This window comes from Pseudundibacterium arcticum (assembly GCF_042646465.1).
Taxonomy (GTDB): Bacteria; Pseudomonadota; Gammaproteobacteria; order Burkholderiales; family Burkholderiaceae_D; genus Undibacterium_A; species Undibacterium_A arcticum.
Map to the genome: position 1 here is coordinate 1 of NZ_JBHRTP010000025.1, position 42,111 is coordinate 42,111.

Annotated in this window: 37 protein-coding genes, 2 tRNA genes and 1 other RNA gene; 18 read left to right on the forward strand and 22 right to left on the reverse strand. The window is 59.1% G+C overall.

What is annotated here, in order from left to right; all coding sequences use genetic code 11:
* Nucleotides 1-373 precede the first annotated feature (373 nt).
* Complete coding sequence (gene hutC, locus ACFOFO_RS09875; RefSeq protein ID WP_390322823.1) at nt 374-1,093, reverse strand: histidine utilization repressor; 720 nt, start codon at nt 1,091-1,093, stop codon at nt 374-376.
* A gap of 158 nt (nt 1,094-1,251) precedes the next feature.
* Here hutC and hutU point away from each other — a divergent pair, with 158 nt between their 5' ends.
* From hutU to ACFOFO_RS09930, 11 genes are all read left to right on the forward strand, one after another.
* The gene (gene hutU, locus ACFOFO_RS09880) at nt 1,252-2,979 is read left to right on the forward strand and encodes a urocanate hydratase (RefSeq protein WP_390322824.1); all 1,728 of its coding nucleotides are present in this window, start codon (nt 1,252-1,254) and stop codon (nt 2,977-2,979) included.
* A gap of 293 nt (nt 2,980-3,272) precedes the next feature.
* Nucleotides 3,273-4,829, forward strand: coding sequence for a histidine ammonia-lyase (gene hutH, locus ACFOFO_RS09885; protein WP_390322825.1), 1,557 nt, complete (start codon nt 3,273-3,275; stop codon nt 4,827-4,829).
* 46 nt (nt 4,830-4,875) lie between these two features.
* Nucleotides 4,876-5,856, forward strand: coding sequence for a formimidoylglutamase (hutG, locus tag ACFOFO_RS09890; RefSeq protein WP_390322826.1), 981 nt, complete (start codon nt 4,876-4,878; stop codon nt 5,854-5,856).
* 26 nt (nt 5,857-5,882) lie between these two features.
* Nucleotides 5,883-6,488 carry a HutD/Ves family protein gene (locus tag ACFOFO_RS09895; RefSeq protein WP_390322827.1) on the forward strand — a complete coding sequence of 202 codons (606 nt, stop codon included), beginning with the start codon at nt 5,883-5,885 and terminating at the stop codon, nt 6,486-6,488.
* Nucleotides 6,485-7,729, forward strand: a complete 1,245-nt coding sequence (gene hutI / locus ACFOFO_RS09900; protein WP_390322828.1) for an imidazolonepropionase — start codon at nt 6,485-6,487, stop codon at nt 7,727-7,729. The genes ACFOFO_RS09895 and hutI overlap by 4 nt, the downstream gene beginning before the upstream one ends.
* Before the next feature lie 389 nt (nt 7,730-8,118).
* Nucleotides 8,119-8,922, forward strand: a complete 804-nt coding sequence (locus ACFOFO_RS09905; RefSeq protein WP_390322829.1) for a substrate-binding periplasmic protein — start codon at nt 8,119-8,121, stop codon at nt 8,920-8,922.
* Nucleotides 8,923-8,993: 71 nt separating this feature from the next.
* Nucleotides 8,994-10,592: a CHASE domain-containing protein gene (locus tag ACFOFO_RS09910; RefSeq protein ID WP_390322830.1), complete on the forward strand. Its 1,599-nt coding sequence runs from the start codon at nt 8,994-8,996 to the stop codon at nt 10,590-10,592.
* A gap of 109 nt (nt 10,593-10,701) precedes the next feature.
* Complete coding sequence (locus ACFOFO_RS09915) at nt 10,702-10,917, forward strand: DUF904 domain-containing protein (RefSeq protein ID WP_390322831.1); 216 nt, start codon at nt 10,702-10,704, stop codon at nt 10,915-10,917.
* Nucleotides 10,914-11,225 (forward strand): cell division protein ZapA, encoded by a 312-nt coding sequence (locus ACFOFO_RS09920; protein ID WP_390322832.1) that lies wholly within the window; start codon nt 10,914-10,916, stop codon nt 11,223-11,225. The genes ACFOFO_RS09915 and ACFOFO_RS09920 overlap by 4 nt, the downstream gene beginning before the upstream one ends.
* A 79-nt stretch (nt 11,226-11,304) precedes the next feature.
* Nucleotides 11,305-11,485, forward strand: a non-coding RNA gene (gene ssrS, locus ACFOFO_RS09925) — 6S RNA.
* A 361-nt stretch (nt 11,486-11,846) separates the two neighbouring features.
* Nucleotides 11,847-12,305: an EVE domain-containing protein gene (locus ACFOFO_RS09930; RefSeq protein ID WP_390322833.1), complete on the forward strand. Its 459-nt coding sequence runs from the start codon at nt 11,847-11,849 to the stop codon at nt 12,303-12,305.
* A 66-nt stretch (nt 12,306-12,371) separates the two neighbouring features.
* On the opposite strand, the gene ACFOFO_RS09935 is transcribed toward ACFOFO_RS09930, so the two are convergent.
* The 4 genes from ACFOFO_RS09935 to ACFOFO_RS09950 form a co-directional block, all read right to left on the reverse strand.
* Nucleotides 12,372-12,788, reverse strand: a complete 417-nt coding sequence (locus tag ACFOFO_RS09935; protein ID WP_390331461.1) for a hypothetical protein — start codon at nt 12,786-12,788, stop codon at nt 12,372-12,374.
* A gap of 188 nt (nt 12,789-12,976) precedes the next feature.
* Nucleotides 12,977-13,594: an FMN-binding negative transcriptional regulator gene (locus tag ACFOFO_RS09940; RefSeq protein WP_390322835.1), complete on the reverse strand. Its 618-nt coding sequence runs from the start codon at nt 13,592-13,594 to the stop codon at nt 12,977-12,979.
* Between the two features lie 2 nt (nt 13,595-13,596).
* On the reverse strand, nt 13,597-14,022 hold the full coding sequence (locus ACFOFO_RS09945; RefSeq protein ID WP_390322836.1) for a GNAT family N-acetyltransferase: 426 nt from the start codon (nt 14,020-14,022) through the stop codon (nt 13,597-13,599).
* Nucleotides 14,023-14,052: 30 nt separating this feature from the next.
* Nucleotides 14,053-15,075: a CDP-6-deoxy-delta-3,4-glucoseen reductase gene (locus ACFOFO_RS09950; protein WP_390322837.1), complete on the reverse strand. Its 1,023-nt coding sequence runs from the start codon at nt 15,073-15,075 to the stop codon at nt 14,053-14,055.
* An 11-nt stretch (nt 15,076-15,086) separates the two neighbouring features.
* Here ACFOFO_RS09950 and ACFOFO_RS09955 point away from each other — a divergent pair, with 11 nt between their 5' ends.
* Both ACFOFO_RS09955 and ACFOFO_RS09960 read left to right on the forward strand, forming a co-directional pair.
* Nucleotides 15,087-15,995, forward strand: a complete 909-nt coding sequence (locus ACFOFO_RS09955; RefSeq protein ID WP_390322838.1) for an NAD-dependent epimerase/dehydratase family protein — start codon at nt 15,087-15,089, stop codon at nt 15,993-15,995.
* A gap of 190 nt (nt 15,996-16,185) precedes the next feature.
* The gene (locus tag ACFOFO_RS09960) at nt 16,186-17,022 is read left to right on the forward strand and encodes a substrate-binding periplasmic protein (protein ID WP_390331462.1); all 837 of its coding nucleotides are present in this window, start codon (nt 16,186-16,188) and stop codon (nt 17,020-17,022) included.
* An 85-nt stretch (nt 17,023-17,107) separates the two neighbouring features.
* Here the strand turns inward: ACFOFO_RS09960 and ACFOFO_RS09965 are convergent.
* The 4 genes from ACFOFO_RS09965 to ACFOFO_RS09980 form a co-directional block, all read right to left on the reverse strand.
* Nucleotides 17,108-17,183, reverse strand: a tRNA-Lys gene (locus ACFOFO_RS09965).
* 141 nt (nt 17,184-17,324) lie between these two features.
* Complete coding sequence (gene tfpB, locus ACFOFO_RS09970; RefSeq protein ID WP_390331463.1) at nt 17,325-19,106, reverse strand: type IV pilus assembly ATPase TfpB; 1,782 nt, start codon at nt 19,104-19,106, stop codon at nt 17,325-17,327.
* A 207-nt stretch (nt 19,107-19,313) separates the two neighbouring features.
* Entirely contained in the window at nt 19,314-20,138 is an 825-nt protein-coding gene (locus ACFOFO_RS09975) for a spermine/spermidine synthase domain-containing protein (RefSeq protein ID WP_390322841.1), read from the reverse strand.
* Between the two features lie 123 nt (nt 20,139-20,261).
* A tRNA-Arg gene (locus tag ACFOFO_RS09980) sits at nt 20,262-20,336 on the reverse strand.
* A 162-nt stretch (nt 20,337-20,498) separates the two neighbouring features.
* Here ACFOFO_RS09980 and ACFOFO_RS09985 point away from each other — a divergent pair.
* Nucleotides 20,499-22,418 (forward strand): ATP-binding cassette domain-containing protein, encoded by a 1,920-nt coding sequence (locus ACFOFO_RS09985; protein WP_390322842.1) that lies wholly within the window; start codon nt 20,499-20,501, stop codon nt 22,416-22,418.
* A gap of 155 nt (nt 22,419-22,573) precedes the next feature.
* On the opposite strand, the gene ACFOFO_RS09990 is transcribed toward ACFOFO_RS09985, so the two are convergent.
* The gene (locus ACFOFO_RS09990; RefSeq protein WP_390322843.1) at nt 22,574-23,410 is read right to left on the reverse strand and encodes a SirB1 family protein; all 837 of its coding nucleotides are present in this window, start codon (nt 23,408-23,410) and stop codon (nt 22,574-22,576) included.
* Nucleotides 23,411-23,640: 230 nt separating this feature from the next.
* Nucleotides 23,641-25,191: a murein biosynthesis integral membrane protein MurJ gene (murJ, locus tag ACFOFO_RS09995; RefSeq protein WP_390331464.1), complete on the reverse strand. Its 1,551-nt coding sequence runs from the start codon at nt 25,189-25,191 to the stop codon at nt 23,641-23,643.
* 392 nt (nt 25,192-25,583) lie between these two features.
* On the opposite strand from murJ, the gene rpsT reads away from it, so the two are divergent.
* Nucleotides 25,584-25,847, forward strand: a complete 264-nt coding sequence (rpsT, locus tag ACFOFO_RS10000; protein WP_390322845.1) for a 30S ribosomal protein S20 — start codon at nt 25,584-25,586, stop codon at nt 25,845-25,847.
* 302 nt (nt 25,848-26,149) lie between these two features.
* Here rpsT and ACFOFO_RS10005 read toward each other — a convergent pair whose 3' ends face one another.
* The 3 genes from ACFOFO_RS10005 to ACFOFO_RS10015 form a co-directional block, all read right to left on the reverse strand.
* Nucleotides 26,150-26,602 (reverse strand): DUF192 domain-containing protein, encoded by a 453-nt coding sequence (locus ACFOFO_RS10005; RefSeq protein ID WP_390322846.1) that lies wholly within the window; start codon nt 26,600-26,602, stop codon nt 26,150-26,152.
* A gap of 108 nt (nt 26,603-26,710) precedes the next feature.
* Nucleotides 26,711-26,989 carry a hypothetical protein gene (locus ACFOFO_RS10010; protein WP_390322847.1) on the reverse strand — a complete coding sequence of 93 codons (279 nt, stop codon included), beginning with the start codon at nt 26,987-26,989 and terminating at the stop codon, nt 26,711-26,713.
* A 217-nt stretch (nt 26,990-27,206) separates the two neighbouring features.
* On the reverse strand, nt 27,207-27,770 hold the full coding sequence (locus ACFOFO_RS10015; RefSeq protein ID WP_390322848.1) for a pseudouridine synthase: 564 nt from the start codon (nt 27,768-27,770) through the stop codon (nt 27,207-27,209).
* A gap of 229 nt (nt 27,771-27,999) precedes the next feature.
* Here ACFOFO_RS10015 and icd point away from each other — a divergent pair, with 229 nt between their 5' ends.
* Nucleotides 28,000-29,253 (forward strand): NADP-dependent isocitrate dehydrogenase, encoded by a 1,254-nt coding sequence (gene icd, locus ACFOFO_RS10020; protein ID WP_390322849.1) that lies wholly within the window; start codon nt 28,000-28,002, stop codon nt 29,251-29,253.
* Nucleotides 29,254-29,425: 172 nt separating this feature from the next.
* Here icd and cspE read toward each other — a convergent pair whose 3' ends face one another.
* On the reverse strand, nt 29,426-29,629 hold the full coding sequence (cspE, locus tag ACFOFO_RS10025) for a transcription antiterminator/RNA stability regulator CspE (protein WP_390327929.1): 204 nt from the start codon (nt 29,627-29,629) through the stop codon (nt 29,426-29,428).
* A 345-nt stretch (nt 29,630-29,974) separates the two neighbouring features.
* Between cspE and clpS the strand changes: the two genes are divergently transcribed.
* Together clpS and clpA are read left to right on the forward strand one after the other, a co-directional pair.
* Nucleotides 29,975-30,283, forward strand: coding sequence for an ATP-dependent Clp protease adapter ClpS (gene clpS / locus ACFOFO_RS10030; RefSeq protein ID WP_390322850.1), 309 nt, complete (start codon nt 29,975-29,977; stop codon nt 30,281-30,283).
* On the forward strand, nt 30,280-32,583 hold the full coding sequence (gene clpA, locus ACFOFO_RS10035) for an ATP-dependent Clp protease ATP-binding subunit ClpA (protein ID WP_390331465.1): 2,304 nt from the start codon (nt 30,280-30,282) through the stop codon (nt 32,581-32,583). The genes clpS and clpA overlap by 4 nt, the downstream gene beginning before the upstream one ends.
* Nucleotides 32,584-32,928: 345 nt before the next feature.
* Here the strand turns inward: clpA and ACFOFO_RS10040 are convergent, their stop codons facing one another.
* The 7 genes from ACFOFO_RS10040 to ACFOFO_RS10070 all read right to left on the reverse strand — a co-directional run bounded on the left by ACFOFO_RS10040 (nt 32,929) and on the right by ACFOFO_RS10070 (nt 41,888).
* Nucleotides 32,929-33,978 carry a M48 family metalloprotease gene (locus ACFOFO_RS10040; RefSeq protein WP_390331466.1) on the reverse strand — a complete coding sequence of 350 codons (1,050 nt, stop codon included), beginning with the start codon at nt 33,976-33,978 and terminating at the stop codon, nt 32,929-32,931.
* A gap of 69 nt (nt 33,979-34,047) precedes the next feature.
* Complete coding sequence (dut, locus tag ACFOFO_RS10045) at nt 34,048-34,497, reverse strand: dUTP diphosphatase (RefSeq protein ID WP_390322853.1); 450 nt, start codon at nt 34,495-34,497, stop codon at nt 34,048-34,050.
* A 69-nt stretch (nt 34,498-34,566) separates the two neighbouring features.
* Nucleotides 34,567-35,757 (reverse strand): bifunctional phosphopantothenoylcysteine decarboxylase/phosphopantothenate--cysteine ligase CoaBC, encoded by a 1,191-nt coding sequence (gene coaBC, locus ACFOFO_RS10050; RefSeq protein ID WP_390322854.1) that lies wholly within the window; start codon nt 35,755-35,757, stop codon nt 34,567-34,569.
* 147 nt (nt 35,758-35,904) lie between these two features.
* The gene (gene lspA / locus ACFOFO_RS10055) at nt 35,905-36,405 is read right to left on the reverse strand and encodes a signal peptidase II (protein ID WP_390331467.1); all 501 of its coding nucleotides are present in this window, start codon (nt 36,403-36,405) and stop codon (nt 35,905-35,907) included.
* 123 nt (nt 36,406-36,528) lie between these two features.
* Nucleotides 36,529-39,432 carry an isoleucine--tRNA ligase gene (gene ileS, locus ACFOFO_RS10060; protein WP_390322855.1) on the reverse strand — a complete coding sequence of 968 codons (2,904 nt, stop codon included), beginning with the start codon at nt 39,430-39,432 and terminating at the stop codon, nt 36,529-36,531.
* A 77-nt stretch (nt 39,433-39,509) separates the two neighbouring features.
* Complete coding sequence (locus ACFOFO_RS10065; protein WP_390331468.1) at nt 39,510-40,487, reverse strand: bifunctional riboflavin kinase/FAD synthetase; 978 nt, start codon at nt 40,485-40,487, stop codon at nt 39,510-39,512.
* A gap of 138 nt (nt 40,488-40,625) precedes the next feature.
* Nucleotides 40,626-41,888 carry a tetratricopeptide repeat protein gene (locus tag ACFOFO_RS10070; RefSeq protein ID WP_390331469.1) on the reverse strand — a complete coding sequence of 421 codons (1,263 nt, stop codon included), beginning with the start codon at nt 41,886-41,888 and terminating at the stop codon, nt 40,626-40,628.
* Between the last annotated feature and the right edge of the window lie 223 nt (nt 41,889-42,111).

Consider the following 42,111-nt stretch of genomic DNA (forward strand, 5'->3'; position numbering starts at 1 on the left):
CATTGGCGGGCGAGGCGGGCGACATGAGCCGTATCGATTTGTCGGCCAAGTACAACTTCAACTGACCTTCAGGGGGCAGGACCGGTTCCGACCCGGCCCTGCTCCCAGCTTCAGGAACAGGTTCAAGTATTACTGCGCCTGCGTGATCTCGCACGATGCGATGCTGCACATGCGCATGTACGTGAGTTCATGCCAATTTTCCCGTTCCATTCGGCTTCAACTGACTTGCGCTCGCTACAGATTATAAGCAGGTTCAAAAACGCTGAAATGTCTCACACCTTGAACGTATATGGCTCGTGAGTAGCTTGAAATCGAATGCTTTGGTGGTTATGTCGTTTCACAGCCGTGCGGTGTTTGCGCAATCAGCGCTACCTTAGCTGAAACTCCCCGAGAACTGATAGCGATGGCCGGGGTGCCACATGGTGGCGACTGATGCAATGCCGTCCATGGATCTGGTTTTGCGTTTGAGGACGAGACAGGGCTCCTTCTGTCCGATGGCTAGCATCTCGGTGATTTCTTTTGGCGCGACGCACGCTTCGATGCTGTAATCGGCGCCTTGCAGTGGCGCGGCGACCATCAGGTATTCGTTAGGCGTGACGACGGAGAAATCCTGCAACATGTAATCCGGCGCAACGTCGGGGTTGACCCAGCGGTCTTCAACCTGGATCGCGATGTCGTTTTCGAAATGCACGATGATCGAATGGAACAGCATATGGCCGGCACGCAGTCCAAACTGCTTGGCCAGTAGCTCGTTCGCCTTGCTGCGTTCCAGGCAGTGCAGTTCACTGCGATGGACGTGGCCGCGGGCCCTGATTTCTTCAGCGATGTTTTTGACCGTTACCAGCGTGGCTTGATATTTTTGCTGCGCGACGTAGGTGCCTGAGCCCTGAATACGGTTCAGAACCTGTTCGGATGTCAACTCCCGCAATGCGCGATTGACCGTCATGCGCGATACCGCGAACTGTATGGACAGCGCTTGTTCAGTCGGAATTACATCGCCTTCCCGCCAGTGACCCAACTGAATCTCATTCAGGATGTAATCCTTGATGCGCTGGAAGATGGGTACATTTGTTTGCTGACCTTGAACTGCCAAATTACTCTCCCTGTTGCTCTCTGCTTGGAGAGCCTTATGCTATTACCACTGCATATTTTATCATCGGCAAGATTTGCATCATCAATTTAAATAATTATTGACTTAGTTGTATATACAACTTAAACTGACTCATCGACTGACTATTGGAGGAGACGAGCATGAACACAGTGACTGATGCAAGCGCCATGGGGCAACTGGACAACGATCCGCGCTACGACGACAGCCGCGAGATCCGCGCGCCGCGCGGCGCCGACAAGGTTTGCAAAAGCTGGCTGACCGAGGCCGCCTACCGCATGATCCAGAACAATCTGGATCCGGAAGTGGCCGAAAATCCGAAGCATCTGGTGGTCTACGGCGGCATCGGCCGTGCCGCTCGCAACTGGGCCTGTTTCGACCAGATCCTGGCCAGCCTGAAGACGCTGGAGGACGACGAAACCCTATTGGTGCAATCGGGCAAGCCGGTCGGCGTGTTCAAGACCCATGCCGATGCGCCGCGGGTGCTGATCGCCAATTCCAACCTGGTGCCGAAATGGGCGAACTGGGAACATTTCAACGAACTCGACCGCAAGGGCCTGTTCATGTATGGCCAGATGACCGCCGGCAGCTGGATCTACATCGGCAGCCAGGGCATCGTGCAAGGCACCTATGAAACCTTTGCCGAAGCCGCGCGCCAGCACTTCGGTGGCGACTGGGGCGGGCGCTGGATCCTGACCGCCGGTCTCGGCGGCATGGGCGGCGCGCAACCGCTGGCGGCGACCTTGGCCGGCGCGGTGTCGCTGACCATCGAATGCCAGCAGAGCAGTATCGACTTCCGCCTGCGCACCCGCTATGTCGACAAGCAGGCGAAAGACATAGACGATGCGCTGGCGCTGGTCAAATATCATTGCGAACGCAAGGAGGCGGTGTCGATCGCGTTGCTCGGCAATGCTGCCGAAATCCTGCCGGAACTGGTGAAGCGCGCGCAAGCCGGCGGCCTCAGACCCGACCTGGTGACCGACCAGACCTCGGCGCACGATCTGATCAATGGCTACCTGCCGATCGGCTGGACCGTCGGACAATGGAAGGCGGCGCAGCACGACGCCAGCCAGCACGCGCATCTGGCGTCGGCGGCGGCGCAATCGTGCGCGCAGCATGTGCAGGCGATGCTCGATTTCCACACGATGGGCGTCAAGACCGTCGATTACGGCAATAACATCCGCCAGGTCGCGCTCGACTATGGCGTGCGCGATGCGTTCGCATTTCCCGGCTTCGTGCCGGCCTATATCCGGCCGCTGTTTTGCGAAGGCAAGGGCCCGTTCCGCTGGGTTGCGCTGTCCGGCGATCCGGAGGATATTTACAAGACCGACGCCAAGATCAAGGAGCTGTTTCCCGATAACCAGCGGGTGCATCGCTGGCTCGATATGGCGCGTGATCGCATCGCATTCCAGGGTTTGCCGGCGCGCATCTGCTGGCTCGGTCTGGGCGAACGTCATATCGCGGGACTGGCCTTCAACGAAATGGTGAAGAATGGCGAACTGAAGGCGCCGATCGTGATCGGTCGCGACCATCTCGATACCGGTTCGGTCGCCAGCCCGAACCGTGAAACCGAAAGCATGAAGGATGGCACCGATGCGGTATCGGACTGGCCGTTGCTGAATGCGTTGCTGAACACCGCCGGCGGTGCGACCTGGGTCTCGCTGCACCACGGCGGCGGGGTCGGCATGGGCTATTCGCAGCATGCCGGCATGGTTATCGTGGCCGATGGCACCGATGCCGCCGCCAAGCGGCTGGCACGGGTGCTGGTCAACGACAGCGGCTCCGGCGTGATGCGCCACGCCGATGCCGGCTACGAGACTGCGGTGGCCTGCGCCAAGCGCAATGGCCTGCAATTGCCGATGATCGAATAACGATGATCAACTAATGTTGATCAATTAATGTTGATCAATAAATGATGATCAATTAAGTGGGACTGACGCAAGCTGCGTAATCTCGTAGGATGGGTGAAACCCATCAGTGAGCGCCAACGGAGAAAGACGGGTTGTACCACCCATCCTACTTTCTTTCTCGTTTGCGTAAGTCCTGTTAAGGATGATCGCTGGATGCCACAGCTACGGCGCGCGTGCACCCCGCCAGCTCCGCCGCATGGGTGTGATGACGGTGCGTCAGGCGCTGCGGTTCAAAATATTACATAGGAATTGTTATGACACAGCAACCAGGATTTACCCTCGTGCCAGGCCAAATGACGTTGGCCGACTTGCGCCGCGTCTGGGCACAGCCGGTAACACTCACACTCACCGCGTCAGCCTATCCGGCGATCGAAGCATCGGCCGCCGCCGTGCGCAAGATCGTCGCGCGCGGTGCGCCGGCCTACGGCATCAATACCGGATTCGGCCTGCTGGCCAAGACGCATATACCGGATGCGCAGTTGGAGAAGTTGCAGCGCAACCTGATCCTGTCGCATTCGGTCGGTACCGGCGAGCCGTTGAACGATGCAGTAGTGCGGTTGGTCATGCTGATGAAAATCGGCAGCCTGGCGCGTGGCTTTTCGGGCATCCGCCCCGAGGTCATCGACACGCTGATCGCGTTGTTGAATGCCGGCATCATGCCGTCGATTCCGGCCAAGGGCTCGGTCGGCGCGTCCGGCGATCTGGCGCCGCTGTCGCACATGACGCTGGCGATCATGGGCGAGGGCGACGTCAGTGTCGACGGCAAGCTGATGCCGGCGCAACAGGCGCTAAAAAATGCCGGCATTACGCCGATCGTGCTGGCGGCCAAGGAAGGTCTGGCACTGATCAACGGCACCCAGGTCTCGACCGCGCTGGCGCTGCACGGGCTGTTCATGGCCGAGCGTTTATGGGAAGCCGGCACCGTGGTCGGCGCGCTCGCGATCGATGCCGCCAAGGGTAGCGACGCGCCGTTTGACGCGCGCGTGCATGCGGTACGCGGACAGCCGGGACAGATCGCGTCGGCCCAGATTTATCGTCAGTTGCTGGCAGGCAGCGCAATCCGCAAATCGCATCTGGTGCAGGACGAGCGGGTGCAGGATCCATACAGCCTGCGCTGTCAGCCGCAGGTGATGGGCGCCTGCCTGGACCTGATCAACAATGCGGCGCGCACGCTGCTGATCGAAGCCAACGCGGTGACCGACAATCCGTTGATTTTTAACGACGGTTCCTCGGAATTCAGCGAAGTCATTTCCGGCGGAAATTTCCACGCGGAACCGGTCGCCTTCGCCGCCGATACGCTGGCGCTGGCGATCGCGGAAATCGGCGCCTTGTCCGAACGCCGCATCGCATTGCTGATCGACGCCACCTTGTCGGGCTTGCCGCCATTCCTGGTCAAGGATCCGGGCATCAATTCCGGCTTCATGATCGCGCATGTGACTGCCGCCGCGCTGGCGTCGGAGAACAAGTCGCTGGCGCATCCGGCCAGCGTCGACAGCCTGCCGACCTCGGCCAATCAGGAAGACCACGTCAGCATGGCGACCTTCGCCGGGCGGCGCTTGCACGACATGGCGCACAACACCGCGGCGATTGTCGGCATCGAACTGCTGGCCGCCGCGCAAGGCGTGGATTTTCACCGGCCGTTGCAGTCGTCCGAGTTGCTGGAGCAAGTGCACCACCAACTGCGTGAAAAAGTGGCATTCTATGAAGTTGATCGTTTCTTTGCGCCCGACATCGAGGCCGCCAAGCAGCTGGTGCTGCATGGCACGCTCAGCACCGGGTCGCATGCGCTGTTTGCAGCGCTGTATGCATAACACCATGCGCAACTGAGCCAATGAGGGCGGTGTGGAGGATAACCAGATGAAACAGGATCCCGACATGCAATTGTGGCAGGGCCGCGTCGATGCGGCGGAAGGCCCGCTCGGCCAGCGCTGGCATCAGATCGTCAAACCCTTGACTGCGCTGCCGGCGACCAATGCGCAGGGCTCGGTGGCGCTGCTCGGTTTCGCCTGTGATGCCGGCGTCGCACGCAACCATGGCCGCACCGGCGCAAAGGATGGTCCGGCAGCGATCCGCGCGATGCTGGGCAATATGCCGGTGCATGAATGCAAGGTAATCTTCGATGCCGGCGATGTGCTGTGTCCGGCCGAGAATGACAACGATGACAATAGCCTGGAAAGTGCACAGGAACAGCTGTCGGCGCAGCTGGCGGCATTGCTGGCGCGCGGCCTGTTTCCGATCGCGATGGGGGGCGGGCACGAGATCGCGTTTGGCAGTTTCAAAGGACTCGCGACGCATCTGGCCATGCATGAAACAGTGCCGCGGATCGGCATCATCAACCTCGATGCCCATTTCGATCTGCGCATGAGCGAGCAGGCCAGTTCCGGTACGCCGTTCCGCCAGATTGCCGAAGACTGTGTGGCGCGCGGCTGGCCGTTCCATTATTGCTGCCTCGGTGTCAGCAGCTTCGCCAATACCGCCGCGCTATTTGAGCGTGCGCGCCAGCTGGGCGTCAACTGGCGCCTCGACGAGGATATGGGGACCGCGCAGATGCCGGAGATTCAGGCCATGCTGGCGCATTTTTTGGCTGAGGTGGACCACGTCTATTTCACGATCTGTCTCGATGTATTGCCGGCGTCGGTGATGCCGGGTGTCAGCGCGCCGGCCGCGCACGGCGTCGCGCTGGACGTGGTGGAGTCCGTGATCGACATGGTGTGCGACTCCGACAAACTGCGGCTGGCCGATATTGCGGAGCTCAATCCGACCTACGACATCGACCACCACAGCGCAAGAGTGGCCGCGCGTTTGCTGGCGCGGATTGCAAACAATGTGTCGGCTTGAGTGCGCGGCCTGAATGCGCGGTCTGAATGCAAATAATCAGCGCACAAAACTATCGCCGCATGCCGTGGAAGAACGGTGGCGGCGTCACCGCCGAGATTGCGATTTCGCCGGCCGCTGCGACGCTCGGTGATTTTGACTGGCGCATCAGCAGTGCGCGGGTCACCACTGCCGGCGAATTTTCGCGTTTTCCCGGCATCGATCGTTCACTCGTGGTGCTGGACGGCGGCGACCTGAGCTTGCGTTTGCCCGGCGACCAATACCAATATCTGACACCGGCCTCGGCGCCGTATGCATTCGACGGCGCAGCGCCGATCAGCGCGACGCTGTCGGCGGCCGCGATTACCGACCTGAATGTGATGACCAGGCGCGACCGATGCCGGCACCATTTGCAGCGGATCGCATGGTCGGATCCAATCCGGATCGACGCGGCCGATGCGGGCACGACCAGATTGGTGTTTCATGCGCTAGGAGTCGAGCTTCATTGTCATTCCAGCGCAACAGGTCAAATGATTGCGCTGCCAGCCGGCGGTACGTTGCTGCTCGATGCCGCTGATGCAATCGAGCTCAAGCCTGCCTCGGCGGCACCTGATGCGCGCGCCATGCTGTACCTGATCGAGATCACAACAAGATGAAAGAACCACCGATGCAGAACTGGGACAGTCTTTGGTGCAATGTGAATCTGGCGACCATGGCCGAGGCTTGCGGCTATGGTGAAATCCACGACGGCGCGCTCGCGATCCGCGACGGCAAGATCGCCTGGATCGGTCCGCGCAGCGCGCTGCCGGCCGACTATCACGCGACGGAGCAACACGATGGCTTTGGTGGCTGGATCACGCCCGGCCTGATCGACTGCCACACCCACATCGTCCACGCCGGCAATCGCAGCAATGAATTCGAAGCGCGCTTGAACGGCATCAGTTACGAAGAAATCGCGCGCTCCGGTGGCGGCATCCTGTCCACCGTACGCGCGACCCGCGCCGCCAGCGCAGATGAATTGCTGCAACAAAGCCTGCCGCGCGTACTGAGCCTGCTGGCCGAGGGCGTGACCACGATTGAAATCAAATCCGGCTATGGCCTGTCGCTCGAAGCGGAGGCGAAAATGTTGCAGGTGGCGCGACGTATCGGCGCCACCTTGCCGGTCACGGTCAAAACCACCTTCCTCGGCGCGCACGCGCTGCCGCCGGAATTTGCGGGCCAGGCCGATGCCTATGTTGACGCGGTCTGCGCGCAGATGCTGCCGGCGCTGGCGGCGCAGGGACTGGTCGATGCGGTCGATGCATTTTGCGAGAATATCGGCTTTTCGCCGGCCCAGACCGAGCGCGTGTTCCGCGCTGCCCAGCGCCTGGGGTTGCCGGTCAAGCTGCATGCCGAGCAGTTGTCCGACCAGGCCGGCGCCGCATTGGTGGCGCGCTATCATGGGCTGTCGGCCGATCATCTGGAATATCTGTCAGCCGACGGCGTCCAGGCGATGGCGCAGCAGGGCACCGTGGCGGTGCTATTGCCCGGCGCCTATTATTTTCTGCGCGAAACCAAACAGCCGCCGATCGAGGCGCTGCGCGCCGCCGCTGTGCCGATGGCCGTTGCCACCGATTGCAACCCTGGCACTTCGCCCATGACGTCGCTGCTGCTGGCAATGAATATGGCCTGCACGCTATTCCGCCTGACCCCGCAGGAAGCGCTGGCCGGCGCCACCTGTCACGCCGCCCAAGCGCTCGGCATCGCCGCTACGGTCGGCACGCTGGCGCTCGGCAAGCGCGCCGATCTCGCGCTGTGGGCGATCAGCCGTCCGGCCGACCTGGCCTATGCGATCGGTCACAACCCTTGTCTCGCCGTGATCAATGCCGGCGCGCGCAGGACCCCGCGCAATTCATGATCATCGAGTTGTCGGAGCAGTTCTGGCAGAGCGATATGAAGCGCCGGTGCCCGACGCCGGTGGCGACTTCTGCACGCCGCTCGCACCGAGTGGCAAGATCACCCCGCGCCTAAACGGTGCGTAGTCATGCGCCGGATCCCGCCGGGTCCCTTCCTGACCGCGATCCCCGTGCGGCGCACCATTTGATTGCGACACTCTTGCGCAACCTGACGCAAACGCCAACGCGTTGCTGTGCGAGAACGATCATCCCTTAAAAAGCCGGTTACAATCAGCAAACACGGTCATCGATCGCTTGCGTGATGTCAATCTGCAACGAACGAATTGGTCGGGACGCCACGCATTGCAGAAATATTAATCAGGCAAGCGACAGGCAAAGGGAGCTAATAACGATGACGCGCAATGCCCGGATATTATTGCTGCGATGTGTATTGCTGAACTTCTTGCTGTGCCTGACGACCGCCGTTGCGGCCAAAGACGGGCCGGATTGCAGCCGGCCGATGACGCTGGCGCTGCACGATCACGGCTTGCTGTATTCTGCCGACCAGGACGTCGGCATCGACAAGGATTTTGCCGATGAGCTGATCAGGCGCAGCGGCTGCAAGATCAGCCTGACGCTGATGCCGCGTGGCCGGATCTGGCAGTTGATCGAACGCGGCGTGCTCGATTTCAGCCTGTCCGGCATCACCAATGAAGAGCGTGACAAGTTCGCCGGCTTCGCCTGGTATTTCTCGAACAAGTACTATCTGCTGGTGCGCAACGATGCCAAGGCGCACAGCCTGGCCGAATTCAGTAACGATCCGAAACTGCAGCTAGGGGTGATCCGCAGCTTCCGTTATGGCAACAACGCGAATCGGATGGTCGACAAGCTCGATGCCGAACAACGCGTCAGCTATGCCTCCGGCCTCGACCCGTTGTATCAGGTCCTGGGACTGAACCGGATTCAGGCGATGATCATTGAACCATTCGACTATGCCGACATCGAAAGCGGCCAGATCAGGGCGCTGACCAGCACCATCGAAATCAATGACGAGTCGATTGCGCACGGACTGATCATGTCCAAAAAGGCGATCTCGCCGCAGCAACAGGAAAAATGGCGCGCGCTGGTTAACCAGATGCGGGCCGATGGCACGGTGTTGCGAATATTTGAAAAATACTTTACCCCGGAACTGGCCAGAGCGATGGTCAACTTCTGAAGTTGCTGCCGCAACGCCGACCCAGCTTTGCGCCGATCCACTATTGATATGTTGACTATCGCGAAACCATCTTGATCTGGCTACGGCATCGCTTCCTGTTTCTGTTGGTGCTCGCCGGCTCGCTCGGCGCGACCTACCTATTGTGGCAACACGAGAAAAACAGCGTGGCCCAGGTGTTGCGCGCTACCCTCGACTTCAATCTGCGCGAAACAAGCAGCCGCATCGAACAGCGTCTCGCATCCTATGAACAGATGCTGCGCGGGGCGCAAGGGCTGTATGCCGCCTCGGATAATGTCGAGCGGCGCGATCTGCGCGCCTTTGTCGAATCGCTGCAAACGGGTTCCGACTTTCCCGGCATGCGTGGCATCGGCGTGGCGCCGCTGGTGTTACTAAAGGACCGGAGTCGTCACATCAGCGAATTGCACAGACTGGGTTTTCCCGACTACACCATCGTGCCGGAAGGGCGGCGCGACGTATTCGCACCGATCGTGCAGGTCGAACCAACCATCAGCCCGAGCTGGGACGCGATGGGATATGACATGTATTCGGACAGCGTGCGCCGCGCCGCGATGGAGCGGGCGCGCGATTCCGGCATGGCCGCGATTTCAGGCAAGGTGAGCGTGCCGCCGCAGGCCGACCGCACGCCGCAGGGCGCATTCCTGATGTATATGCCACTGTATCAGCACGATGCGGTACACAATTCGCCGAGTACGCGCCGGGCCACGCTGGTCGGCTGGACCTTCGTACCCCTGCTGATGAACGAGCTGATGGCCAGCCTGTATGGCGAGAACGAAGCGGCCACCAAATTCAGGATCTACGATGGCGTCGGGCTCACGCAGCAGACGCTGATGTACGACTCGGGCCACGACGATGGCAGAGCGCCGGACGGGCAGCAGTTGTCGGCCAATGAATACATAGTCGTCGGTGGCCACACCTGGACCCTGGTGATTAGTGCGCAGGACGGTTTCGACGCCCGTTTCGGTCGCGACAAGTCACAACTGATCGCGATCACCGGCATCGTGCTGAGCCTGTTGCTGGCAATGCTGACCTGGCAACTCAGTACCAGCCGCGAGCGCGCGGTGGTACTGGCCACCGAAATGACCGGCGAGCTGCGGGCGATGGCTGCCACCGATTTCCTCACCGGCCTGTCCAATCGGCGTCATTTCATGGCGGGTATGGCGGACGAACTGGCGCGGCTACAGCGGCTCGATTACAACGGCTCGGCGGTGCTGATGCTCGATGTTGACCATTTTAAACAAATTAACGACAGCTACGGTCACGCCGTCGGCGATGCGGTGTTAAAGCATCTGGCGCACTTGATGCAGGGCAGTCTGCGCAAAGTCGACCTGATCGGCCGCCTCGGGGGCGAGGAATTTGCCATGATTCTGAATGGCACCATTGGCAGCGCCGCGCAAACATTTGCCGAGCGACTGCGCCAAACCATTGCCGATACGCCGCTGATGCATAATGGCCAACCGATCCCGGTCACCGTCAGTATCGGCATTACCGACATGAGCGTGGTCGATGCCAATGCTGAATCGGCGTTAATGCGCGCGGACGAGGCCTTGTATTGCGCGAAGGCGGGCGGACGCAACCGGGTCGAGGCCGTTACTGAGGGGACAAAAAAATTAATTCTGAGCGCCGAACTGCGACCTGGATCGATGGCATGACCACAGTCGCCCAAACCTTGCATGGCAAAGATGAGAAATCTCCTCAAAAACATGCACTAAGCGATTGAATCTATTGACGCAAATTCGCAAGCCCAACTATAGTAACGAGATGATCTCCGATTTCCACCAACTATCCGAAAAAATCGCGCAACTGGCAGAGCTGGCACAATCGCTGCGCCGCGAAAATGCCGATCTGCGACTGAAGAGCGCGCTGATAGCGGCCGAAAATGCCGAGCTCAGCAAACGGATGCAGGAGGCGCATCAGCGCGTGGCCGCGTTGCTGGATCAGATTCCGGCGACAGAACAAGATGAGGAGGCCGTATGATTCAACTCGACGTCACGATCATGGGGCAGTCATACAAATTGACCTGCAAGCAAGGTGAGCAGGAAACCTTGCAGCAGGCGGTGGCCTACCTTGACGAAAAAATGTGCGCGATCCGTGATACCGGCAAGATCAAGGGCAATGATCGCATCGCGGTGATGGCATCGCTCGGAATCGCGGCCGAGCTATTGCTGGTCAAGGCGCCGGAAGGGCCGTTTTCAGATTTGAATCTGTCACAGGTGGCACAGAAAATTTCTGTCATGCATGCCGTGCTCGACGGTGCGCTGACACCACAGGAAAATCTGTTTTAGCCGGCATTGTTTTCCGCCTGTCAAGCAAGTTTAAATTCCGCCAAAGCGGTTGACACGGGTGTCCATTGGAGTAAACTTTAATTCCCTGCCGTGTTCGAGAGTGTCATATATTCCTTGAACCATTTAACTGCATCGGCTTCGGAATTTTGTTCGATGGGAGTGAGCGTCGCTAGTCCGACGAACCCGAAATTGAACTAACCGTGGCCACCTTGGACCGCTTTGGTTCGGGATGCTGGCATAACGGCACAGGCGGGGACGAATGTATAAGCGGCTGCCAGCAGTGATGTTGCGCGGCCGCTTTTTTATGCGTGCATTTGTCAAGGTTGGTCAAGCTCAGTCAACGTCGATCGGCACATCGCTTGAATATCTGCAAGAATCGGGTGGGTCATCCTAGAAACCTCAGTTGGACAGGGTCGAGTGTGCATTTTTCCGACTCTCCGGCGAGACGAGGACGCAGACTGCATTCTGCTAGGAGGAACAACGACGTCAGGGAGTCGGAAAAGGGTGCAATCGATCCTGTAGCGCTCTCACCTAAATGGTGAGCACCTTCATTGCCACAATTCTCAATTTATTCAATCGCTTATCGAAGCTGATAAGCGGTCAACTGAGGTTTCTAGGATCATGCACTATTGGTTGATGAAATCGGAGCCGGAAGAGATGAGTATCGATGCCGCTCTGGCTGAACCGAAGCACACCGTACCCTGGTTCGGAGTACGCAATTATCAGGCCCGCAACTTCATGCGTGACGCCATGCAAGTTGGCGACGGCGTGCTGTTCTATCATTCCAGTTGCCCGGAACCGGGTGTCGCCGGCTTCGCACGCGTTGCCAGCATCGCTTATCCCGATGCAAGCCAATTCGACCCCGACAGCAAATACTTCGATCCGAAATCCGCGCCCGAGCAGCCGCGCTGGATGCTGGTCGACGTTCAGGCGCTGAAGAAGACCCGTTTGATTTCACTGGCAGAACTGCGGGCGCAGCCCGAGTTAGCCAACATGGTGATCCTGAAGCGCGGCAACCGTCTGTCGATTACGCCGGTCAGCGCGGCAGAATGGCGCTGCCTGCAACACATGTCAAAATAAATCGCCGATCGACATTGCGGCCGGACACTGGTGCCACGGCATCGATCCGGTGCCATGCCGACGCCATCAGCCGTACGCGCCACCGGTGTACAGTAAGTCGAACAGCCTGGCGATCGTCGCGATCAGTGCGGTGGCGCCCAAGCCGAGCGTGAGCACTAACAGCAGCGCCAGCGGCCAGTTCGACGCCGATGTTCGACCCGACTCCCGGTTGTGCACCGCATCCCATTTTTCGTCCGGCGTCAAGCCGATCACCAGCGCTTCCAGGAAGCCGGTCAGCGCCGACGCGACCAGCAAACCGCCGGTAAATAGCCACGGCTGCTCGGGCCACAGCCGCCATGCCAGCAATGACAGCGGCAGGCTCAGGAAATGGACCCAGGCCCAGCGATCGCGGTGGCCGTATAGAAAGAAGCGATGCAGCCCGATTGCGCCGCAGATGGATGCCAGCAAGGTGGCGATGGTTTTGTTTTTGTGGCGCGCTGTCATGGGCTGGAATCGTGATTTTCTTATGGTGCCGCGAATAGGGCGGCGCCGGGTTGCGCTGCAACAGGATCGCGGCAGGCAGTTCGCTAGAAGCATATACTCTATCTATTATCATCGATAGCCGCATGTAATTAGCGGTAAATATGAATATACCCCGTAAAAATTATGGGGTTGACGCTAGTCTTTTGCCGTCACGACCAGTGCCCGAGCCGCTGCATCCAGTGCGCCAGTTCGCGTTCGTTTTCTCCACCTTGCTCATGCCAGCGCTGCATCTCCGGCTTGTTGTCGGTCAGCCGGTTTTGCCCCAGCTTGAATTTGCCTTCGAGCTTGTCAACCGTCAATTCGAAGGCGACGATCGCATTCAGCAGGCCATCGCGCAAGGCGCCGTCGATCGCGTCGAATTGTGATCGATAGCCCGGCTCATACTGTGCGATCAGCTGCTGCAAGATATTCAGTTTCGCGTCGGCCGAATGATCGACGCGGACCCGTCCGGTCGCGTGCACGGCGATGTAGTTCCAGGTCGGTACCCGATTGCTGCTCTGGTACAGGGTGGGCGAGATATAGGTATGCGGTCCCTGAAAAATCACCAGCGCGTTCGGATCGGCTTGCAGCGCCTGCCAGTGCGGATTGGCGCGCGCAAAATGTCCATCGATACGCACGCCGGCGTCATCCTGGCTTACTTTCAGCGGCAGATGGCTCGCAAATGGCGCGCCATCCAGATTCGACACCAGTGTCGCAAAACTATGGCGCTGCATCACTTCCATCAGCAACGCCGGATCGTCCTCGCGAAAATGTGGTGGTACGTACATGATCAGTCCTTCAGGTAAATATCCGGCAGGTGGCGCTCCATGTGCAGCTCCGGCTTGGCCAGCGCGGTCCAGCCGTATTTCGCATACAACTCGCGCGCCGTGCTCGACACCAGCGTAAAGCGGCGCAGTCGCTGCAGGTCGGGATGAGCCTGTACCGCATCCATTAGCAGCCGGCTGATGCCGCGGCCGCGATAGTCGGGCAAGGTGAACACGTCGGCCAGATAGGCGTAGGTGGCGCGATCGCTGATCACGCGTGCGAAGCCGACCTGACTACCGTCATGATAGGCGCCGAAGCACAATGAATGGGCGACCGCTTTTTGTAATGTGGCCAGCGGCATGCCGCGGCCCCAGGTCGACTCCTCCGTCAGGAAGCGGTGGATCAGCGCGATGTCGAGCCGCGCCGGATCGTCGGAAATTTCGATCTGCATGTTGCTGGAGCTTGGCAGGCAACTGAAGCGCTAGACCAGATCGGCTTCAGAGGTAAACGAGTCGGCGTAGAACTCGTCGGCCGGCAACTTGCACAGCGCACTGAAATCGCGCTGCGCCGACTCGACCACGATCGGCGCGCCGCAGGCATACACCTGGTGCGCTGACAGGTCCAGCCGGTCGTCGATGACGGCGCGGTGCACAAAGCCGCTGCGACCGTTCCAGCCGTCCTGCGGCTGCGGCTCCGAGATCACCGGCACATAACTGAAATGGGGCAGGGTACGCGCCCACTCTTCACACAAGGCATGCATATACAGGTCTTGCGGGCGGCGCCCGCCCCAGTACAAGGTCATCGGACGCTTCGATTTCAGATGGATCGACTGTTCGATGATTGCCTTGATCGGCGCAAATCCGGTGCCCGACGCCAGCAACACGATCGGCTTGTCGGAATCTTCGCGCAGGAAGAAGGTGCCGAACGGCCCCTCGAAGCGCAGGATATCGCGCTCCTTCATCGTGCCAAATACCTGGTCGGTGAACAGACCGCCCGGCATGTGGCGGATGTGCAGACTGATTTGCGGATCGTCGCCTGGTGCATTCGCCATGCTGTAGCTGCGGCGCTTGCCGTCCTTGAGCAGGAATTCGATGTACTGGCCGGCCAGATACTGCAGCTTTTCATTGGCAGGCAATTGCAGCGTGACCACCACTACATCGTCGGCGACCTTGTCCATCGTGGCAACACGCGACGGCATCTTCTTGATCGGGAACTGGCCGGCGGCCAGCACTTCACGCGCCTCAATGGCGAGGTCGGTATGTGGCGTCGCGCAGCAAAATAGCGCGAGGCCCTGCTTTTCTTCGTCCGGCGACATGGCCTTCAGCTGGTGCGCACCATGGGTCACGCTGCCGGACAGCAATTTGCCCTTGCAGGAGCCGCAAGCGCCATTCTTGCAACCATAGGGCAGCGGGACGCCGGCCCGCATCGCGGCAGCGAGTACCGTTTCGCCATCGTCGCATTCAAATTGCCGTCCGCTCGGCGCAACAGTCACTTGGAAAGTCATACAATCCTGTAATGAGAAATAAAATTAAAAAAATCGGCAAGCCGCGCTTGTTGATCCTCGGCTGCGGCGATGTCGGCATGCGCTTGCTGCCGCTGCTGCGGGAGCGCTTCCGCATCTTCGCAGTCACCAGCCAGGCCGCGCGGCGCGACGAACTGCGCGCGGCCGGCGCCATACCGCTGGTTGCCGATCTGGATCATCGTGCCAGCCTGGCCCGGCTGGCGCGTGTCGCGCCGATGATCGTGCATCTGGCGCCGCCGCATTCGGACGGAACCATTGATCAGCGCAGCCGCAACCTGACCGCCATTTTACCCGAGCGCAGCACCCTGGTTTATGTCAGCACCACCGGGGTGTATGGCGATTGCGGCGGCGCACGGTTCGATGAGACCCGCCCGCTGCATCCAGAGAATCCGCGCGCGCTGCGGCGTGCCGATGCAGAACGGGTCTTGCGCGACTGGGCCAGACGCAGCCAATCACGCCTGGCCATCCTGCGGGTGCCGGGAATATACGCGGCCGACCGCCTGCCTTTGGCGCGCCTGCATAAGGGTACGGCCGCCCTGCTGCCGGAGCAGGACGTCCATACCAACCATATCCACGCCGACGATCTGGCGCACATCATCGCGCTGGCGCTGTTTCGGGCCTTGCCGTGCCGGCTCTACCACGCGTCCGATGATTCCGACATGAAGATGGGCGAATATTTCGATGCCGTGGCCGATGCCTTCCAGCTGCCGCGTCCGCCACGGGTGGCGCGCGCGGCGTTGCAGAATACGGTGTCGCCGATGTTACTGTCGTTCATGTCGGAATCGCGCCGGCTTGCCAATCACCGGATCAAGGCGGAACTCGGGGTCAGGTTGCGCTATCCGCGGGTGACCGATGCATTGTCACAAATGAAAGGCGCTGACCCTCAGGCCGATCCGCGATAGGCTTTTCATTATTTCGCGCCGCATGCTCGGCATTTCAGGTCGAGGGGTAGGCATCTGCCGCTATTTGATTTACTGTTGCACCATTGCGGCTGACCGGCCTGAAGGGCCAACCATCGCGTGGAGAAGAAAAGATAGTGTGGCCCATGCAAGTCAGGCCGACATACTAATGGATACTGGAGACAAGTTAGCGATGCGTGCAGGTAACTGTAAGAACAATGCGTTATTGAAAAAACTATCGCGCGCGCGGTGGTTCGCGATACTAAGCCTGTTCTCCAGTACTGTATCGGCCGACGATAGCTGCAAGCATCTGGTCTCGACCGGTAACCCCGAATATCCGCCTTATCTGTGGCGCGACCCTGGCGATGAAACTCGCTTGATCGGTGCCAATGCCGATCTGATGCAGTTGCTGGCCAAGGAAGTCGGCGTTCCAATCGACACGAAATATGGCGGACCGTGGGCGCGCGTTCAGGAAGAGATCAAATCCGGACGCGCCGACATCATCGCAGGCGCCTTCTTTACGCTGCCGCGGCTCGACTATATGGACTATGTGTATCCGGCGTTCCGCGACACCAGGTCCGTGATCTGGACCAACAACCGCACCAATCTGAATTACAAAAAATGGAGCGACCTGATCGGTCTGCGCGGCGTGACCGTGATCAACAACAGTTTTGGCGAAAGCTTTGACCGTTTCGCGCAGGAATCGTTGAATATTTCGACCGTTAGCAGCCTGGAGCAGGCATTGAAAATGCTGCAGATGGCGCGTGCTCAATACCTGATCTACGAGGAAGACCCGGCGCGAGCCTATGCTGCGAAGCTGAATATCACCGATCTGAAAATCATGGCGACCGCGATCAGCAATGAAAGCCTGTACCTGACCATTTCACATAAATCGGCATGCAACAGCAGTGACATGCGCGCGCGGCTGGCAAAGGCGATGTACAAGCTGACCAGGCAAAACGTGATGCAGAAACTGGTCGAAACGAACATCCAGTTGTGGCGCCAACAGACCGCCAGGCAACCGTCCTAGCGGATAGAGCGCGAGGCGCAGCAGACAAAGCGGCGCAGAAAAACAAAAAAGCCCGGAAATGATCCGGGCTTTTTTACGTGTTGGTTGGTAGGCCGTGCGGGATTCGAACCTGCGACCAACGGATTAAAAGTCCGCTGCTCTACCAGCTGAGCTAACGACCCAACGCGGGCGAAATTATAGCAAGAAATGAACGCCGGCCCAGACTAATTCGACATTAATTCGGAAATAATTCCGAATTAGTCTGGAATGTGGTTGGAATTCGGGTCGCATCAGTACGGACGTGGCGTCGATTGCTTGCCGAATCAGGTCATTGCCGACGTCACCTTCAGCACTTCGTCGGCGGTCGTCACGCCTTCCGCAATTTTCAGTGCGCCGGCGATGCGCAGCGGTTTCATGCCATCGCCGATGCTTTGCCGCTTCAGTGCCTGAATATCGGCTTCTGCCCGGATCAATTTGGAAAATTCCGGCGTAATGGTCAGCAATTCATACAGACCGGTGCGGCCGCGATAGCCAGTCTGACGGCATTCGGGACAGCCGACCGGGCGATAGATGTTGCTGGGTTTGGGGATGCCCCAGCCTTCGGTCAGGCCACGCCAGATATCGTCGTTGAGTTCGCCATCCGGGGTTTTGCAGTGGCTGCACAGCGTCCGCACCAGCCGCTGCGCCATGATGCCGGTCAGCGTTGCTTCCAGCAGGTAGTAGGGCACGCCCAGTTCCAGCAGCCGCATCACGGCCGACGGCGAGTCGTTGGTGTGCAAGGTCGACAGCACCAGATGCCCAGTCAGCGCAGCCTGGATCGCCATTTCGGCAGTCGCCAGGTCACGGATTTCGCCCACCATGATGATGTCCGGGTCCTGCCGCATCAGCGCCCGCACGCCATCGGCGAACGACAGGTCGATGCCTGGCTGTATCTGCATCTGGTTGAATGCCGCTTCAACCATTTCGATCGGGTCCTCTACCGTGCAGACATTGACTTCAGAGGTCGCCAGCGCCTTCAGTGTGGTGTACAGCGTGGTGGTCTTGCCGGAGCCGGTCGGGCCGGTCACCAGGATGATGCCATGCGGTTTGGCGGTCAGCGCGTCCCAGCGTTGTGCATCGTCGGCCGGAAAGCCCAGTTCCGGCAGGGTCTTGACCACCACTTCGGGATCGAAAATCCGCATCACCAGTTTTTCGCCAAACGCGGTCGGCAGCGTCGATAGCCGCAACTCGATTTCTTGCCCGCCGGCGGTGCGGGTCTTGACGCGGCCGTCCTGCGGACGGCGCTTTTCGATCACGTCCATGCGCCCGAGCAGCTTGATGCGCGCGGTCATCGCGATCATTACCACCGCCGGCACCTGGTACACCTGGTGCAACACGCCGTCGATGCGGAAGCGGATCACGCTGAAGTCGCGCTTTGGTTCCAGGTGGATATCGGACGCGCGTTGTTCGAACGCGTATTGCCACAGCCAGTCGACGATGTTGACCACGTGCTGGTCGTTGGCATCGACCGTCTTGTTGCTCTTGCCGAGTTCCACCAGCTGCTCGAAATTGTTACGCAGCGCGAGGTCTTGTCCGCTCGATTTGTTCGCGCTCTTGATCGATTTCGCCAGACTGAAAAATTGCGAAATGTATTGTGCGATTTCGAGCGGATTGGCGATCACCAGCTTGATCGTGCGGCGGGTGATCTTGGCGATTTCAGCGTGCCACTCGGTTGCAAACGGCTCGCTGGTCGCGACGGTCAGTTCGGTCGGCGCCAGCTCCAGCGGCAGGATGTTGAAGCGCGCAGCATAGGTGGCCGACATCACGTCGGCGACTTTGGCGAAGTCGATCTTCAGCGGATCGATCCGGTAAAACGGCAGCTTCACCTTGGCGGCCAGCCATTCGGTCAGCCAGTCGAGCGTCAGCAATTTATGCGGCGGCAGTGCCGACAGCAGCTTGCAGTGCGCGACTGCGGTCAGCGGGTGCATCGATACTGCGGCGTTTTTCAGGACCACCTGAGCCTGGGTGTAGCGCGCCTTGACTTCGGCCTTGTCGACGACGCCGTCGGCCAGTAGCCAGGTGAAGACTTGCTGCAGGTCGAGCATTTTTTTGCTGTGGTCGGTCATGGCGCAATGAGGGGGCCGAATTGGCAACACCGGAGAAAATGATTTCCCAAGCGTACCAGTTGTGCGCCGCTTTGGTAAGTCCGGTCGGTAGCTACTGCAACGCCTTATTCCACTTTGCAATCAAAGGTGAACGCGGCCGAGGCGCGCAGACATCACTCTGGTAAGGCAACCGCGGACAACATGTGCACGCTTGATTGAGGCGTGGAATTACAGCAGTTGCGCCGATTTCAAGCCATTGACCCACGATTTGGCGGGCAGTTTGGTGGCAGCGGTAATCTGCGCTGCGCGCGCATACAGCGCTGCGAAGTCCAGTTCGGGACGGGTTTTGAATGCAATGGCGACGATATTGCCTTCGTGGACTTCCGGCAGGCACAGTACCTGATCGAATGCGAAGCGCATCGCCTTCAGGTTCTTGGCATAGCTCGGATGGTCGCCGAACAGATTGACCGTCATCATGCCACCCGGTGCCAGGCAGGCGGCGCAGTCCTGGTAAAACTCCGGCGTGTCGAGCACCGGACCGCGCGCGGTGGCGTCGTACAGATCGACCTGCAGTGCATCGATACTGTCATGGTTATCGCTATCGCCGACAAAATCGAGTGCATCCATCTCCATCACATTCAGCCGATCATCATTACCCGGCAGCTTGAACATGCTTTCGCAGACTGCGATCACCGATGGATTGAGTTCGATCGCCGTGACCCGCGTATCGCTGAACTGGCGGTAGCAGTACTTGGTCAGCGCACCGGTGCCAAGGCCGAGTTGCACGACGTGGCGCGGCTGGTCGTTGAACAGCATCCACATCATCATCTGCTGCGCATATTCGAGCTCGATCCAGTCCGGCTTGCGCAACCGCATCGCGCCTTGTACCCATTCAGTGCCGAAGTGCAGAAAGCGCACGCCTTTCTGTTCCGACAAGGTGACTGGGGCGAACTTCGCCTTGCGGGCCGGTTTTGCGCCGGCGCCGGAACTCGACACGCGCGGCCCAGTGCGCTGGGATTCTTCTTTTTCTATCGATTTGCGTTTGATCAGCATGGCGGTTTCGGTTGGCGGCGGCAGTCGCGGCGATGGAGTCGGCTGCCCGAATTGGCAGGCATTGCGCAGTTCGACTGCGGTGTCCGGCTGCCAGCTTACATGTTGGAGCAGGAGGCAACCGGTTGGTCCCCCCGACAGGAATCGAACCTGTATCCCACGCTTAGGAGGCATGTGCACTATCCATTGTGCTACGAGGAGACAACGCGCCGGATGTATTGCACCCGGCGGCGCTCATTATAGCCGAGCCTTGCAGCGCAAACGCAACCGGAGCTCGTCTATCGGTACAATGCGTGCTTCATTCACTCAATTGGCCGTCTCAGCAGCATTGCGGCCAGACAACACCAGACATAACAGGCATTTATGGCAGTCATTTCCATTTCCGGCGCGCAACTCGCGTTTGGCCACGTCGCGTTGCTCGATCACGCGGAATTTTCCCTCGAAACCGGCGAACGGGTCGGCCTGATCGGACGTAACGGCACCGGCAAATCGTCGTTGCTGAAAATTATCGCGGGCATGTCCAAGCTGGATGACGGTCTGCTGGTGATGCAGCAGGGAATCAAGATCGCGTATGTCGATCAGGAGCCGCACTTCGTCCCGGATATGACAGTATTTGATGCTGTCGCAAGTGGAATGGGCGAGATGCAGGCATTGCTGGCGGAGTATGATGTTTTGACCGGGCAATTTGGCGGCGATGACGACGACGCGCTGATGGAGCGCATGCACGACATTCAGCTCAAGCTCGATGCGGCCGATGCCTGGAGCCTGGGCAACAAAGTCGAAGCCACCCTGGACCGGCTGAACCTGAACAAGGACGCGCTGATGGGCACGCTGTCGGGCGGCATGCAAAAGCGCGTGGCGCTGGCGCGTGCGCTGGTGGCGGCGCCGGACGTGCTGCTGCTGGATGAGCCGACCAATCATCTCGACTTCACGTCGATCATGTGGCTCGAAGGCTTGCTGCGCGACTACAAGGGCAGCGTGCTGTTCGTCACCCACGACCGCAGCTTTCTGGACAATGTCGCGACCCGTATCATCGAGCTCGATCGCGGCAAGCTGTTGTCGTTCCCCGGCAATTTCAGTGCCTATCAGGTGCGCAAGGCAGAGCAGCTGGAGATCGAGGAAGTCGAAAACGCCAAGTTCGACAAGTTTCTGGCGCAGGAAGAAGTCTGGATACGCAAGGGTGTCAAGGCGCGTCGGGTGCGCGATGAAGGGCGGGTGCGACGACTGGAAGCGTTACGGGGGCAGCGCAGCGCCCGGCGCGAACAGCAGGGCCAGGTCAGACTGGACGTGTCGGCCGGCGAGCGCTCCGGCAAGATCGTGGCCGAGCTGGAAAATGTCAGCAAGAGCTATGGCCCGAAAACCATCGTGCACGATTTTTCAGCCACCATCCTGCGTGGCGACAAGGTCGGCCTGATTGGCGCCAACGGCGCCGGCAAGACCACGCTGCTGAAGCTGATCCTGGGCGAAGAACAGGCCGATGGCGGCACCATCCGCCTTGGCACCAAGTTGCAGGTCGCGTACTTTGATCAGATGCGCGCGCAACTGGATGAAAACGCCAGCCTGATGGATACCATTGCGCCCGGCAGCGACTGGGTCGAGATCAACGGCCAGCGCAAGCATGTGATGTCGTATCTGGGCGACTTCCTGTTCGCCCCTGAGCGTGCCCGTTCGCCGGTCAAATCGCTGTCCGGCGGCGAGCGTAACCGCCTGCTGCTGGCACGTCTGTTCGCAAAACCGGCTAACGCGCTGGTGCTCGATGAGCCGACCAACGATCTCGACATCGACACACTGGAGCTGCTGGAAGAATTGCTGGAAGACTACAGCGGTACCGTGTTTCTGGTCAGTCACGACCGCACCTTCCTGGATAACGTGGTGACCCAGGTCATCGTCGCAGAAGGCGACGGTCAGTGGCGCGAATATATCGGTGGCTACAGCGACTGGGAGCGGGTGCGACCGAGCGCCGCGCAACTGGCCGCCGCCAAGTCCGTGAGTAAGCCGGATCCGAAGCCGGCTGCGGTGGCGACCCAAGCCGTGTCGACCATGGCGCCGAAACAAAAGAAATTGAGCTACAAGGAGCAGCGCGAGCTGGAGGAATTGCCGGCGCTGATCGCGAAACTGGAGGATGAACAAAAAGCGATCAGTGGGCAATTAAACGACCCCGACTTGTACAAGAAAAAGCCGGACGAAATCAAGCAGCTCAACGAGCGCTTTGCGGCACTCGATACGCAGTTGCTGGAGAGTTTGGAAAAATGGGAAGCGATCGAGGCGCGCTCACAGGGATGACGGGCGGCGCCGGGTGAACTAAGCCTGGCGCACCGTTGTTCTCGGGCGGCCTATTGACCACTGCTGCCGGCGGCCATCGATGCGTCAGCAGCCTCGCCGCGCGCATGCAGTGCGAATCGGCGGGGTGAGGCGAATGGACTGTCGCCAACTACCCATCAATTCAGGCGCCGGCTGGCATCCCGCAGCATCGGCAACATGTCGCGCAGCACCGCCGCATCATCGGCATTCGGGCGTTGGGCCAGATAGGATTCGAGATCATCGAGGGCTGCGTGCGGGCATTCCAGATGCGCGTATGCCAGACCGCGGTCGCGCCGTTCGCCGACCGCGTCGGGCAGCAGGATCACCAGCCGCTGCTGAATTTCCAGCAGCCTTTGCCACATTTCCTGCGTCATGAAAATGGTCTTCAGATTGTGCAGCATGCGCGCCAGGATCGCGCGCGGCGTCGCCGTTTGTAGATGGACCGCAAGCGGGATCGGTGTCGAATCGGCGTGCTGCGCCAGAAATGGCTCCAGCCGATCTTCCAGCTCTTCGCGCGACAGGCTGCTGCCGTTCAGCGGATCGATGATGATGTCGCCGCTGGGCACCGATAATTTCATCAGGAAATGCCCGGGAAACCCAATGCCCTTGATGTCGAGATCGACATGTTGCGCCAGTTCCATATACAACACCGCCAGCGAGATCGGAATCCCGCGTCGGGTCGCCAGCACCCGCTGCAGATAGCTGTTGTGCGGATCATAGTAGTGGTTGACGTTGCCGCCGAAGCCCAGTTCGCGGAAAAAAAACTGGTTCAGCATGCGCAGCCGGGCGACCGCCGATGCATCCGGCGCCAGCCGCTGCCGCAGTTTGGCGCCCAGCGCATCGACTTCGGCCTGCACCGCGGCCAGATCGAGCAGGGGATCGCTATCCTGGGCAATCGCCAGCGCAGCTTCAAATAGCGGGATCGCATCATCCTGCCGCACCAGCGCGCTGAAATAATCGAGTGGTTTGATCATCGCGAATCTGTCATTGCCGCATCGTCCTTGTAAATACATCTTCGCACAAACGCAGGCCATGGCCCACTGACAATCGAACTGGGGTGCGAATGGATCAATGCCTTTGCACGCAACAATGGGTCCGATGTTGTTGACCATCCCAGTTCGGATTCACAGCAAAATGCATGCCCGACCGCTGGTGAGTGCCTGGTAAGGGCATCTCGCGCTTGATCTCAGATTGCGCGAAACGATCAGGCTGTAATCCGCCTGAAGTCGCGAAAGCGAAATCCGCTCGCCAGCAGCGCACCGAAATAGGCCAGCGCGCAGGCCGTCAGCACCAGCGCCAGCGCGCCGATACGCAGTAGCGGATGCGCGCGCAATGCAATCCAGTCAAAGTGTCCGGCGCTCCACAGTGCGACGCCGGCCAGCAGCAGCAGCGCGCCGGTCAGCCGCAACAGGAACAGGCGCCAGCCAGGTAGCGGGGCATAAGTACCATTGCTGCGCAAGCCCCAGAATAGGAAGCCCGCGTTCAGGCAGGCGCCGAGGCCGATCGATAGCGCCAGACCGGCGTGCGCGATCCAGGGCACGAACAGCAGATTCATCAATTGTGTCGCCACCAGCACCCCAACCGCGATCTTGACCGGGGTCCGGATATCCTGCTTCGCATAAAAACCGGGTGCCAGAATCTTGACCAGGATCAGGCCGATCAGCCCGACGCCGTAAGCGATCAGTGCCTTGGCGGTCATCGCGACCGACACGGTATCGAACTTGCCGTAGTGAAATAAGGTCGTGGTCAGCGGCACCGATAACGTCGCCAGCCCGACCGCGCACGGCAGCGCCAGCAGGAAAGTCAGCCGCAAACCCCAGTCCAGCAGTCCCGAGTATTCGGCACTGTCGCCGTCGACATTGGCCTTGGCCAAGCTTGGCAGCAAGATGGTGCCGAGCGCGACACCCAGCAGCGCGGTCGGGAATTCCATCAAACGATCTGCATACGACAGCCAGGACACGCTGCCATGCGCCAGCCGCGACGCGATATTGGTATTGATCATCAAACTGATTTGCGCGGCCGACACGGCGAAAATGGCCGGCCCCATTTTCTTCAGGATCCGGCGCACGCCGGCGTCGCGCAAGCCGGTCATGGGATTGAGCCCGATGCGCGGTAGCATGCCGATCTTCGTCAGTGCCGGGATCTGCAGCGCGACCTGCGCCACGCCGCCGATCACCACCGCGATCGCCATCGCGTAGATCGGCTGCGTCAGTAACGGCGCGAGGTACAGCGCGGCCAAGATGAAGCAGACATTCAGCAGGACCGGCGTGACGGCGGGAATCTTGAACTCGCGCCAGGTATTCAGAATTCCGCCGGACAGCGCGACGAAGGACATGAAGCCGATGTACGGGAACATCCACCGCGTCATCCGCACTGTCGCCTCGTAGGCGTCGGCATTGGCGCTTTGTCCGGTCGCGATGAAATACACGACCGTAGGCGCCGCCACGATGCCGGCGACGCAGGTCAGCAGCATCGCCCATATCATCACGGTGGCGACGTGATCGGTCAGCACCTTGGTCGCGGCATCGCCTTTCTGATTCTTGTATTCGGCCAGAATCGGCACGAATGCCTGCGCGAAGGCGCCTTCGGCAAACAGGCGCCGCAACAGGTTCGGGATGCGGAATGCAATGATGAAGGCGTCGGTATAGGCCGAGGCGCCGAAGGCGCGGGCAAACAGCGACTCGCGCACCATGCCGGTGATCCGCGACAACATGGTCATGCCGGAAATCGTGGCAAGCGTTTTGATCAGGTTCATGGCGCAGAATTATAGCTGTTGATCGCAGGCATGCCGGACTGGTTTTGTGCCTTGCACCACCAGCATCAGAAATAAACCCTGTTGCGGCTTGAGTTTTCTGCGTATTGCGGGAGTATGGGTGAAAATTGCTGCTGCATCCCTTGAATTTATTGGGCTTAGAAATTTACTGATGGCAGTATGTTTTTTGTCTCGCAACCCGGCCCAAGCCTTTTGAGCGCGCGCCACTGCGGCGACCGAGCGCAACATTGCAGGAAATTATCGCCGGCGCGATCCGGCCGGTGCGTTTGATTTGCCCAATCGACAAAAAGTGGTTATACTTTGCGGCTGTACAGAATTCTGTTGCGCAAACGCTCGTGTTTGCGAACGCACTTAGACCCGTTTTAGGAAATTTCATGGCAAATACCGCACAAGCACGCAAGCGCGCTCGTCAAGCAGTCAAGCAAAACGCTCACAACTCCAGCCAGCGTTCGACGCTGCGCACTGCAATCAAGGCAGTTCGCAAGGCAATCGAAGCCGGTGACAAGGCTGCGGCATCTGCAGTGTTCCAGTCCTCGATCTCGACCATCGATCGTATCGCCGACAAGAAAATCATTCACAAGAACAAGGCAGCTCGCCACAAGAGCCGTCTGTCCGCTGCGCTGAAAGCGCTGGCCTGATAGCAGCCAAGTTTGCCCGGTCGCATTGATCGGGGTAATGCATTCAGTGCGCATTAAAAAACCCGCGTGATGGAAATCATGCGGGTTTTTGTCGTTTTTGTAATTCTGCAGTTTTCTGGCCGCTGCTTGCGCGCTGCGTTATCGATGCGGCCAGCGACAGGGCGTGGTTCACCGGATTCGCCGGATTAGACTAGCCGCGGCATCGACGCCTGCTCAATCTCGGCGCCCCGTGCCGCCGCGACGCACTTGCAGCTTGCGACAATCGCGCCGCTATCGGAGCACCTTTGGGCGCCGGGATTTGGTCAGTGCGCCCGCGGCAATCCTGAGATCGCGCTGCCGGGTTTGATATTCTTTTGCTTGAACCAGCCCAGGTTCATCTCCAGCGCATAGCGCACCAACTTTTTCGCGCAATGCGAATCCAGCGTCTGCGGCTTCATGTCCTCGATATTGACGATCTTGCCGTCGTCATCGATGAAGGCCACCGACAATGGCAGCAAGGTGTTTTTCATCCACATGCAGGCCCCGGTAGGACCGTCGAACACGAACACCATGCCTTCGTTGGCGCCCATTTTTTCGCGGAACATCAGTCCCTGCTCGCGCTGTGCTTCATTGGTCGCGACTTCCGCCTTGATGACATGGATCCCGGAATTGAGCTGAGTGACCGGAAATGACGCAGTTTGCTGCGCCACGGCGCAGGCGCTGCCGCCGGCCAGGATCGTTGCGAGTAGAGCGGAATGCAGGAGGGATTTTTTCATGGTGTCGATCGGCGCCGGCATCGGCGTTTCTACGGAAAGAAAATTAAAACCGAATGATAATGAAAAAAGGCAGGACTAGCCTGCCTTTCTATTGAAGCCTGCAACCAATTACTTGGCGACGGAAGCTTCTGCTGAAGCGGCAGCGGCTGGCTTAGCTTTGCGTGCTTTCTTTGCCTTGTGCTTTTTCACTGTTTTTGGAGCAGGAGCATCAGCCGAAGCCGCTGCTTTTTCGCCAGACGCAGGAGCTGCCATCGGTGCCGATGCCTTGGCCGGTGCGGATGCAGCAGGAGTTGCAGGAGTAGCAGGATATGCAGGAGTTGCAGGAGCTTGAGCGAATGCAACAGAAGCGAACAGGCCAGCAACCAGGGTAGCGATCAGTTTTTTCATTTTTGACTCCTAGAGTAATTCGTTGAGGGAAGCGATTCTGATGAATCTTCGTCATTAACGACAGCGCAGCGTTGTGGTTGACAGGTTTTGTCGATTCCGATGCGTTAGTTGTAAGAATATGTGTGCGGATGTGTATCAGCGGAGTCGGAAGGTCGCGACAACGCGCCTGTTCAGCGCAAAACAAGGCAGATTTGTTGCCTTGCGCGTGGTCCGGGCTTCAGGTAAGGCTGACTGCGGTCGGTGAAACTTCCTGCCATTCGCCTGGCAATAAGGGATACGTCTCCAGTGAAAACGGGCCGATGGCAATGCGCACCAACCGCAAGGTCGGCAGTCCGACGGCGGCCGTCATCCTGCGCACCTGGCGATTTTTTCCCTCGGACAGTGTGATTGCCAGCCAGCTGGTCGGTGTATTGCTGCGTTCGCGAATCGGTGGATTGCGCGGCCAGAGCCAGTCTGGCGCCTCGATCTGTCTGACCTGACAAGCCTGGGTCGTGAAGTCGCCGAGATCGAGCGGATTGCGCAAACGGGTCAGCGCTTGCACATCGGGCACGCCTTCGACTTGCGCCAGATACGTCTTCGGCTGCTTGTGAGCAGGGTGGCTGATGTCGTGCTGCAGCCGGCCATCGTCGGTCAGCAACAGCAAGCCCTCGCTATCGGCATCCAGCCGTCCGGCGGGGTAGATGTTGGGGATGCGCAAGTACTGGGCCAGGGTGTCGCGGCTGGGATGCGGCGAAAACTGGCACATGACCTGAAACGGCTTATTGAACAAGATGAGAGGCATAGCCAATGTCGTAAAAATATGGCATCCAGTGAAATACTGGTGCATAATATGAAATCTCAGTCATCTGTCTTATATAAGACTTAAGGCAAGATCTAAAAAAAGACCCGAGACCGATCCAAAATAATTTGCTTCAATCAATCCGCTTTGAAACAATTCGCATTGAGACAATTTTTACCGGCAAGCTAATTGTAAAATAGTCAGCTGTCCCGCCTTAACTTCGGAGATCACGATGTATCAACATATCAAAGTACCTGTCGACGGCAAGAAAATCACCGTAAATGCCGATTTCTCGCTGAATGTACCAGATAACCCTATCCTGCCGTACATCGAAGGCGATGGTACCGGTGTCGATATCAGCCCGGTCATGATCAAGGTGATCGATGCCGCCGTGGCCAAGGCCTACGGCGGCAAGCGCAAGATCAGCTGGATGGAGATTTTCGCGGGCGAGAAGTCGACCAAGGTTTACGGCCCGGACGTCTGGCTGCCGGAAGAAACCCTGCAGGTACTGAAGGACTACGTGGTGTCGATCAAGGGTCCGCTGACCACGCCAGTCGGCGGCGGGATTCGTTCGCTGAACGTCGCGCTGCGCCAGCAACTCGATCTGTATGTCTGCCTGCGCCCGGTACGTTATTTCAAGGGCGTGCCATCGCCGGTCCGTGCGCCGGAGAAGACCGACATGGTGATCTTCCGCGAAAACTCGGAAGACATCTACGCCGGTATCGAATGGCAGGAAGGCTCCGATGGCGCCAAGAAAATCATCGATTTCCTGATCAAGGAAATGGGCGTCACCAAGATCCGTTTCCCGGACACCTCGGGTATCGGCATCAAGCCGGTATCGCGCGAAGGCACCGAGCGTCTGGTACGCAAGGCGATCCAGTACGCGATCGACAATGACAAGCCATCGGTCACGATTGTCCACAAGGGCAACATCATGAAGTACACCGAAGGTGGCTTCCGTGATTGGGCGTACGCGCTGGCGCAGAAGGAATTCGGCGCCGAGCTGGTGGACGGCGGGCCATGGTGCAAATTCAAGAATCCGAAGACTGGCAAGGACATCATCGTCAAGGATTCGATTGCCGATGCGTTCCTGCAGCAGATCTTGCTGCGTCCGAACGAATACAGCGTGATCGCCACCTTGAACCTCAACGGCGACTATATTTCCGACGCTCTGGCGGCACAGGTCGGCGGTATCGGCATTGCTCCGGGCGCCAACTTGTCGGATTCGGTCGCGATGTTTGAAGCGACCCATGGCACAGCGCCAAAATACGCCGGCAAGGACTATGTCAATCCGGGCTCGTTGATTCTGTCGGCCGAGATGATGTTGCGTCATATGGGCTGGCTCGAGGCGGCAGACCTGGTGATCAGCTCGATGGAAAAATCGATCACCTCCAAGCAAGTTACCTACGACTTCGCACGTCTGATGGAAGGTGCAACGCAAGTTTCATGCTCCGGTTTCGGCGATGTGATGATTGCGCACATGTAAGCGACACAAGTTGGCATGTCGATGCAAGAAAGCCGGGATCGCTCCCGGCTTTTTTCATTGGCTGCGCCCCCTCGGATCGGTGCGGCACGAGGGAAATCCGCGTGCTGGCCGAGCTGCAGACGTAAAAAAACCCCGCAAGCGGGGTTTTCGCAGCACGTTCTAATCGGTTAGATTAAGCGGCTTGAATGTTTGAAGCTTGCTTGCCTTTAGGGCCTTGCGTGACTTCGAACGAAACTTTTTGACCTTCTTTGAGGGTCTTGAAGCCGTTCATGTTGATTGCGGAAAAGTGGGCAAACAAATCTTCACCGCCGTCATCTGGTGTGATAAAGCCGAAACCTTTGGAATCGTTAAACCACTTGACTGTACCTGTTGCCATAAAAGCGTCTCTCAAATAAAAACTAATCACACGAGCCATAAAAGCAAGAAGCATCGAAATGCTGCCTCTGCTTAAACTTGCCCCTTCATATCAACAAGCACCCCCACACCAAGAATCGTGTGTACTTGTTAATGAACACCATTGTTCGCGTAATAATTATCAAAGTCAAGCGATTTTGTTGGCATAAAAATACATTCTTGCTTATGGTCGCAAAATGCTCTATTGAATTAATGAGATGGGGCGCCATCTGCGGACAATCCAGAAAGCGCGTAATATCAAAAACAGAAATGCAAGCACGGACTTGTTCGCTGTTTGTACCGAGACAGAACACAATAGAATAGACGTATGGTGACCAGGCAAGATAACGGAACAATCCTCGAGCGGCAGGCACAAAAGCTCAAGCCGCCGTCGATGTATCTGGTAGTGCTACTGAACGATGACTACACCCCAATGGAATTCGTGGTGGCGATCATCCAGGAATATTTCAATAAAGACCGCGAGACCGCAACCCAGATCATGTTGATGGTTCATCGTGACGGCAAAGGTGCATGTGGCGTGTTCCCGAAGGATATCGCGTCCACTAAAGTTGAGCTTGTATTAACCCACGCGAGAAAAGCGGGGCATCCCCTGCAGTGTGTGATGGAGGAAGTATGATTGCGCAGGAATTGGAAGTCAGTTTGCATATGGCCTTTGTGGAGGCCAGACAATCGCGGCACGAATTCATCACGGTCGAGCACTTGTTGCTGGCCTTGCTGGACAATCCGTCGGCGGCGGAGGTGCTGCGTGCCTGTGCGGTCAACATCGAAGACCTGCGCAAGACCCTCAGCAATTTCGTCAGCGATAACACGCCGACCGTGCCGGGCGCCAGCGAAGTCGATACCCAGCCGACGCTCGGATTCCAGCGTGTGATCCAGCGCGCGATCATGCATGTGCAATCGGCATCGAACGGCAAGAAGGAAGTGACCGGCGCCAACGTACTGGTCGCGATCTTCGGCGAGAAGGATTCGCATGCGGTGTATTACTTGCATCAGCAGGGCGTGACCCGGCTCGACGTCGTCAATTTTATCTCCCACGGCGTGCGCAAGGACCAGCAGGCCGAGTCGCAGAAATCGTCGGAAGGCGCGGAAGAGGTGCAGGCTGAAGGTGCGCAAAAAGAAAACGCCCTCGATCAATTCACGCAGAATCTGAACAAGCTCGCGTCCGAGGGCAAGATTGATCCGCTGATCGGGCGTGAAGCCGAAGTCGATCGCGTGATCCAGATCCTGTGCCGTCGCCGCAAAAATAACCCGCTGCTGGTCGGCGAAGCCGGCGTCGGCAAGACTGCGATCGCGGAAGGTCTGGCCTGGCGCGTGACGCAGGGCGACGTGCCCGAGATCCTGCGCAGCGCAGTGGTGTATTCGCTCGACATGGGCGCCTTGCTGGCCGGCACCAAGTACCGCGGTGATTTCGAGCAGCGCCTGAAGGCAGTGCTGAAACAGCTGAAAGACAATCCGGACGGTATCCTGTTTATTGACGAGATCCACACCATCATCGGCGCCGGCTCGGCTTCTGGCGGTACCCTGGACGCGTCGAATCTGCTGAAGCCGGCGCTGGCCAATGGTCAGCTGAAGTGCATCGGCGCCACCACCTATACCGAGTTCCGCGGCGTGTTCGAGAAAGACCACGCGCTGTCGCGGCGCTTCCAGAAGGTCGACGTCAACGAGCCGACCGTGGAAGAAACGGTGCAGATCCTGCGCGGTCTGAAATCGCGCTTCGAAGAACATCACAACGTCAAGTATTCGGCGCTGGCACTGTCGACGGCGGCCGAACTGTCGGCACGCTTCATCAATGACCGGCATCTGCCGGACAAGGCGATCGACGTGATCGACGAGGCCGGTGCCGCGCAGCGCATCCTGCCGAAATCGAAGCAGAAGAAAACCATCGGCAAGGCCGAGATCGAGGACATCATCGCGAAGATCGCGCGGATTCCGCCGCAAACCGTCAACCAGGATGACCGCAGCAAGCTGCAGACCATCGAGCGCGACCTGAAGAACGTCGTGTTCGGTCAGGAGCCAGCGATCGAAGCGCTGGCGGCTGCCATCAAGATGGCGCGCGCCGGCTTGGGCAAGACTGACAGGCCGATCGGATCGTTCCTGTTCTCCGGCCCGACCGGTGTCGGCAAGACCGAGGTGGCAAAGCAGCTCGCGTTCATCCTCGGCATCGAACTGATCCGTTTCGATATGTCCGAATACATGGAGCGTCACGCGGTGAGCCGGCTGATCGGCGCGCCACCGGGCTATGTCGGATTCGACCAGGGCGGACTGCTGACCGAGGCGATCACCAAGAAGCCGCACGCGGTGCTGCTGCTCGACGAGGTCGAGAAGGCGCACCCGGACATCTTCAATATCCTACTGCAGGTGATGGACCACGGCACGCTGACCGACAACAACGGGCGCAAGGCCGATTTCCGTAACGTGATCATCATCATGACCACCAATGCCGGCGCCGAAAGCCTGCAGAAGCGTTCGATCGGCTTCACCGACAAGAAGGAAGCGGGCGACGAGATGGAGGACATCAAGCGCATGTTCACGCCGGAATTCCGCAACCGTCTGGACGCGACCATCAGCTTCCGCGCGCTGAACGAAGACATCATCCTGCGCGTGGTCGACAAGTTCCTGATGCAGCTGGAAGAGCAATTGCATGAGAAGAAGGTGGAAGCCATATTCACCGAAACCTTGCGCATATTCCTCGCGAAGAAGGGCTTTGATCCACTGATGGGCGCACGACCGATGTCACGCTTGATTCAGGACATGATCCGCAAGGCGCTCGCCGACGAACTGCTGTTCGGAAAACTGGTCTCGGGTGGGCGCGTCACGGTCGATCTGGACGACATGGACCAGATCAAGCTGACGTTCGAGGAGGGCGACACGTCGCAACCACCGACACTGCCGCCGGAGATTGCGGAAATCGAATAAGCCGATCGGAAGGCATCAAAAAAGCCCGAACCACTGCGTGGTTCGGGCTTTTTTTACACCTTAATTTTTCAATAAATGCCGGGAGTATGATTAAAATTCATGCTGCTGTCCGTGAGATACGTGCGCATCAGATCTATACGGGGGGCAGTATTCATGCCGTCGTGCTGATCAACCCCGGCGGCGTCAGCGACGCCGGTCAATCCCCGAAGACCGCTACCTGAGTGCTTGAAAATGGGATTTCCGCCTGGCCGCAGGCCTGCTTATGGTGAGCTTGCCGAAGGGCGGGAATGACCTGTCCGGCTTTATTCGCCGCCTGGCGCTACCCAACAACGAGACTGAAATACGCTAGGGCAGCAGCGGCTTCTTTGCCACCTGCTTGGCCTTCACATCAGCCACGATCCTTTCCATCACGGTAAACCGGTACACGGTCGCCGGATGGATCGCGGTATGGCCGTTCAGCGCGGTCGCCGGGTACTGACTCGCGAGTCGCTGCCAGAAGCTGAGCGCGCCATCGATGTAGTAGCCGCCGCGCGCCACCATGTAGAGCGACAGCGTGTCCGCCGCCGCATCGAGCTCTTGCGGCATCGCCTTGATCCCGCCCGTGCCGCCCAAGGTGCTGGTATCGGGATGGACGCGGATCAGGTTGTCGATGACGCCGCCGACGGTCGCATTCATACGCAGCTTGCTCGGATGCCCCAGTGCGTTGTGCGCCATTTCCTTCGCGATCACATAGGCCAGCTCATTGTCGGACTGGACAAACTTCATCATGCCGCGCGTGACCAGTACCCGGCCGCCATCGGCATAGCTGTTCACATAGTCGGCATTGCCAAGCTCGACGCGAAAGCCGCAGGCGCGCGTCAACGGGATGTCGAGTACCTGCTCGGCGCCACTGCGCGCTACCGTCAATTTGACGCTGGAGCGTTTGCCGACCAGAGGCGCCAGCAGGACTGCGGCCTGGCGCTCGGCGTTCTGACCTTCCGGCAGCACCTTGTCCTCCACCTTCAGCAAACTGTCGCCGCGCCTCAGGCCCATTCGCGCGGCGCCGCTGCCGGACACGACGCTGATCACTTGCAGGCGCTCGTTGAGGCCGAACATTTGCTGCGCGGCGTTGGCAAATTCGCCGGAATACGAATACTTGTTTTTTGCGGTGAAGCCAAGCAGGTTGCGCGCCTGGCTCTTGCACAGGTCAGGATTGTTGATCAGCAACGGCGCAGCGACGCGATCGAGGCGGTCCTGCAATCCGACCAGGGCCTTCAACGCTTCCTGTTCTACGTTACTGGGTGCGGCCGGGGTCACGACTGTGGGCTGCACGGATTCCGGCACCGACCTCGGCAAGCCTGGCATGGTTTGTTGCGTCGCGCAGGCGCTCAGCAACAAGGCAATTGCAGGTCCCATCAGGCGCAGCGCTGCTGCGGATCGCTGTCGCCGGCGAATTGTCTCAGGCGTATTGGTCATAACCATCCTTTAGTGCTTGCCAGTGCTGCCAAAACCGCCGGCACCGCGATCGCTGCTGTCGAACTCGTCGACCACATTGAAACCTACCTGCAGTACCGGCACGATGATCAATTGCGCCAGGCGCTCCATCGGATTCAAGGTGAAGGCGGTCTGGCCGCGGTTCCAGGTCGAGACCATCAGCTCGCCCTGGTAATCGGAGTCGATCAGGCCGACCAGATTGCCCAGCACGATGCCGTGTTTGTGGCCCAGTCCGCTGCGCGGCAGGATCATCGCCGCATAGCCGGGATTGGCGATGTGGATCGCCAGCCCGGTCGGAATCAGGTGGGTCGTGCCCGGCTCGATGGTGAGCGGGGCATCGAGGCAGGCGCGCAAGTCCAGGCCGGCACTGCCAGCGGTGGCGTGGGTCGGCATCTGGTCCTTCATGCGCGGATCGAGAATCTTGACGTCGATAGTTTTCATGGTGATACGATTTTCATGGTGAAGGGGAGCGCGACGCTGCCCGATTTAGTGGCTGATTTAGCGGCCGTCTCAGAGGCGGGCGGCGATGTTGGCGATCAACTGCCGCGCCAGCGCCTGCTTGCCGGCGCGCGGCAGTTCGATATGGCCATTGTCGTCGAATAGCACCAGCACATTGTCGTCTTGGCCGAAGGTCTGGTGGCCTATATTGCCGACCAGCAGCGGGATGTTCTTGTTCTTGCGTTTTTCGGCGCCGTGCTGCAACAGGTTTTCCGATTCCGCCGCGAAGCCGACGCAGTACGGCCGGTTCGGCAGCGCCGCGACCGTCGCCAGGATGTCGGGATTGTGCTCGAACTGCAGCTTGGGCATGCCGTCGCCGCTGCTTTTCTTCAGTTTCTGCGCGCTGGCATTGGCGATACGCCAGTCGGCGACCGCCGCCACGGCGATAAAGATATCCTGGCCGCCGACATGCGATAGAACCACATCGTGCATTTGCTGTGCGGTCTGGACGTTGATGCGCTGCACGTCGTATGGGCTGTCCAGCGCGGTGGGGCCGGACACCAGCGTGACGGCGGCGCCAGCTTCGCGCGCGGCGCGCGCCAGCGCGTACCCCATCTTGCCGGACGACAGGTTGGTCATGCCGCGCACCGGATCGATCGGCTCGAAAGTCGGGCCGGCCGTGATCAGCACGCGCTTGCCGGCTAGCAGCTTGGGCTGGAACGCGGCGATCACTTCCTCCAGCAATTGCTGCGGTTCCAGCATTCGGCCCATGCCGGTTTCGCCGCAGGCCTGATCGCCGGCCTCGGGACCGAGAATGCCGATTCCATCCTGCGCCAGTTGCGCGACGTTGCGTTGGGTGGCGGCGTTTTGCCACATTTCGACGTTCATCGCCGGTGCCACCAGCAGCGGCAGCGCATGCGAGCGCGCGACGCATAACGTCGACAGCAGATCGTCGCAGGCGCCGTGCGCCAGTTTGAAGATGAAGTCGGCCGAGCAAGGCGCGATCACGATCGCGTCGGCGCCGCGTGTCAGGTCAATGTGCGGCATGTTGTTGGCGATGCGCGCATCCCATTGATCGGTGTAGACGGTATTGCCGGACAGTGCCTGCATTGTTACCGGCGTGATGAATTGGGTCGCCGCGCTGGTCATGACGACCTGCACCGAGGCGCCGGCCTTCGTGAGCGCGCGCGTGAATTCGGCGGCTTTGTAACAGGCGATGCCGCCGGTCAGGCCCAACACGATTTTCTTACCAGCCAGATCCATGCAGACTCCTGTGGTGGTTGAATGATGGTGCGGCAAGGCCGCACTTTCGACAAGTTACACTATCAGTTAGGGGGTATGTATTAAATTACCAAGAAATATATTCGAAATACGATCTTCGACGAAGGAGTATATGGCTGGAGCCTGACGTTATTTATTGACGCGGCGCAACTCATCCAGCACGAACAGCACGGCGCCGAGGCTGATCGCACTATCGGCGATATTAAAGGCCGGAAAATGCCAGCTGCGTGCATAAAAATCCAGAAAATCGATGACGTGACCATACGCCACCCGGTCGATCAGATTGCCGATTGCGCCACCGAGTATCATTGCCAGGGCCCAGCAAAACAGGGACTTGCCGGCGTGGCGCTTGAGCAAATACATAATGAACAGTGCGGCCACAACGCTGATCGCGGTCAATAAATAACGCTGCCAACCACCTTCCGCCGCCAGAAAGCTGAACGCGGCGCCTTTGTTATACACCAGCACCAGGTTGAAAAACGACGTGACCGGATGCGATTCGCCATAGCTGAACAGCCGGGTGATCGTGATTTTACTCAACTGGTCGAGCAGAATCACGATCGCGGCGATGCCGAGCCAAGGTGCGATGCCGTGATTGCTCTTGTTGATCAATTTATTTTTATTGGCCATGTTCAAATATTGTTGGTGTTGCGTGACGCCGCGTGACGAGCGGTGATTCTACCGGTCATGGGAAGAGTGCCGCCATGTCGTTGCGTTTTGTTACGATCGCTGCGGCATGACGGCAGGGCCGGATCAGGCATGCTGGCGCTGTTCGCCGCCGCCAAACAGATTTTCCACACAGCGCCCACAGATGCCGGGGTGTTCCGCGTGCGTGCCGACGTCGGCCCGGTAGTGCCAGCAGCGTTCGCACTTCACACCGGTGGACGGCGTGACGGTCACACCTTCGTCCACCTCGCTGACAACTTCGAGTACGCTGGCCTGCGAGGTAATCATCACGAACTTCAGCTCGTCGCCGAGGCCATTGAGCAACGCGAATTTGGCGCCGCTGGCCTTGATGGTCAGTTCTGCCTGCAGCGATGAACCGATGCCGCCGGCGACCCGCGCTTCTTCCAGCTGTTTGGTGACATCGGCGCGCACCGACCGCAATTGCGTAAATTTCTCGAGCAGGGCCGTGCTGTCGGAAATCTCAGGCAAGGCGTAATACGTTTGCGTGAAAATCGTCTCGTCGCTGTCTGCATAGGCGCGTTGGCTTGCGAAGATGGCCCACGCTTCTTCGGCGGTGAACGACAAGGTCGGCGCCATCACCCGCAGCAGTGCCTGCGTGATATGCCACAGCGCGGTCTGCGCCGAACGGCGCGCCTTCGATGCGATACCGCCGGTGTACAGACGGTCCTTCAGGATGTCGAGGTAGAAGCCGCCCAGGTCTTCCGAACAATACGATTGCAGCTTGGCGACCACCGGATGGAATTCGAAAGCTTGGTAATGCTGCAAAATATCAGCTTGTAACGCTGCCATGCTGGCGATGGCATAGCGGTCGATTTCCAGCAGTTCGGTGACCGGCACTGCATCCTTGGCCGGATCGAAATCGGAGGTATTGGCCAGCAGGAAGCGCAGCGTGTTGCGAATCCGACGATACGATTCCGTCACGCGTTTTAAGATCTCGTCCGAGATCGAGAGTTCGCCCGAGTAATCGGTTGACGCCACCCACAACCGCAGGATGTCGGCGCCGAGCGTGTCCGACACCTTCTGCGGCGCGACCACATTGCCCTTCGACTTCGACATTTTCTTGCCTTCGCCGTCGACCACGAAACCGTGCGTCAGCAGCGCCCTGTATGGTGCGCGGCCATTCAACATGGCCGAGGTCAGGAGCGACGAATGGAACCAGCCACGATGCTGATCCGAGCCTTCCAGATACAGGTCGGCCGGGAAGTGCGATTGCGCCGCATGCGAGCCCTTGCCCTGCGACCCGCCTAGCACGGTCTGATGCGTGGTGCCGGAGTCGAACCAGACGTCGAGCGTGTCCTTGTTCTTCAGGTACTGATCGGCCTCGTCACCGAGCAAGTCCTTCGGATCGAGTGCCTGCCAGGCTTCGATGCCATGCCGCTCGACGCGCTGGGCAATCTGCTCCAGCAGTTCCGGTGTGCGTGGATGCAATTCACCGCTTTCCTTGTGCACAAAAAACGCCATCGGCACCCCCCATTGACGCTGCCGCGACAGCGTCCAGTCGGGCCGATTCGCAATCATGCCGTGCAGGCGCGCCTTGCCCCATGCCGGGAAAAAGGCGGTTTCATCGATCGCCTTCAACGCGGTGGTGCGCAGGCTTGGGCCACCATCGTTGGGCGCCTGGTCCATGCTGGCGAACCACTGCGAGGTGGCGCGGTAGATGATCGGCGTCTTGTGGCGCCAGCAGTGCATATAGCTGTGTTCCGACATCTGGAACTTGAACAGCGAGCCGGCTTCTTCGAGCTTGCCGCAAATCGGCTTCGATGCTTCCCAGATCGTCATGCCGCCGAAGAACGGCAGCCACGACGCAAAGCGGCCGTCGCCCATCACCGGGTTCAGGATCGCATCGTCCTTCATGCCATGCGATTTGCAGGAAATGAAGTCGTCGACGCCATAGGCCGGCGCCGAGTGCACGATACCGGTGCCGGTGTCGAGCGTCACATAGTCGCCCAGATAGACCGGCGACAGTCGGTCGTAGCCCGGATCGAGGTCGGCGAATGGATGCTTGAAATTAATCAGGGACAATGCCTCGCCCTTGCAGGTGGCGATGACCTTGCCGGCCAAGCCGTAGCGTTGCAGGCAGGGCTCGACCAGGTCCTTGGCCAGGATCAGCAGCATCGGCGCGCCGTTGCGCACCGATTCGACCAGCGCATAGTCAAATTCCGGGTGCACATTGAGTGCCTGATTCGACGGAATGGTCCACGGCGTGGTGGTCCAGATCACGCAGAAACCGGCATCGGTCGGTAGCTTGCTCAGGCCGAACGCCGTCGCTAGTTTGTCCGGTTCGGCAAACGGGAAGCCGACGTCGATTTCCGGATCGCGCTTGTCCATGTATTCGACCTCGGCCTCAGCCAGTGCCGAGCCGCAATCGAAGCACCAGTTGACCGGCTTCAAGCCGCGATAGACATAACCCTTTTCCAGGATCGTGCCGAGCGCGCGAATTTCATCGGCCTCATTGCGGAAATCCATGGTCTTGTACGGATTGTCCCATTCACCGAGGACGCCGAGCCGGATGAAATCCTTCTTCTGGCGCTCGATCTGTTCGGTCGCATAGGCGCGCGCCTTGGCCTGCACTTCGGTCACCGGCAGATTCTTGCCGTACAGTTTTTCGATCTGGATCTCGATCGGCATGCCGTGGCAATCCCAGCCCGGCACGTATTGCGCATCGAAGCCCGCCATATTGCGGGCCTTGACGATCATGTCCTTCAGGATCTTGTTGACCGCGTGACCGATATGGATGTCGCCGTTCGCATATGGCGGGCCATCGTGCAGGATGAATTTGGGCCGGCTCTTCGACGCATTGCGGATGCGCTGGTAGATTTTTTTGTCCTGCCATTGCTGGACCCATTGCGGCTCGCGTTTGGCGAGGTCGCCGCGCATCGGGAACGGGGTTTCGGTCATGTTGACCGGATATTTGCTGGGCGACTTGGCGCCGGACTTGGGCGCTGGCTTGCCTGGATTATTTTCTGACATGTTCAATCTTCAAGGGTGTTGGTTCGGTCTGGCGCGAGCTTCGATGGTCGCTGGCGCTTCGTTCTGAATCCGGCTCGTCAAATTCGGTCGGTGGCGGTGATCGCGGCGCCGGTTGATTGCCCGAAGTAGGCGCGGGCCTGCTCCGCATCCTGTGCAATGGCTGCGGTCAGCGTCGGCAGGTCGATAAACTTTTCTTCGTCACGCAGTTTCTTCAGGAATTCGACCCGGATCAATTTGCCGTAGCTGTGCTCCGCATAATCGAACACGTGGGTTTCCAGCAGCACACGGCCACTGTCGTCGACGGTGGGCCGTACGCCGATACTGGCGACGCCGGGCAAAGGCCGCTCGGCCAGTCCGTGTACCTGAACCACGAAGATGCCGGCCAGCGCCGGGTGTTTGTGGGCCACCCGCAGATTCAGGGTCGGGAAACCGATGCTGCGTCCCAGCTTCTGGCCGTGCACGACGTGACCCGAAATTGTATAAGGATGCCCGAGCAGCTCGGCCGCATGGCTGAAATTGCCTTCGAGCAGCGCCGATCGCACCTCGGACGATGAAATGCGCACCGCGCCGTTCATCACGGCCGGCAGCGTCTCGACCTGAAATCCGTAGCGCGCGCCGGCCTCGACCAGCATTGCAATATCGCCGGCGCGCCTGGCGCCATAGCGGAAGTCCTCGCCTACCATCAGCCATTTGACATGCAATCCTTGCACCAGGATTTTTTCAATGAATTCCTGCGGCGAGAGCGCGGCAAAGTGGGTGCTGAAATGTTCGACAATCACGCGATCCGCGCCAGCCTTGGCCAGCGATTGCAACTTGTCACGCAAATTGGCGATCCGGGTCGGCGCGCGGGAAGGGGTGCCGGCGAGCTGGGCGAAAAATTCGCGCGGGTGCGGTTCAAACGTCATCACCGCGGCATCGAGCCCCAAGCGCGTGGCGGCGGCGCGCACGTTGGCGAGCAGAGCCTGATGGCCGCGATGCACGCCGTCAAAGTTGCCGATTGCCAGCGCACACGGAGAGCGCGCTTCGGCGTTCGGTATCCCACGAAATACCTTCATAGAGGTCGAGTCAAGAATATGCTGCAAAACATTAGATTATAAGGCTTTTTAGACTGTTTCCCGTGGTTTCGCCCGGCCAAAGAAAAACTGCCCTGTGCGCAGCGCGCAGAGGGCAGTTGGTACGGCACGATCGACGTCTTAGTTGATCGGGTGATTTACCAGCATTAGCCAGTAACGCGCCAGATCCGCCGAGCCATCGGTGCCTTGCACGGTATGGAAGGTCTGGAACGCTTTCGCTTTCTGACCGGCGAAGTGATAGGCGATGCCGATGTGCAGCTTGGCATCTTCCGGACGTTTCAGGCCGCCCTTGACGATACCTTGCTCCATCAGCGCCACACCCTTGTCGAACTGGCCGGTCGTCACGTAGGCATACCCCAGATTGATCAGCCCGGTGCCATCCTTGGATTTGACCGCATCGGCTTCGCCTTGCGCCATCGTCTTCAGGTCGTCGGCGGCCGACTTGTCGGCCAAGGCCTGCAGGCGCTTTTGGCGTGCAGCTTCCGGCCCGGTACCGAATATCTTGGTCTGAAATGCCAGATCCACGACCTTCTTGGCTTCGGCGGGAAATCCGGCCTGCAGGGCCAGTTGCGCCATTTCGGAAAACTCGTTTTCCGATTTCAATTGACCGGCGGCCAGCTTCAAGCGGTAGACGTCCAGATTCAAACGTTCCGAAAAACCTGGTTTGGTCAGGGTGCGGCTCAGCAAGTCGTTCCAGTATTCCTTCTTCGGATGGTAGGTCGCCAGCTTTTCGACCGCCGCAACATAGCCAGCCTGGTTCTTTTGACGATTTTCGCAATCGGCCAGCATCAGCAGCGTATCTTCATTGGGCGTGCGTCCGGCCTTTTCCTCGGCCTGGATGTCGGCCATTACTTCTTTGCTGGCGCGACCGTAGTCACCGCCCAGGTAATAGGCTTGCACTAATAGGGGACGCATCTGCGGATCATTGCCGCCGGCCTTGAAATAGCGATTTAGCCAGACGATCGACTTTGGGTAATCCTTGGCGCGATAATAGGCGCCAGCCAATGCCTGCGCAAACCGGATCTGGTCGGCATCGGCGACGCGACCAGAGGCGATCGATGCTTCGAACGATCGGGCCGCGGTATCGGTATCGCCGACCGCAATCGCCAGCGCCCCGCGCATACGGTCGGTAGTATAGGTTTCGAATGCGTTTTTGCCGCTGAGCGCATCAGCTTCATGCACTTTAGCGAGCGCTTCCTTGTATTTTTGCGCTTTCATCAGCTCGGTCGCAGATTGCAGCAGCTTGCCAACTTCTGGCCGCAGCGTTTCGCCCTTGGCGTCGGCGGCGTAGGCGACGGAGCTAAGACCAACTACGCTGGGGGCCAGGTTCAGGCCGAGTGCGGCCACGATAAGGCCAAGGCGAGCGAATCGGAATTGGGACATGGTTAATCTCTCAATCGGGTAAAAAAGAGGGCAGGTGAAAACCTGCCCATATTGCGAAAAGATAAATGTTGTTGCATTGATGCGTTTTTATCGATTTCGTCCAGGTTGATGGCATTTATTGACAAATTATCGTCAACTTGCTTTTGCTTTATTTGCCAATAAATTGCTCATTGCCAACCAGGCCGATCTTGGTCACGCCGATACGCTGGGCCGACGCCATGAC

Coding starts and splice junctions, on each gene's coding strand:
- hutH (WP_390322825.1), top strand. CDS start 3,273: ATGACACAGCAACCAGGATTTACCCTCGTGCCAGGCCAAATGACGTTG.
- dut (WP_390322853.1), bottom strand. CDS start 34,497: ATGAAAACTATCGACGTCAAGATTCTCGATCCGCGCATGAAGGACCAG.
- clpA (WP_390331465.1), top strand. CDS start 30,280: ATGATTGCGCAGGAATTGGAAGTCAGTTTGCATATGGCCTTTGTGGAG.
- ACFOFO_RS09935 (WP_390331461.1), bottom strand. CDS start 12,788: ATGACAGCGCGCCACAAAAACAAAACCATCGCCACCTTGCTGGCATCC.
- ACFOFO_RS10040 (WP_390331466.1), bottom strand. CDS start 33,978: ATGGGACCTGCAATTGCCTTGTTGCTGAGCGCCTGCGCGACGCAACAA.
- hutU (WP_390322824.1), top strand. CDS start 1,252: ATGAACACAGTGACTGATGCAAGCGCCATGGGGCAACTGGACAACGAT.
- ACFOFO_RS10070 (WP_390331469.1), bottom strand. CDS start 41,888: ATGTCCCAATTCCGATTCGCTCGCCTTGGCCTTATCGTGGCCGCACTC.
- ACFOFO_RS09985 (WP_390322842.1), top strand. CDS start 20,499: ATGGCAGTCATTTCCATTTCCGGCGCGCAACTCGCGTTTGGCCACGTC.
- ACFOFO_RS09930 (WP_390322833.1), top strand. CDS start 11,847: ATGCACTATTGGTTGATGAAATCGGAGCCGGAAGAGATGAGTATCGAT.
- ACFOFO_RS09950 (WP_390322837.1), bottom strand. CDS start 15,075: ATGACTTTCCAAGTGACTGTTGCGCCGAGCGGACGGCAATTTGAATGC.
- ACFOFO_RS09960 (WP_390331462.1), top strand. CDS start 16,186: ATGCGTGCAGGTAACTGTAAGAACAATGCGTTATTGAAAAAACTATCG.
- lspA (WP_390331467.1), bottom strand. CDS start 36,405: ATGGCCAATAAAAATAAATTGATCAACAAGAGCAATCACGGCATCGCA.
- ACFOFO_RS09945 (WP_390322836.1), bottom strand. CDS start 14,022: ATGCAGATCGAAATTTCCGACGATCCGGCGCGGCTCGACATCGCGCTG.
- hutG (WP_390322826.1), top strand. CDS start 4,876: ATGAAACAGGATCCCGACATGCAATTGTGGCAGGGCCGCGTCGATGCG.
- tfpB (WP_390331463.1), bottom strand. CDS start 19,106: ATGACCGACCACAGCAAAAAAATGCTCGACCTGCAGCAAGTCTTCACC.
- ACFOFO_RS10010 (WP_390322847.1), bottom strand. CDS start 26,989: ATGAAAAAACTGATCGCTACCCTGGTTGCTGGCCTGTTCGCTTCTGTT.
- cspE (WP_390327929.1), bottom strand. CDS start 29,629: ATGGCAACAGGTACAGTCAAGTGGTTTAACGATTCCAAAGGTTTCGGC.
- hutI (WP_390322828.1), top strand. CDS start 6,485: ATGAAAGAACCACCGATGCAGAACTGGGACAGTCTTTGGTGCAATGTG.
- ACFOFO_RS10065 (WP_390331468.1), bottom strand. CDS start 40,487: ATGAAGGTATTTCGTGGGATACCGAACGCCGAAGCGCGCTCTCCGTGT.
- clpS (WP_390322850.1), top strand. CDS start 29,975: ATGGTGACCAGGCAAGATAACGGAACAATCCTCGAGCGGCAGGCACAA.
- ACFOFO_RS09895 (WP_390322827.1), top strand. CDS start 5,883: ATGCAAATAATCAGCGCACAAAACTATCGCCGCATGCCGTGGAAGAAC.
- ACFOFO_RS09920 (WP_390322832.1), top strand. CDS start 10,914: ATGATTCAACTCGACGTCACGATCATGGGGCAGTCATACAAATTGACC.
- ACFOFO_RS09975 (WP_390322841.1), bottom strand. CDS start 20,138: ATGCTGATCAAACGCAAATCGATAGAAAAAGAAGAATCCCAGCGCACT.
- ACFOFO_RS10015 (WP_390322848.1), bottom strand. CDS start 27,770: ATGCCTCTCATCTTGTTCAATAAGCCGTTTCAGGTCATGTGCCAGTTT.
- ACFOFO_RS09955 (WP_390322838.1), top strand. CDS start 15,087: ATGAGAAATAAAATTAAAAAAATCGGCAAGCCGCGCTTGTTGATCCTC.
- rpsT (WP_390322845.1), top strand. CDS start 25,584: ATGGCAAATACCGCACAAGCACGCAAGCGCGCTCGTCAAGCAGTCAAG.
- coaBC (WP_390322854.1), bottom strand. CDS start 35,757: ATGGATCTGGCTGGTAAGAAAATCGTGTTGGGCCTGACCGGCGGCATC.
- ACFOFO_RS09905 (WP_390322829.1), top strand. CDS start 8,119: ATGACGCGCAATGCCCGGATATTATTGCTGCGATGTGTATTGCTGAAC.
- ACFOFO_RS09990 (WP_390322843.1), bottom strand. CDS start 23,410: ATGATCAAACCACTCGATTATTTCAGCGCGCTGGTGCGGCAGGATGAT.
- ACFOFO_RS09915 (WP_390322831.1), top strand. CDS start 10,702: ATGATCTCCGATTTCCACCAACTATCCGAAAAAATCGCGCAACTGGCA.
- murJ (WP_390331464.1), bottom strand. CDS start 25,191: ATGAACCTGATCAAAACGCTTGCCACGATTTCCGGCATGACCATGTTG.
- ileS (WP_390322855.1), bottom strand. CDS start 39,432: ATGTCAGAAAATAATCCAGGCAAGCCAGCGCCCAAGTCCGGCGCCAAG.
- icd (WP_390322849.1), top strand. CDS start 28,000: ATGTATCAACATATCAAAGTACCTGTCGACGGCAAGAAAATCACCGTA.
- ACFOFO_RS09940 (WP_390322835.1), bottom strand. CDS start 13,594: ATGTACGTACCACCACATTTTCGCGAGGACGATCCGGCGTTGCTGATG.
- ACFOFO_RS10005 (WP_390322846.1), bottom strand. CDS start 26,602: ATGAAAAAATCCCTCCTGCATTCCGCTCTACTCGCAACGATCCTGGCC.